This window comes from Vibrio sp. 10N.286.48.F5 (genome assembly GCF_041469785.1).
In the GTDB taxonomy this organism is placed as follows: Bacteria; Pseudomonadota; Gammaproteobacteria; order Enterobacterales; family Vibrionaceae; genus Vibrio; species Vibrio crassostreae_C.
Map to the genome: position 1 here is coordinate 59347 of NZ_JBFRLG010000028.1, position 48246 is coordinate 107592.

Here is a 48246-nt window from a genome sequence, read left to right on the forward strand (position 1 = left end):
TTGCTTGGCCAATTGCTGGATTTCTTGATGGATAGAGGCTGAAAGTTGAGGAGAATTAAGCATGGTGAACTCCTTTTGAATGAGTTGGCCACGGTGCTGCAACTTGGGTGTAACCGGACTCTTTATCGGCATTTTGCATCAAACGTGTTGTGAAGTTATTTTTGCTTGGAAAATGACCATCGTTAAGCAATGCCATTAGTTCGGGTTGCTGGCCATTGATAGACGTCCAGCGGACGATAGCGTCTTTTAAAGTTCCCCATAACGTATTCTCAAGTGCCGAGTTACCCTCAGCGATAAAGAAAATGGCCTCGCTGATATTGTTAATGAAGGTGCAATAGCCAATACGGTTCCAACCTTGCTCACGACTGTAGTACACCGATTGACGAGCACGCTCTGAAAGTTGCTGAAGTGTTTCTGATGGCCAAAATTCGCGTAGTAGCTTGGTACCTTCTAAGTCTCGAATCCATACACAGCAAGGCATGCCTTTTTCAAATCCAATCAACGTATTTTGTAAGTGCGGTTCAAACGCAACCCCATGTTTGAAGTAGTAGTTAAAGACGCCCGGAATCAAACAATGCAGATAGCGCTCAAACCACAGCGTGGCGACATTGTCATATTGGCTTTGTGTTGTTTGCGCTTTTTGTTTGAGTTGAGTGGCGATGCAGCTGTTCCCGTCTGTATCGTAAGCAAAGAGGGCACCCGCTAACGTTGGTTGCAAAATATCGGTTTCGCTTAAGGTGAAATTCTCTCGATACAAAATACCAAACGACTCGCGAGCTTTAATAACATCAGTTTGTTCCTGCTCGGCAACCGACTCTAGATCCAATGTGGTCGCGTAAGGTTCAGTCATTACCTTGAATACAGGATTACGTAACTGTTCACTCTCTTTGATGGGATGCAGAATCGAGGTTAATTGAACGGCACTATCGAGCTCATACCATGCGTTTTTACGTACGCAGTTAGTTAAACGTACATTGATAGAGAACTTAGCAAACCAATCCATATCTGGGTGGTACAGAGTGCGCACGGATGAAGTGGGTAAGAGTTTTTCACCACCTAATCCAAGCGGGATGATTTTGCCTTGTTCAATGGCCGTTTTGACCACTGGGTTTTGCAAAAGTGTGTAACTTTCCCAAGGGTGACAAGGGTAAAGCATGGTACCTGCTGAATTGTTTTCATCAGGTGCAAGTTGTTCAAGCATGGTCGTTGGTGAGGTTCGGTCATCTGAACTCAAGACGTCGAGCAACGCGGTGTCGACCTTAAACCAATACAGGGGAACCTTAGCGCCAACCTCAGGGGAACACGCTAGCAGATCATCGATACTGACACCTGAACGACTCTTTGGCGTTGGATGAAAAGTATGTCCCCAAAGTAACGATTGCTCTGATGCGATAAACGCGTTGTGATGCTGAGGTGAGCTGTCTGAGTTTAGGAACTGTTCGGTGATCAACAAACTGTTTTCCATTTGCTCGACCAGTTCGTAATTGAATGGAATCGTCAGCATTTCTTTTAGGTAACTGAGTAGAAGCGTCAGGGTTTGCGTTGCGTCCAATTTGCACCAAGCTGCGCCGGGCATTTTAGCCCAAGGTGTATCACTGAGCTTCACTTTCCCCAGTTTACTGATGTACTCAACGGGTAAAACCATCAGACCATTTTTCTGAGGTTGATCTTGGTGAGGTAGGTGAATGGCCACGCGCTGGTGAGCGTTGTAGTTTCTTTTCAAAGTTTGAGGCAGAGAGGCAGAACTGTAGCGCCAATTAACCTGTTCATTGGGTATCGCGTATTCACGTAAGTAACAGTTCACCACGCCCATGATGGTATTGAGTTGGGCTTTTTCTCGGTTTAGCAGTACTTTTTTACGATTTTGAAGAGCTTGGTCTTCAGCGTAATACTCACTTGGAGATAATTGATTCTGTAACATGTTGATGTCCAAATTTTGAATGGATGATCAGCGCGATAGCAGCAATGCCACCGACCAACATAGAAAGTATGAAAGGAACCTCAAGCCAGCCCAAGCTTGATATAAAAGACGCGCTCAACCCAGCCGTAACGCCACCCCATTTAGACATAGCGTCAAAGCGCGAAAATACTTTGCCGCTTTGTCGTCGATCAATTTGGTTTGCTAACGCTTGATGCAAGCCGTGATAACAGCAAACCATGCCAAGTCCGAAAACAATACGAGCAATAATCAACACTTCTTGATAAGGAGTGAGATGCATTGCTGCACTGAGTGAAAGCAAACCAAAGCCTAGCCATAAAGTACGCTGCGCTTGATTGCGTTCAAACTGGTGGCGATCAACCCATTCTGAGAACAGATGGACTTTTCCTGCAAAGAGCAGATAAACACCATGTGGGAGGGCATATAAAAACCCAATCCACGCTTGGCTTGTCACGCCATATTGCTGCACATAAGGCGAGAAATAGGGGAACGTGACGACCATGGCGAAAGCAAAGCTGAACTGCGCGCCAAACACCCAATAAAGCGTATTTAACGAGTTGGTTTGGCTGCTTTGAGCTTTATTCGATACCTGATCTTTTACAATTCCCTTAGATTTCGCTAAGTCATCGATGGGTAATGTTAAGGTGATCAATAGCGCGAATAGCGGCAAAGCGGACAACCACAGATACGCGTTCAGCGGGTTTGTTTCTGATAAGCTCCAGCCAAGCCCTATCGGAGCAATAATTAGCGCCAGACGGGCAGAAAGCTGAGTTTTATTGAGTGACTTACCGAGTGATTTCGCATCGTTGATTTGGCTGGATAAGTAGCTGTTTGAGGCGGCCATGGTGCCACCAAAGGTTCCTTGAATGATAAGACCAAACACAAACATTGAGAGATTACCGGCTAAGCCACACAGCGCGAAGCCTGCTGCAAGCCCGAGTTGAGCACGTAATAGAGAGCGACGTCTGCCATATTTATCAGCAAACTGCCCCCAAAAGCGTGCCGCAACGGCAGTGCAAAAGGTCGGCAAAATGAACAGTACCCCCGCCCAGTCCGAAGTAATGTTTGCATCCAGTGTTGGCAATACCATTGGCAAAAACAGCGGCATTCCTAAGGCTGCAAACGCGGCGATAAAGTGGCTTAAAAGTACACAATAGATGAGTTTGGTCATGATGCGTTAACTCACACTCTGCTTGATGTTTTCAAGGTAAGCGTGTTGTGCTTCTTCGCTGGTTAGCAATAAAAAGTTCGGTGCTGACAAGCCATAAAATTTATTGATATCGCTTGCACCGGATAACTCTTTAGACAACAAGCTACCTGAGCTCAATAGATATTTAGCGTATAGGTTGGGTGACTCAAACAACATCTCGTTTGCGAGCTTGGTGTTGTGTCCTTGTTTGTCCAACTGGCTAAGCTGTTGGGAAAGGCTATTGGCAACCACTTCATACAGATAAGCTGACGTGGCGATTCCTTTCGTCGCCATTGCTTCGACAATCGCGGCAATGTCTAACTGCAAAGTAATCGTGGTAAACATCTGACCAAGAGCAAGTTCGTTGTCTACAGTGATGCGTTGATCTAAAAGCTGCTCACATTTTACAGGCGATTGTTGTTCAAACGTTTGGAAACGTTCTGGCCAGATACGCGCTGCATCGTTGTCTTTCATGGCTAAGGTCATCTTGCCTTGCTCATCGAATGCAATGATGGCGTTTTGTTGGTTAGACTCCAACGCGATACCGTAACGAATCCACAATGTAAGATGCACTTTGCAAAGCAGATCAACGTAATCTTTAAACCAAGTCAGTGTATCTTGCTGATAATACTGTTCGGCGAGGTGTTCCAAGAACAAGCGTTCATCAGGCATTGGACTGGCAAGAGCAGCCACAGGCACCAGTGCTTTGTCTTGGAAGTAATTCGGCGGATATTCACGCACAACGTAAGCAAAGGTTTTATCGTCTCCAACATGGCCGCCATGTTTCTCATTACAATGGAAAAACGTGCCGTGTAGATCTTGATCTGTTTGCTCTAAGTGCGTCAACAAACGTTCAAACCAATGCCCATCATAGAGCGTGGAGGGTTTGATTAGGCGAATGTTTTTAGTACCCAAAGATCGCATGATCAGCGGCACCTTGATGTGGATCTGTGGTGCGTGATTCACAACCACAGTGCGTACTGACAGGGTAGGAGTCACCTCAAAACACGCAACCGGCGCTTCAATGACACCGTCAGGAAGTCCATCAAGACTTCTTAGTGTTAATGGGTGTGCGGGGAATAACTCATGGCTAAGAGCAAAATCGGCGGGCAGACCCACTTGCTCCATCGTTGGCCAACATTCTGGTTGTGGACTGGTCAATGTAACGAGTGACTTTTCGATTGCGAGCCAACGAAGTTCAAAGCATTGTGCAAATTCTGGCGCAAATTGTTCTAGGTCGTGATCGCTTAAACCGAACTTAGCACGTGCTGTCGGGTAGTAAGGGTGGTCAAGATAGGATGCGATTTGATCGGCACGTAATAGCTTTTGCTCCCAACGTTCTAGTTGAGAAATTGGCAGCATGAGTGCTTCCGAGTACTGACTGAAGGCGCTATCACACAATCCTTTGTGTTTTTCTGCGCATTCGAGTTCTTGCAAATAACCATCTAATAACGAATGCGAGCTTTCGTGAGCACCTGCTTTCAATAATTCGATCCAATCTTGATAGTGCTGCTGTGCTTCAACGACACCATTTCTCTCGATGAACCAACTATCACCTTTCGAGCCATCTGGTTGGCCGTATACCCAACGCTGCATGTAATAGCTCGGAGTAACGGGCAAGTAGAGTGTAAAGTCTGAACCCGCAAAAACAGCCCAAATTTGATTACGAGGATAAGAAGATAACTTGAGTGTACTCGGGAGCTGAGATTCAAATCGGCTTTGAGAAACTAATCCGAATAAATCTTCACGCAAGCAAGTATCGACTAAGCGTTGAGTGAGGTATAACGCGTTTTCATTCATGCTGTTACCTCGTTTGTTGCTGTTAGATTGAAGCGAGAGATTGCCTGTTGTAGCGCGGGTTCTAGTGTTCGACCAGAAGGAGAAACGACCGAAATTCTCGCTAGGTAATCCTTGTTGGAGAAACTTTGTTGGAACGTCTCACCAACCTTCTTAAGCACTTGCTGTTGAGTGACAATATCGCCCTCTTGGTGAATGAAAGAGGTTGATGACCCTTCAATCAAACCGCTTTGTTGCGCCACTACATAGTGCACATGGGCACTGCCATCAATACGAAATATAGGGTCAAGCTTGTGACCCAAGTGAAGATTTAAGATGGTATTGAACCAATTCCCGCCACTGAGGTTATCAAGTAAAAACTCTCGTCCATCACCAATACTTCGATAGTTGATCTCGACCAGTACCGGCCCTGAATCTGTGATGATGAATTCGCTATGGCAGACACCAAACCCCACCCCAAATTTTTGAAGCTGACGTATACATTCTTCTCGGTAGTGAACGCTGTTAATACCATTCCAACTCGCAGCGGTTTCGATGAAGTAAGGTGGCGCAGAGAGTTCTACATCGAACCCCCCAAGTGCGACTAAATTTTCCCCGTCACCAATGGTTTCGACAGTGATAAGCGGACCTTGTAAAAACGCCTCAACCAAAATGGGAGTCGTAGGGTGCTTTTGCCAAAACGTATCGCAATAGTTATCCAGCTCAGCTGCAGACTCGCAGCGCTGCACGTCTAAACTAGCCACGCCTTCCTTGGGCTTCGCAACGACAGGAAAATCGAAATCGAATACAGGAGCGCTCTCTCGACTTAACAAAACACTTTGAGTATTAGGTAACGATTTTTCGTTGAGAACCTGACGAGTTAAGTATTTGTTTTTCGCCTTAAGAGTCACATTCCAATCTTTAGCAGGCACACCAAAGAACTGTGCACAGATTGCGGTGGAAGTTTGTAGGTGGTCGCTGTTACTGAAAACAGCATGAGGTTCTAGCTCTTGCTCTGTGATGATTTCGATGAGTTCAAGAGGGTTGAAGACATCGCATTCCAAAATTTCATCGGGATTAAAGCGGTCATCTTCATTTGCCAGTTTTAAGTGGTTGAGTTTGTGGTCTGTGATCAAAATGACGTGGAGACCCATCGCTTTTGCTGTCGGCACGAAGCCGTGAGTGATCGCATCATTCACGACGTGACTCACGATGATTATCGTAGATTTCATGGGGCTTTCCTAATTTCCAAAACGTTGTTGTCGCCTGCTCACAACTCGCTTTCAAGTGCTCTCTTTCGGGGTTAAAAGAAAGAGAATTTTTCTATCTTATTGTTTTTATTTATTCTTATATCATTAGTGGTGTTGCATATTGCAAAGCAAATATAGATCAAAAAATATATATTGCAAATATAAATGATATTTGTTCTTATTCGCAATATTGTTATTTTATAAACTAAAACGGAATTAGAAAATGAACATTAGATTAGCCTTGTCCCCTCTCGCTTTGGCTATTGGAGGTGCATTAACCGCAGTGGCTACCGTGTCGAATGTAATGGCTGCAGAAGTAACGGTAGATGAAACCCTACAAGTTATTGGTCATCAGTACGAAGGTTACGCGGAGCACATGCCTCAGTCAGGAACCAAAACGGATGTCGAATGGTTGGATGTACCGCAGGCAGTATCGGTGGTCACAAAGACGGAAATGGAAGACCGCGGTGCTGTACGTTTGGTGGATGCACTTGATGGTGTCGCAGGGGTTAACAATACCTTGGGTGAGGGAAGCCGAGACCAATTTGTGATTCGTGGTTTTGATGCACTCAACGACATGTACCGTGATGGTATGCGTGATGACGGGACTCTGCAATCGTACCGAAGCCTTGCGAATATCGAGCGTGTCGAAGTGGTAAAGGGCCCTGCAGGCGCACTTTACGGCCGAGGTTCAGCCGGCGGTATCATCAACTTGGTCACCAAGCGTGCTAACGGTGATAATTTCACACACGTCAACGGCAGTGTTGGCAGCAATAATCTTTTTGTTGGTCAGGTTGACAGCTCGATGGCGCTTAGTGACAAGGTTAGTGGTCGTATCAACGTGGAAAGTCGACAGTCTGATTCCTATGTAGATCACGTCGACTCTAATGATTTCTTTATCGCACCGACCATTCGTGTATTGCCTGCTGAGGGGCATACCATTGATCTCGATGTAGAATATGCGCACCAAGAGTTGGTGCCATATCGTGGTGTTCCATCTAAAAACGGTAAGCCTGTCGATGTCTCGGAAAGCACATTTTACGGTGGTACGAATGACTATCAAGAGTCGGACAGCATTCGTGTTGGCGTTAATTATGAATGGCTTTTGAACAGTGAATGGGCATGGACAAACCGCGCAGCATACAACCATATCGAGCTTGAGCAAAAGGGTACACGCCAAGGGACGGTAACTGGGAATGAAGTATCTCAGACTGTAAATAACTTCGGTTACGATCCTCGTACCACGACGACTCTTCAATCTGAGCTAGTTTGGGAAACCGATTCGAACCAAATGATGATCGGTGCGGATTATAATCAGATCAATATCGACTTAACGCTCGCAAGTGATAAAACCTTACCTCCAAAAGATATCTACAACCCTGTAGCAGGCCCAACACCTGATCCGGGTTTCAAACCTTTCCGTGATAACACGACAACGACGACAGGTGTATACATTCAAGACGTTTACACCTTTGGTGATCTTTCAGTGATCGGCAATGTGCGTTACGACTCGATGGAGCTGGAACAGCAAAAAGCGGGCTCAGCAAAAGAGAATCTAGACGATGACAAAGTGAGCTACCGCGGTGGTTTGGTCTACCGAATCAACAACGATATGTCAGTGTACGCAAGCTTAGCTCGTTCATGGCAATTGCCTTACTCAGGTATCTACATCAACCCTAAATTAGCAGAATTCTTCCACACCGATCTAAAAGAAATTGGCGCAAAAGCTTACCTATTAGATAACGCTTTGATGCTGAATGCCGCGGTCTTCCAAATCGATCAAGAACAACCTGAAACCAATATAGACGGAGACGTTGTTAACAAGATCGAAGCTCGTCACCAAGGTATTGAATTAGAAGCTCGCGGTCAGTTTACCGAGCAGTGGGACATTTCTGTAGGCTACAGCTATTTAGACGCGGAGAACAAAGAGACAGGCAAAAAGCCAAACGATGTATCTGATCATTTGTTCTCTCTTTGGAGCACTTATCAGTTAGATGACAACTGGCGTTTAGGTGGTGGCGTGAAATACGTAGGCGACCGTTACGCGGGTAATGATGAAGCGGTAGCTCTGGGTGACTACACCACGGTTGACTTGATGGCAGCGTACACCACGGGTCGTCACAAAGTTCAAGCGAATGCTTACAACGTGCTTAATGAGAAATACATTCTGGGCGCAACCAACGGCACGTCTGGTACTAACCAGATTGGTTACGGAGCACCAGCCGAATTTATGCTCAGCTACGGCTATCAGTTTTAAAAGCTAATTCAGTTCTAAGAGTTCGTTCATTTCTAAGAGCTAGTTCGACTCTAAAAACGATTGATTTGTTCACTACGAGTGAGTGAACAGTTGGCTTCATTTTGAGGCCGTTTAGCCCATAGGATCAAAGCGCTGAATCGTAAACATAGCCTTTGATCCTAACTTGCCTATTTAGGAGATTTTCATGCCTTACCAGAATTTGGATGGTAAACCCTGTACTCAATCACATCAAAAGTTGCGTCTAAGTGCCCTTGCAATGGCCATCGCTTCAGTGACTTCCATGGGCGCATTTGCCGCGTCAGATCCACAAACGACGACCATGGAAACGGTTGTCGTGACGGGCAGCTTGATCGGTAATTCAGAACTTGAGGATGTGAAAGAGTATCCGGGAGCTCGTACTGTTCTGACTAATGAACAAATTAAAAAGACTGGCGCACTCTCGATTGACTCTGCCTTCCAAAGTGTACCGGGCATTAAGGTTCAAGACGAAACGGGCACCGGTGTTTTGCCTAACATCTCAGTGCGTGGTTTGAAAGCGAGTCGCAGTGGGCACGCTCAATTCCTCATGGATGGTGTTCCTCTGACACTGGCGCCGTATGGTCACACAGGACAATCAATTTTCCCTGCAACGCTGTCGATGCTTGATCGTATTGATATTGTGCGAGGCGGTGCGGCGGTTCAGTACGGACCAAACAACGTCGGTGGTGTGATCAACTTGGTGACCAAGCCTATTCCACATGAGTGGCAAACGGAAATCAGTAATCGCTTTACTGTATTCGAGGGTGGCGATACGCCGCTCAACGACTTTTACCTGCGAACGGGTGGTTGGTTAACCGATACGCTGGCACTTCAAGTCGAGGGGAACTTCTTAAAAGGTGAGAGCTTCCGTGAACACTCCGACACGGATGTAAAAAACTTCCAAGCGAAATTGCAATGGTTACTGAGCGATACTCAAGAGTTACAAGCTTTCGTTCAACGTTATGATGCCGACACCCAAATGCCGGGCGCTTTATCGCCAGATGATTACGAAAAAGATCGTACTCAGTCGAAGCGCCCATACGATGAATATCAAGGCACTTCAACGCGTTGGAGCCTGAAGTATTTACATGACTTGAATATTGCAGATAGCGCCGAATTAGAAATACTGACGTTTGGCCACCGTTCTGAGCGTTTCTTCCAATGGGGCTTTAACAGCGCTGGCGGTCACTGGGCGGACCCGGCATTACCATCAACCGATATTCGTACGTCACCACGTGAATTTGCTGTTTATGGTGTTGAACCTAAACTCGCGATGTACTTTGACGGAAATACCGTAACGCAAAATGTGATTGTTGGGGCACGCTACGTCAACGAAGATATCGATTACAAGCTGACTCAAACGCCAATTGCTGGTGGTGCTACAACAACCCCACGTGATTGGCACTTAGATACTGACGCTTTTGCTGGTTACATCAGCAATGAAATCGGCCTGTTCAATGACGTACTGAAAGTCACGCCGGGTATTCGTTACGAATCGATTGATATGACGTTTGATGATCTGGGTACAGCACAAAGCACAGACAACAAAGTGACGGAGTGGTTGCCGGGCTTAACTTTGGCATACCACCTGACAGAGCAATGGGTTGGTTACACTAATGCACAGAAATCTTTGCGTGCACCACAAATTGCTTACATTCGAGGCAAGGGTGAAGAGGGCAGTGAGCTAGCGTGGAACTACGAGTTGGGTGCTCGCTACAACCAAGATTCAACCAGCTTTAACATTGCACTTTACCGCATTGATTTTGAAGATCAGCTGCAATGGCAAAGTGCTACCCAAACTTTCGATAACATTGGTAAAACCCTTCACCAAGGTGTTGAGCTCTCTGGTCGTTATATTCCTCAAGCGATGCAAGCTTTGAGTTTGGGCGCTGGCTATAACTACTTAGATGCAACGTTAGAGGAAGAGGGTGCAAACAAAGGTAATCAACTCCCTTATACGTCTAAACACCAATTTAGCTGGGATGCGACTTACGCCTTTAGCAAGGTAGATACGACTTTGTCTGGTTACTACTTCAGCGAGTCTTACTCTGACAATGCGAATACAAGTGCCGAAGATGCAACGGGCGCGACAGGTAAAGTGCCTGCCTACATGGTCTGGAACTTTAACCTAGGTTCGGATTTGTACAAGGATGAAAACAGTAAGCTGCGAATGAACCTTGCGGTGAACAACTTGTTTGATGAGGACTATTACTTCCGCGGTATTGATACCAGCCCGGTTGGTCGTTATCCAGCACCAGGACGTTCTTACACTTTGGATCTGAATTATCAGTTCTAATACGTAATTTATTGAAAGTAATAACGAATAAAAGTCGCCAATACTCTTGGCGACTTTCACGGTTCTAGCGTTTAAGGAAAATTAAATATGGAAAACAACTCTCGCCTTTTGTTTTCGAATCAATTGATGCTGTCGAACGGACTGCTGTCACTCAATAAGCAGTTTTTATTCAGCAGGATAGCGATAACCTTAGCTTTGTTGGTTTTAAGCTTGTTTTCATTCTCCAGTTCAGCACAAACCAGGGTCATACAAGATGAGCAGGGTCAGTTTGAGATAGCGACTACTCCGCAACGTATTGTGGTGTTGGAGTTCTCATTTGTAGATGCGCTAGCTGCGGTGGGGGTTTCTCCTGTTGGTGTTGCTGATGACAATGATGCTTCGCGAGTGATTCCGGCGGTACGCGAATTGGTTCAACCATGGGAATCAGTTGGCATGCGTTCTCAGCCTAGCCTAGAAGCCATTGCGGTATTAAAGCCTGACCTGATCATTGCAGATGCAGAGCGTCATCGTACTGTCTATCAAGATCTACAACGCATCGCACCAACTCTGCTGCTCAAAAGCCGCGGCGAGACGTATCAAGAGAATTTGGAGTCTGCGCTCAAGATTGGCATCGCTCTCGACAAGCAATCGTCAATGGAACAACGAATTCAACAACATCAACACGCCATGGCTGAATTCAAAAGTCATTTCTCGCTCAAACAAACCGTCCAATTCGCTGTCGTGTCGGATAAAGGTATGTGGTTACATAGCCCTGCATCTTACGCAGGGGGCGTGCTGACCGCATTAGGTATTGCGAGCCCTATTGTGAAACCAACAGAGAAGGCATATTTACCAACCAGTTTTGAGTTGTTGTTGAAAACCAATCCGGATTGGTTGCTCCTTGGCGCTTACTCTCATCCTAATATTGTTGATGATTGGCAGAAAAATCCGTTATTCAATGTACTAACCTCTGCTAAAAATCAGCAAGTTGTAGAAGTGTCACCAGCACTTTGGTCATTGAATCGAGGCATGTTAGCGGCAGAACAAATGGCGAAAAATCTTGAGCAGATCTTGGACCCATCATGAGTACGATGTCGTTCTCTAAAAGTAAGCGATTCTGGCCAATACTGTCGTGGCGAGTCATATTATTTACGGCATTAGTGTCGTGTTTGGCACTGTCTGGTTACGCGGCCTCTATGACTGGGTGGTCTAATTTCTCTTTAACATTGAGTGACTTGATTCACTACTGGTTTGCGTTTGATGAAAGCAACATGACTCATCAAATATTGGCGACGCTAAGAGCGCCAAGAACTTGTGCTGGGCTATTGATTGGTGCGAGTTTGGCCGTCGCTGGGTTATTGATGCAAGGTTTGACGCGCAATCCACTCGCGTCTCCGTCGATTCTTGGCATTAACGCTGGCGCAGCCTGTTTTATGGCGTTAGCTGCAATAGGCATACCTGTGGTTAGTGATTTAAACCCAATCCTTAATGCGGTTCTTGGTGCATTGCTAAGCGGCGGTGCCGTTATGCTCCTCGGTGGTTTTTTCTCCGAACGTTCTCATCCGTTACGTTTGGTTCTCGCGGGTATCGCCATTACTGCGTTATTGCTCGGACTGACACGAGCGGCGCTGATTCTTGCTGACGACATGGCTTATAGCGTCTTGCATTGGCTTACTGGCTCACTGTCTAGTGTGGATGATGAGCAATGGCAACAGCTTTGGCCGCCTGTAGTGATTGGTTTGGTGTTGGCAATGAGTCTTGCCCGCAACCTCAACTTACTGGCACTTGGCGAAGAAGTTGCAGTGGGGTTGGGCAGCAACATCAGGTTTACTCGCCTCGTGAGTGGACTGACGATCGTGTTGCTTGCCGGAGCAAGCGTCGCTATCGCAGGGCCAATTGGCTTTGTTGGATTGTTAGTGCCTCATTTGGTTCGACCTATTGTTGGGCACAATTATCATTTACTGATTCCTATTTCAGCATTGGCAGGCGCAGCATTAGTGTCTTGGTCAGATGCACTGTCGCGAGCGATTGCTTTCCCGACTGAAACACCCGTTGGTGTTATTACTGCTTTGCTCGGAACACCTTGTTTTATTTTGATTGCGACGAGGAGATCTTAATGCACTATCACACTAAGATAATTTTGTTATCAGGGATTCTCATATTAGTGGCATCCGCAGGTTTGTTTGTCGGAGCAGCTTCGCTTTCTGTTTCTCAAGTCATCGAACATTTGGTCGCGTTTTCCAGCGACGACTTTGTTATCCATCAGTATCGGCTACCACGTATGTTGCTCGCGATAAGCGTGGGCGCAGGGTTAGGGCTTTCAGGGGTATTAGTGCAAGGCGTGATACGTAATCCGTTAGCATCGCCTGATCTTATGGGTATTAGCGCCGGGGCAGGCCTTGCTGCGACAGCGAGTTTAGTTTGGTTCCCCAATGCGCCAGTCAGTGTGCTTCCTGTTGTAGCTATGTTCGGTGGGGTATTGGCTGCAGGGCTGATTGCGGTATTGGCATGGTGGTCAAGGCCAACACCCGCCAAATTGGCGCTGGTTGGTATTGCGGTGAGTGCGTTTCTGGCCAGTTGTATCGACTTCTTGCTGGTTACCAACCCGATCGAGATCAACACGGCTATGGTGTGGCTTACTGGCAGCCTTTGGGGACGAAACTGGCAGCAAGTCCCGTTTATTTGGAGCGTGCTGCTCTTGTTGTTACCCATGGCATTATGGTTGGCGTGGCGATTAGATGTGATGGGGCTTGGCGAGGAAAGTGCGACCACATTGGGCACTAATCCAAAACAGATTCAAGCTCTCGCGTTATTGGCCGCTGTATTGCTTGCCAGTGTTAGCGTTTCTGTTGCTGGAACGATCAGTTTTGTGGGTTTATTGGCACCTCACTTAGCACGCTTGTTGTTTGGGCATAATCATAAATTGTTAATCCCAGCATCTGCACTGGTGGGGGCAATTCTGGTTACCAGCGCTGATGGGTTGGCCAGAGGTCTACAACCACCTATTGAATTGCCAGCAGGCGTTCTCACGTCTGTGATTGGCGCGCCTTATTTCATCTTTCTTCTCTATCGTTATCGAGGTTGGTAACCATGCTTAAAACGCAGAATCTTTCCGTCGCGTACGGCAAACAAACGATCATACCGAACCTGTCGGTTTCTATCCCTAAGGGAAAAATCACCGCATTGATAGGACCTAACGGGTGCGGTAAATCTACCTTGTTAAAGACGTTAGTCAGAATTAACAAACCAGTGGCTGGAGAGGTGTTGTTTGAAGACAAACCGCTATCAAGCTATGGCGATAAAGCGCTTGCTCGTTCGTTGTCACTTCTTCCGCAAATCTTGGTAAGCCCTGAGGGGATCACGGTAAGAAAGTTGGTCGAATATGGCCGTTCGCCTTATGTGTCTCATTGGGGGAGGCTAGGGCAGGACGATCAAAGGATTGTCGAACAAGCTATGCGTGATACAGGTGTGCTTGAGTTTGCTGATAAGCCTGTTGAGTCACTGTCTGGTGGCCAGCGTCAAAGAGCATGGATTGCGATGGTAATTGCACAAGATACGGACGTAGTGATGTTGGATGAACCGACCACATACCTTGATATGTCTCACCAGGTGGAATTAATGAACCTGATGCAACAGATGAATGCCAAAGGAAAAACGGTGGTTGTTGTGTTGCATGATCTTAACCAAGCCAGTCGTTACTGCGACCATCTAGTGGTTTTGGAAAAAGGGTGTTTAATAGCAGAAGGCTCGCCTGATGAGGTGATGACCGAAACTATGCTCAGTAACGTGTTTGATCTCAAAGCGAGCGTGTTTCGTGACCCTGTTTCAAATACACCAATGTGTGTCGCGATTTAGTTATCTGTTCTGAACAACGAGATCACCAAGGCACAAAGAACAGAACACAGGCAAGGAAGCCACATTAGATTAAGTCGTCTAAACTTAAGGTTTGTATGTAGTCAAAGTAGAACAGTTTGGGCTCTAAAGACGTTCTCGAAATAAATGCAAATTAGTGCTTTACCTCAACTTAACTTGAGGTATTAGGATATGCAACGTTGCTTACGAGAATACTTTAAGGAGAGAAGAATGATCCAACTTGAACATGTGAATTTAGTGGTAAAAGATATCCCAGAAATGCTGGCTTTCTATAAAGCGGCGTTCCCTCATTGGTATGTCCGTGATGAGGGAAAAGGGGAGTGGTCAGGTAAGCCACGTAACTGGCTGCATTTTGGCGACGAGTACCAATACATAGCAATAAGTGATCACGGTGAAGGTGAAAATAGAGATTTGGCTAGGCATTCTGTTGGCCTCGCGCACTTCGCTTATGTGACCAATAATATCGAAAGTGTCACTCAGCGCCTTGTTGATGCGGGCTTCCCAATTGCCAAACCCGGCGCCGAAGAACCTTATCGAAAAAACGTCTATTTTGTGGATCCGGCAGGTTTTGAAATCGAGTTTGTTGAGTATTTGAGTGATGACCCCAAGTTACGAAATGCCACAAGTTAATCACGTAATACGCCGCTTTATTAAAGTTGGTTAGCGGCATGAAAACACGTTAGAGAACATTTATAGAAAAGGGCATTGTGGAATAATCCGCAATGCCCTTTTTAGGTCTATGCAATAGCTGATTATTTAGCTGATGTTTAGCTCAGTTGTTGGGTTGTTTATTTAGCCTTAAAAGGCACCAACAGTTGTTTGCCAAACACATTAATCAGCGCGCCAGTCACAATCAGGCCACCGCCTAGATAAGTCCAAACCGATGGAATTTCATTAAAGATCCACACGCCTAACAGTGCCGAGAAGACAATCTGGACGTATGAGTAAGCCGAAGCTTTACCCGCCGCTTGAGTCTGCATCGCTTTGGTCAAACCGTATTGGCCTATCTGAGTGAAAATACCGACTAACACGAGCATCACGGTTAAGAATAGACTTGGCCATACAAAGTCGTTCCAGATAAGAGCTGTTGAGATTGGTAGCGCAACCAATGGGAAGTAGAAGATGATGACTGAGCTATCTTCCGTTTGGCTAAGTTTTCTCACAATCACATAAGCAATTGAGCTACCAAATGCGCCACATAACGCCACCATAATGCTAAATAGCGGTAACTCGCTGCTCGCGCCACTGTTCATGCTTGGTTGAACCATCACCAATAATCCCGCTAGGCAGAATGCAATGCAGATCATGGTCGATTTTTGGACGCGTTCTTTCAGAAATAACACGCCAAGTAGGGCGGTAAATACAGGATGAACGTATTGTAGAATGGTCGCTTCGGCTAATGGCAAAGTGGTCACAGCGTAGTAAACACACATCAAGGCTGCTGTACCAACTGCGCCTCGAACAAACAACAAAGGTTTGTTATTTCCCCAGATCGAAATGCCTTTTCGCTTAACGTCGATATAACTGATGATCAAAGACACCAAAGCCCTTGCTGCAACAATTTCGAATACAGGTATGCCGTAGTTGCTGATGTATTTCACACACGCAGACATCAGTGCGAATCCAAAAGCAGAGAGGATCATGAACCTAACCCCAACAGGGATCATTGAAAAAGAGAAAGAAGGCATAAAAATATCAATCGGTTGAGGGAACAGGAATCATAACTTAGTTTAGAAGAGCCGACCAAAGTCTTTGTCCTGTTCTATTACACCAAACCATTGATATTGCTGTGCGAGTACTTTCAGCAACTCGATCTCTTTTGTTGTCTCTTCTCTAAGCCATTCAATAAGGTCGTTGATGATAGGCGTGTGACTACGCTGGTGCATGAAGTAAGTCCAAGCACTGTGTTGGATTTTTGCATTTCTAGGGCAGTACAAGAAGCCTCGTTGGAGATCTTGTTGAACTAACAACAGATCCGTGACCGTAACCCCTTCACCGGATAGACAGGCACTGAGCGCCATATCTAAAGACAAGAAGCTGGTATTTCTGACAGGTTTCTTTGGTGGGAATTCAACATCGGCCAGCCACACTTTCCAGTCGTGATGATCTAAGGTTGGATGCAGCCTTGGCAAGGTTAAGATTGAATCAAGGTCGGTGTCTTTGGTGGTTAAACTAGTAGAGCAAACCGGCGCCATGAACTCTTCACGCAAGAAGGTAATGTCAGGTGCCTTGTCATAGCGTTTTTTGAAACGCGTGTGGAAGATCAGTAGATCATACTCACTACTATTAATCGATTCGTCTTCCTCAATCACAGGAACAATGACTATCTCATGATCTTGATAACGCTCGTTTAATTCCCGAACTTTGGAGATCAATACTCGCGTCGCGAAACTCAGAGTCGCTTTGATCACGATACGCTTCTGCTTGGGCTCACTCCAAGAGGCGATAACAGCTTCGATATTACCGTAGCTTTCTCGCAAAGCGACATACAAATCATGACCTTGTACCGTTAATTCTATGGCTCGATGCTTACGAATAACCAGTGATGCGTTTAACTCATCTTCAAGCTGTTTGATCTGTCGGCTGATCGCACTTTGTGTCACATGCAGCTCTTCGGCAGCCAGAGTAAAGCTCATCAGCCTTGCGGCAGCTTCAAAGGCTTTTAAGCCATTATGTGATGATGGCAAGCTAGGATATGGGGTCATAATTCGTTCGCATGAGTTTATGGAATGTTAGAGTCGCAAATTTATCAATTGAACGCCAGCCTCATCGATCGTATTTTGGGCGAAATTAACTGAGGCGCTCATGAAAAAAATACTCACTCTTGCATTCCCTTTGATCATTTCACAGCTGATCTCTATGGCTTTAGTCCTTACTGATGTTTGGATGATGTCGCGTATCAGTGTGTCAGCCCTTGCGGCTGGTGGCTTAGGTGCCTCAATCTACTTTTTCATCTTCATTATTGCGAGCAGCACCGTGGGTTGTGTCGCGAATTTGATTGCGATCGCTTATGGTCAGCGAGTAGCTCGCCCTGAGTTTGGTAATACTCAAATTAGATTGGCGGTGAAAGGCGCAACCATGTTGGCATTCGTGCTCAGCGTGACCTTAATGGCCAGCTTCTGGTTTGCTCCGTTGGTATTAGAAGCAGCCAAACAGCCACCAGAAGTGATCACTTTAGCCATGGAATATGTCCATGCTTTGAAGTGGGTAATGTTGCCTTCGCTTATCTTGTTGGTACTTCGTGGCTTAACCAGTGCGTTTGGCAACGTGCGCTCCATTCTTGTGATGTCGATTATCACCGTAATTCTGAATGTGCCAGTGAGCTACTTTCTCACCTTCCAATTAGACATGGGCTTAACAGGTTTAGGGCTTGGTACGGCTATCGCGGCATTTATCGTGATGGTTGGATACACGGTTTGGGTATTTAAGCGTGACGAGTTTAAGCAGTTCGCCCCTTGGCTAAATACAGAAGAGTATTCAATCAAGTTGATGAGCCCATTGTTGTTGATGGGTCTACCTATCGGCTTGGCTGCTTTACTTGAGCATGGCTTGATTTACGGTGGCACCTTGATGGCGGGCACGATCAGTATTGCTTCGTTAGCCTTGCACCAAATCTTGCTGCAATGTTTAAGCTTTACTTGGAACTTCAATTTTGGTTTCTCACAAGCTGCGGCGATTTTGGTTGGCCGTGATTTTGGCGCGGGTAACTACGAAGGAATAAAAAGAACCTCGATTCAAAGCTTCATATTGGTGTCGGTGTTGAGTGTGGCGTTGTCGGCCGTGTTCATTATATGGCCTGAGATGATCGCTTCTATCTTCAAGTTAGACGATGGCACGGGTGCTATGACTTCACTACTGGCTTCTGTGATTTGGGTCGTTGCTTTGTGCTTTATTGTTGATGCTTGGCAACTACTGGCGATTAACCTGCTAAGAGGCATGAAGATTGTCTCTATGCCAACCGTGATGACTGCCATCGGTTACTGGGTATTTGGCTTGCCTGCGGCTTGGTATTTGATGCCTAAGTTCGAATTGGCAGGGATTTGGGGCGGAATCGGTGTTGGCTTAGGCGTGACAGGTATTCTGCTGCTTATCCAATTGATGCGTGTCATTCAAAAGAACAACCAATCTCCAGATTTGTCGAATCATGCTTATACGTGATTTGCTTGTGATGCTCGCCTTTACCATGGAACCTTGAACGATAAACGTTGTATTGCTGACCGAGAACTATCAATTACCAACAATGACCTATAAGCCCTAAATTGCGTACTTCGTAATTTAGACCTTGGTCTTACAGAAACCGAGCTAAAAGGTGACTAGAATGATTTGAGTTGCTCACCGTTTTATCAAGGAATACACAAATGGAAGTTGGATTGTTCTGGGCTGAAAAAGGAATGTTAGTGCTTGGCGCACTGTTTGTTTTGACGAGCATGATGCAGTACGGAAGGCGCAGTAGCGATTGGAAGGGCGTGATTACGATGTTTTATAAGCGTATCCCAATGAGTATCGCGGAATACAAATGGTATCGTTTGGGTATCGCTTTATTGGTGTTTGCTGTGGTTATACGTTTCGCATTACTGATTTTATGGCCTTCATACCAGTTCTAGTTCTTCACACTACGTCTCTTATCAAGGCTACATAAAGCCGATAAATGAATGAGCAAACCGAGCCTTAATAAACTCACTTATTAAGGCTGCCATTTCATAAATTAGCTCTATTGCTCTATCAAAAAGTGCTATTACTCTATAATGATGAACGGTTATTACCTTTGTAGCATATTGTTTTTCATGAAGAATAATGCCAGATAATAGCTCATCTGCTTGTTCCATCATTCTTACTAATAATCTACACATAAATTCATTCACCCCGTACCTGATACTATAATGTTCTGTTACACTCGTCCGAATTAGCTTTAATTTGTCGGTGGTGCATTTATGTCGTTCCCAGTTCTTATATGTGATGATTCTGCGTTAGCAAGGAAGCAGATGGCTCGATCACTGCCTAGTTCTCTAAATGCAGATATAACTTTTGCTGTTCATGGGCTTAATGCACTTGAAGAGTTAGCTCAAAACCAATTTAAATTGATGTTCCTCGACCTCACCATGCCGGAATTAGACGGCTATGGCACATTGGAAGAGATGCAACGTTTGGGTGATACCACGCCTGTTGTCGTTGTTTCTGGTGACATACAACCAAAAGCACAACAGAAGGTGATGGATCTCGGCGCTAAAGCGTTTTTGCAAAAGCCGATCGATAAAGAAGCGTTAAAAGCGATTTTACGTGAGCACGTCGAGCCACCAAAACAACCTCAACTGTATACGCCTACTGCTCTCGAACTTCCAATATTGCGCCGACGCGATATCTATATGGAAGTGGCGAACGTAGCGATAGGCCGTGCTGCTGATGCACTGGCTCGTCACTTTAATGTATTTGTCCACTTACCACTGCCGAACGTCAACATCTTCGAAGTGAGTGAATTGCACATGGCACTTCGCGATCTAGCGGATAACGACCAAGTGTCGGGTGTTTGCCAAGGTTTTAGCGGAGAAGGCATTGCAGGCGAAGCATTAGTCTTGTTGAGTGATTCCAGTGTGAGCGACCTTAAGAAGCTCATGAAGGTGCCAACCGAAAGCGAGCAGCTAGAAGAATTAGAGTTGCTGATGGATGTGTCTAACATCTTAGTCGGCTCATTCTTGAATGGTTTAGGGGAGCAGTCAGAAGTTCGTTTCTTCCAAAGCTCACCTGTGCTGCTTGGGCAACATATCTCGATTGATTCTGTCATTGAAAATACCAGCGGCTCGTTTAAGAAGACCATGACCTTTGAAGTCAGTTACAACATTGATGGCACTTCAATCCGTTGTGACCTTCTATTTATGTTCGTTGATGAGTCTCTGCCTCTTCTAGACAACAAATTGGCCTACCTAATGGAGGAGTTTTAATATGCTGAATCTTCCTGCTGAATTTGAACAGTTCCACTGGATGGTGGACATGGTTCAAAACGTCGATATGGGGCTGGTGGTCATTAATCGTGACTTTCAGGTACAAGTTTGGAATGGCTTTATGACACACCATAGCGGTAAGCAATCGCATGATGCGATCGGTAAGTCGATCTTTGAGTTATTCCCTGAAATTCCTGAAGAGTGGTTTAGACTGAAAACCAAGCCCGTCTACGATCTCGGTTGTCGTAGCTTCATTACATGGCAACAAAGGCCTTATCTGTTTAAGTGCCGCAATGTTCGCCCTGTAACTCAACAAGCCGATTTCATGTATCAGAACGTGACGCTGAACCCAATGCGCTCACCAACAGGACAAGTCAGCTCATTGTTCTTGTCTATTCAAGATGCGACTGCAGAAGCGTTAGTCTCTCAAAAGAACTAGATCGTTCTATTCCCCAAACAACGCATTCCTATACGTGCATTAGCATCAGTCTGATCAGCGAATAAAAATGGCTAAGGTTAATCACCTTAGCCATTTTTTTGCTTTCTATTCTTCAAATCTTATCTTTCTCTCCAGTTTTTCATGTCAACCAATCCTCTTTTACTAAGCGTTTTGCAGAGTCTTCCAGGTTAAATCAACGAAAGGGCGGCCACGAAATGTGCTTTTGGAACCGTAATGCCACGGGTTAATAGAGATTGGTTTTATAAAGTGCAAGTTGAGAAGGGGCATTTAATGGAGTGTGAAGGTTGAATTATCAAACCCAAGTGAATATTGGTCTCTAGATTGAGTCGTTATCACTCTACTTTTCTAAGTGACCGCAAAACAGAAACGTCACGAGATTAGCCAATTTGGTCAAAAACAGATAAAAATTGGAAAATAATCGAATTTATTTAAGAAAAAAGGCATTTTTTTGTTGGAGAAAAGTGTGGCTTTTATGTGATTTCGAGGCACTTTCTTCACATATTTGCATTATGAGGGTGATATTACGTGAAATATGAAGGAAAACGATTGCGCAATAAACCAACAGCGTTTGCGTGAATGGTTCGCTAAGTTATTAATTAATAAGAATTTAGTTGGGAAGTGTAACTGAGGAAGTTTTAGCGGATATGGAATCTTTGAGAGGATAGCATAAAAAAAAGTGAAATATCAGACTTGCTGTTACTAAATCACGACCTATAATGCTGAAAACCGGAGCGTCTGCCAACGCTCCGGTTTTTTTGTGTCCGAAGAAAAGTAAACTCGTCTGCCAACGGTTTTACTACGCATTTCGCGAGAGACACATAATTTTATGAATCAAGGAAAACACCATGCGTATCGAACAAGAACTTAAGTTAGGTTTCAAAGATGTACTCTTCCGTCCGAAGCGTTCTACCCTTAAAAGCCGTTCTCAAGTTGAATTAACCCGCGATTTTACATTCAAGCATAGCGGTCGTCAATGGTCTGGTACTCCAGTAATTGCAGCGAACATGGATTCGGTAGCAAGCTTTGAAATGGCAGCTGCTCTAGCAGAGCACGGTGTTATGACTGCAGTACACAAGCACTACACAGTAGAGCAGTGGGCTGAGTTCGCTAAAACAGCAGACAAGAAAACGCTGAACAACGTTTTTGTATCAACGGGTACTTCTGAAGCTGAGTTCGAGAAAGTTAAGAAGATCATGGCTCTTAGCGAAGAGTTTGTATTCATCTGTATCGATATCGCTAACGGCTACTCAGAGCACCTAGTTGAGTTCGTACAAAAAGTACGTGCTGAATTCCCGACTAAAGTTATCTCTGCGGGTAACGTTGTAACGGGTGACATGGTTGAAGAGCTAATTCTAGCTGGCGCAGACATCGTTAAGGTTGGTATCGGCCCTGGTTCTGTTTGTACTACACGTGTTAAAACAGGCGTAGGTTACCCTCAACTTTCTGCAATCATCGAGTGTGGCGACGCGGCACACGGCCTTGGCGGCATGATCATCGGTGACGGTGGCTGTTCATGTGCGGGTGACGTATCTAAAGCGTTCGGCGGCGGTGCTGACTTCGTAATGCTAGGCGGCATGCTAGCTGGTCACTCTGAGTCAGGCGGTGAAGTTGTAGAGCAAGACGGTAAGCAATACATGAAGTTCTACGGCATGTCTTCACAGTCGGCTATGGACAAGCACTCAGGTGGTGTTGCTAAGTACCGTGCTGCGGAAGGTAAAACTGTTTTACTTCCGTTCCGTGGTTCAGTTCACAACACAATTTCGGACATCCTTGGTGGTGTACGTTCAACTTGTACATACGTAGGCGCAGCAAAGCTTAAAGAGCTAACTAAGCGTACGACTTTCATCCGTGTACAAGAGCAAGAGAACAACGTATTCGGTAAAGAGTAATCTGAACGGATTCGAATAGTTTGAAAATCAAGAGCCGCTAAAGCGGCTCTTTTTTTACGTGAAATTGATAAAATCAATGTCATTAAACCTGCGCGCTAATAATCTGTCTAATTTTCAGAAGACGCTGGATTTAGAATGTGACTAACAGATTTAATGATCGCAGGAACTATGATGGTTATTAGTACTAACGTGAATAATGATGCCTCAAACCAGTGCCAACCTAATATACTTGTAGTATAAAAGTAAGCGCCTAAAGAGAGTGGTAGCGTCAAATTAAACACGATTAAGACGATTAACGCAACTCCTGCCCATACCATACCAAACTGATTCTCAAGTCCTGAAAAACCTATAGATAGATAGCACGTACCAGATATTGTAACAAGTAAAGCACTAAGGCAGCCTGATCTCATTTTGTTGCCTAGAATATCAACGAAAAAAGCAAAACTATCAGAACGCCAATTATTTGAATTAGCATTCAAAAATTAATATTACTTTCAAATGCTATTAGTCTTTGTAAAACTCATTTATCGTCTCTTTAGTTGATTGTCACATGATTGTTTTTTCATTTGGTATCTTGAAAATAAGTTTATGCTTTGTCGTCGAAGTTTAATTCATGCCTAACATATGCTTTACAAATTCGCTGCGATCCAGAGTAACTGATTCAGGACTTTTCCCCGGCACGACCGACAGAGACACCATCGGATGTCGGTAAGGGTTCTTACAATAGCTATATCAATAGTATTGATATTTTAACTAGTGTGGTATCAGTTAATAGAAACAATACTATTGATTTTTAGATAGCTCGCCCAGTAATGAGCTTTCGCTCCACATCGTTTACTTCATGCTGAATTATTCGTTGATTGGGAAATTCGAAGGAAACAGTGCTCGTTTCGCTTCTTCATCACGTTCGGTTTTAAACTCAATGCCTTTGCCGATTTCGCGAGCACGCAGTGCAGCAGGGCGAGTGTTGATTGCGTTAAACCAGCGCTTCAAGTTCGGGTAAGGTTCTAAGCCTTCTTCACCAAGCACGACAGGTGCTTTATCAATCCAGCCCCATGCAGCGACATCGACAATCGTGTACTCATTTCCGACGATAAACTCACGACCTTCCATATGCTTCTCTAACACTTCGTAGTGACGTTGTGCTTCACGTAGGTATCGGTTCACAGCGTAGTCTAAGCCTGCTGGTGCAGCATGGCGGAAGTGTACCGATTGGCCTGAATATGGACCAAGGCCACTCGCGATAAACATCATCCAAGAGAGTAGTTCAGCTCTGTCTTCTGGCTGACCGCCAAGCTTGCCTGTTTTCTCTGAGAGATACAGAAGGATAGCGTTAGAGTCGAATACACGTTGTCCTTCATCTTCAATCGCAGGCGTTTTGCCATTTGGATTGATTAAACGATATTCCGGTGAATGCTGCTCACCCTTTAAGGTATCGACAGGAACAAGTTCAAAATCTAGGCCTGTCTCTTCCAAAAACAGAGCGATCTTCATTGGGTTTGGTGTTTGGTGAAAATAGAACTTAAGCATGGGGTAACTCCTTGTATTGGTCATTTATTAAAGCACCACTTGAACGATCGTTCAATGGTTGATTTTGAATTATTTGAAGATCTTCTGACTCGCATTCCAACTCTATGTGTTGAAGACCTCGTTATTTGAGCGAGGGGTAAAATCGCGCGATTCAGTGTGTTGGATTTTAAGTTGTTGAAAAAATGAGCTTAAAGTGGTTTTTTTGATTCGTTGCTTTATGCGGAGTTCGGATTTGTGATGGGTGGTTTTTGGCGGGATAGGGCGTATGAAATCCGCAGTCAGATATTCCAACAAAAACGTTGAGCACTGGTTCAAACCAGAATTATCTGGATGCACAGGCTTATTGGTAAGTTCAAAATCGTGATCTGCTGCCACACCTTATGCAACAAATGAATATAAACGTTAGAGATTAAGGTGTGCTTCACGGTTTTTTAATCTTAGGGACTTACATTGGTGAGCAAATCTGATGTGAACACTTAACGACACAGGATCTTTTCATGAAAAAGAACATTATCGCCCTCGCTCTTGGTGGCATGCTGGCTTTTGGCGCAACACCTTATTCTTTTGCTGCTAACGACGGCGCAGTACAGGCTTCTGCGGATTACGCGCAGTTGGTGACTAAGCGACAAGTTGTCGACCAATTACTTCTTGATGCGTTGCAGGCGTTTAAGTCTCCGGCAAGAATTTCTCACGCGGGCTTTACGGCTAAAATGCCAAGCAACATGGAAATTGTGACTAACCGATTGTTAGAAGCTTACCAACTAGAACCTTACCGTACTGACTTGCTTATCTCGGCAGCGAACGCTCAGATCTACAACAAGAATGCAGAGCGCGCTATTGAGCTGTTTGAACAAGCGCTGACGGTTGCACCAGACGATGTTGATCTTCACGCTTATCTTGCGGTTTGGCAGCGATTTGAAGGCAATGAAAGTGAATCTAATAAGCACATGGAGAAACTGAAAAGCCTGAACAAAGGTAAAGCAGAAGACATCAAACGCATTTTTGCTACGGTCGACCGCGTGTTAGAAACACCGTTGAAAGAGTCTGCGGATAAAGGCTTGCTTGATGATCATGGCGCAATTGTTACATTGGGCTACGCGCTTAACCCAGACGGCTCAATGCATCAGATCTTGATTGAGCGTCTTGAGACGACATTGGCGATGGCTAAAGCGAATCCGGATGCGATGATCGTGTTAACGGGTGGCGTGCCGAAGAACCACAAGACTGAAGGCAAGTTGATGGCGGACTGGCTTATCGATAAAGGGGTAAGCAAAGATCGCATCATTGAAGAAAACTATGCGACTAGCACGGTTGGCAATGCCTTGTTCAGTAGCTACGCACTTGCTCGCCATGATATTAAGCACGCGACCATTATTAGCTCGGCAAGCCATGTTCGTCGTGGTCAAACTCTGTTTGAAATCGCTAGCTGGCAAACCGGCCCTCAGGGCATTACTTTTGATACGGTTTCTTACCCAGACAAGCCACTCGCAGATCTTAAGAAGGCGAGTGATGGTGAGCTACTAGGTATCTACCGAGATGCGCTTAGAACCTATGGTATGTGGAGCTACCGCTCTTACCCACTAGAGTCTCGCTAGGCTTAGGGTTACTTCACAGTAGGCAAAGTATAAGTTGCTAGTACAATCGAGCACAGCTAGATGGTATGCTGTGCTCCTACTTAATTTAGTGTTTCAAAGGCAAAAAAATGAACCCGATTTTAGCAATGTTGAAAGAGAACAATATTAGCGACGAGCAGATCAGCGAGCTATTCAAGACGTTGACCGAGAACCCTCTTGCAGCAATGGCGACGATCAGCCAACTTGGCTTACCACAAGATAAACTTCAAATGCTGATGGGCCAGGTAATGCAAAACCCTGCGCTAATCAAAGAAGCAGTTGAAGAGCTTGGCCTAGATTTTTCTAAGGTTGAAGCCGCTAAAGAGCAACTTCAAAAATAACCGAGTGTGATATAGCGATTGAGCTCATGAGCGATAGCTGGTTTGGCTAACTGTTCTTGGCAGCGCTAATTAGACTCTAGTAAAAAGCCGTTTGAGCATTGTGATTGATGCTTGAGCGGCTTTTTTGATCGCCATTAGAATGGGTTAGGGTACTAACAAATGCCAACTCGATGTGACTCACTTGTTCAAATCATGTACTTTCGTGTTTTAACTCGTTCTGAACCGATCTACTCCGGCGTTGATTATGAAATCTAGCTTAAGCATTCGATCTTACACCAAGCAATTTAATACTCATGCCCATGATGGCTACCATCAACTCGTGCTGCCTATTCAAGGGAGTATTAGTATTGAAATGGTGGGATATGTCGGCAAGGTGGCCGTGGGCGAATGCGTGGTGATTCCGGTAACCACAGCGCATGCGTTTAAGGCGGATGAAGCAGCGCGGTTTATTGTCGCAGATATGGCAGAGTTACCGCAGCACTTGTTAGAGCATGAGCTCTCGGTGTTTACTATCACGCCACCCTTAATGAGCTTCTTGCTGTTTGTTGAAAAGCAGTTGGAATACCAAGTGGACAGTGGCATTGAATCATCCATCTTGGATGTGTTTTCACTGTTATTAGAGCAACAAAAAGTCAGCAAGAGCATCGACCCTCGTATTCGAGCGGTCCAAAGGCTCATTGCGGATAATTACGCCCAGCCTCTCTCTATTTCTCAGCTTGCAGAAACGGCTTGCTTGAGCCCCACTCAATTTAAGAAGCGCTTTAAAGAGTGCATTGGAATCAGTGCGCTTAAGTACATCACTCGCTATCGTATGGAGAAAGCTCAAGCCTTGCTTAGCCATACCGATTTACCCGTTCAATTGGTCGCAGAAAATGTGGGTTATAGTGACTTGTCTGCATTCAGTCGACGCTTCTCTCAGCACTTTGGCATGTCTCCAAGGGCGTTTTTGGGCTCGATGAAAGAGAGTCTTCCAAAACAAGAATAGCGTCCTTTTGGCAAACTCAACTTAGTATATGTTCACTATTATCTATTTCAGAAATGAAAATAGACTAGGTAATAGAAATGAATCTTGCCATCAATCGCGTTAACGAATTCCAAACGGGCACTTTAGCCATCGTGTTTGCTTCTGTTTTATGGGGCACGACAGGCACCGCCGCAAGCTTTGCGCCTGATCTCAGCCCATTAGCGATTGGTGCTTTTTCAATGGGCGTCGGCGGCTTAATGCAAGCAGTCTTGGCGTATCGAAAGATCTTATCTTCACTTGATAAGCTTTTGCTCAACAAAAAGTTGTTAGCGGCGAGTGCGCTGGCTTTGGCGATCTATCCTCTGGCTTTTTACTCTTCGATGAAGTTATCGGGTGTCGCAATGGGCACAGTGGTGTCGATAGCTACTGCTCCTTTCTTTTCTGCACTTTTAGAGTGTCTTATTAGCAAAAAGAATAATATCAACAAACGTTGGTTAACGAGCTTTGCCATTGGCGTGGTTGGTATTGGGCTACTGGTATTTTCAGAATCATCATCAGCGAATGATTCTGGTGACGATCTGAAGCTTTTGGGCATTGGATTAGGGTTGATTGCTGGGTTGTGTTACGCCATTTATTCATGGGCGACAAAAGCTCTGATAGACGAAGGCATTAAGTCGCAAGCAGCGATGGGCAGCATATTTGGGCTAGGAGCGATGTTGCTACTGCCAACGCTTTGGTTTACGGGGGATAACTTGTTCGCATCGAATACCAATATATTGGTGGTGAGTTACTTGGTGTTACTTCCTCAATGTTTAGGCTATATCGCTTTCAGTTTTGGGCTACGCCATGTCACAGCGAGTAGCGCCAACTTGATTACCTTACTTGAGCCAGTTGTTGCCGCCGTGTTGGCCGTGTGTATTGTGGGTGAGCTTATTCCATTGGTTGGATGGCTAGGTATGTTCTTGATAGTGATGTGTTTATTCATCCAATCTCAGCCAACTAAAAAGCCATTATAAGTATTTGTTAAAACGGGATTAATTGAATTAAATTCATGCGTGATTCTTATAATTGAATAAAATGAGTATCTCAGTTGCGAGAGTGCTGTTACTATCGTTATCAATAGTCGGGGGGCATATACCTTAGTTGGTGTTTGCTGAGATCGTTATTCGAGACCCGTTGAACCTGATTCAGTTAACACTGGCGTAGGGAACTATGATTACTTTGCCTACGTGGTTCAACAATGATCTCTCATTGCTTTCACCTCCACACTCTCTTTGCGGCCAAAGTTCGGTTCTCTTACGTCTTTTAGACAGTAGGAGCGACCATGACACAGCATTCCAATTCTCAAGTATCACCTAACAGCACTCAAACACCAGAAAACCAATCTTCTTCGATCAATACTCCGATTGTTTTGACCATTGCGGGTTCTGACAGTGGTGGTGGCGCGGGCATTCAAGCTGATATTAAAGCCATGTCTGCAACGGGTAGCTTCGCTTGTTCGGTAATTACCGCGATTACATCTCAGAACACCCAAGGCGTGTCCGCTATATTTCCAATCCCACTAGAGCATGTCGCTAGTCAGTTAGATGCAGTGTTTACCGATTTGAATATCGTGGCGGTAAAAGTCGGCATGTTGGCGGATTCGCAAATCATCAAAGTCGTCGCGGACAAAATCAAACAATACCAACCTAAACACCTAGTGATTGACCCTGTCATGGTGGCGACAAGTGGCGACCTTCTTTTAGAAAACTCGGCGATCACCACGCTAAAACAAGAACTGATTCCGCTCGCAGACATCATTACGCCTAACTTGCCGGAAGGCGCAGCACTAACGGGCAAAGCTGTGCCTGAAAGCGAAGCCGAAATGCAGGATATGATTGAAGACCTGCGTGCACTAGGTGCTAAAGCCGTTCTTCTCAAAGGCGGTCATTTAGAGAAGGATGAGAACAGTAACGACTTACTGATTCTGCCAACCACGTCTGCTTTGATTAGTGCGAAGCGTTTTCCTACCAAAAACACCCACGGTACGGGTTGTACGCTTTCATCTGCTATTGCTTCTTTCTTAGCGCAAGGCAACACGCTGTCAGAGGCTGTTGAGCTAGGCAAACAATACATTTCGCGCGCGATTGCTCATGCTGATGAGTTGCAAGTCGGCCAAGGTCATGGGCCCGTAAATCACTTCTTCGCTGGGCACGGGAATGTCCGTTAATACGGTGGGTGTTCAGCTCAGCAATGCCTCTTTACGTTATAACGACAGTGAGCACGCAACCTTATCGGGATTGTCGCTTAGCTTAAACGCAGGTAAGTGGACGGTATTGCTAGGTCGAAGTGGCTGCGGGAAAACCACGGTATTGCGTTATCTGGCAGGCTTGTTGGACGACAAGGTGGAGTGGCAGGGAACATTGACAACCTCTGATGAATTGCCTTTAACGGATCGCATCGCTTACATGGCGCAGCAGGATTTGTTACTGCCGTGGCTGTCGGTTATCGACAATGTATGTCTGAGTCATCGTTTTCAAAATTCAGCTTCTGACAAAGCACTGCAAACCAATCAAGCACTCGAGTTGCTCGCTGCGGTTGGTTTGGCTGATTATGCGAATGCGATGCCGGATCAGTTGTCTGGTGGTATGCGTCAACGTGTCGCTTTGGCTCGAACTTTAATGCAAGACAAGCCAGTGGTGCTGATGGATGAGCCGTTCTCTGCGCTGGATGCGGTAACGAGACACAAACTACAGAGCTTAGCGTGTGAGCTGTTGAGAGATAAAACCGTTGTGTTGATCACCCATGACCCACAAGAAGCGGTGCGTTTGGCGGACAATTTGTATGTGTTGCAAGGCACACCGGCGAACGCTCAGTCTTTATCTGTGCCTCTCACTGCCACACCAAGAGTGTTAGATGGTGAATGTGCTGAGTTACAACAAGCGATCTTAGATCAGTTGGAGCGTGATTATGAATGATCTAACGCGAAGCGAAGCTACTGATAGCTCCAAGATAGAAAACTCAATGGAAGAAAGTTCAACTAACACACAGATCACGACTAAGCGCCCTCGTCAGATGAATCCCGTTATGCGTTTGCTGATCAGCAGTGCTGTGATTCTCGGTTTATGGCAAATGGTGGTCGTTATCTTCGAGATGCCGAGCTTCATTCTGCCAGCGCCTGCAGAAGTCTTTATTAAGCTAATCGAACGTTACGATGTGTTACTCAAGCACACTTGGGTGACTGCGCAGGAGATCTTACTTGGGCTGCTACTCGGTTTGTCGATGGGGCTGTTTTTCGCCTTGCAGATGTTGATGTTCGAACCACTAAAACGCTGGCTGTTACCTATCTTAATTGCCAGCCAAGCGATTCCTGTGTTTGCGATTGCTCCAGTATTGATGTTGTGGCTTGGCTATGGCATCGCCTCAAAAGTGGTGATGGCGGCGATCATTATCTTCTTCCCTGTGACGACTTGTTGTTACGACGGCTTACGTAATACTCCGACAGGTTATCTCGATCTTGCCAAGACGATGGGTGCATCGAAGTGGCAATTGCTACGTCATATCCAACTTCCTGCCGCACTGCCAACCTTAGCGTCTGGCATTCGTGTGGCTGTGGTGATTGCGCCAATTGGAGCGGTTGTCGGCGAGTGGGTTGGTTCGAGTGAGGGGCTGGGTTACTTAATGCTGCAGGCCAACGCGCGCATGATCATCGATGAGATGTTTGCTGCCTTGTTCATCTTGGCGGTGCTGTCTATCTCGCTCTACTTCGTTACAGATAAATTACTCAAAAAAGCTATCCCTTGGGAAAACCAATGATGGCTTCGCTCAACATAAGAATAATATTCAAGAGGAAAGGTTAACCGTGAAAAATACAAAATTGATAGGTGCAGTGGCACTGCTTGCTTCATTGGTTTCAGGTCATGCTCTAGCGGACTCTGAACAGAAGAAACTGACGCTGATGTTGGATTGGTTTGTGAACCCGAACCATGGTCCGATTGTGATCGCTCAAGAGCGTGGCTACTTTGCTGACCAAGGCTTAGACATTGAAATTCAAGAACCAGCAGACCCAAGCACACCTGCAAAACTGGTTGCTGCAGGTAAGGTTGATTTAGCGGTAACTTACCAACCAAGCTTAACCATGGATGTGGCAGCGGGTCTTCCTTTAGTTCGTGCATCAACCCTTATCGCGACGCCACTGAACACACTTATGGTACTGGATAACGGCAAGAACGATTCGCTAGCGGATCTGAAAGGCAAGAAGATCGGTATTGCGATTGCGGGTAACGAAGAAGCAACCATCGGCACCATGCTAGCGCAAGAAAATGTTGCGTTTAGAGACGTGCAAACCATCAATGTCGGTTGGGCACTTTCATCTTCATTGGCATCGGGTAAGGTAGACGCAATCTGGGGTGGCTTGCGTAACTTCGAAACTAACCAATTAGCACTTGAAGGTTTTAAAGCTAAGGCATTCTTCCCTGAAGAGCACGGTGTGCCCGCTTACGACGAGCTTATCTTTGTTGCGAACGCAAAGAAACACGACGACGAAGCAATCAAAGCCTTCAACAAAGCATTGGAACAAGCAACGACTTACATTGTGAACCACCCACAAGAGTCATGGAGTGAGTTTGTGGCGTATTCACCAGATACGTTGAATAACGAGCTTAACCAACGCGCATGGAACGACACATTGACTCGCTTTGCACTTCGCCCTTCTGCTGTAGATATGAAGCGTTACGACGATTACGCACAGTTCATGTTCGACAAAGGCATCATCAAATCACTACCAAAAGCCGCTGATTACGTACCGACTTTTGACTAAGGAATCTCATGAAATACCAAGACTTAATCCAAGCCTGTCAGCAAGATTGGCAAGACTACACCGAGCATGATTTTGTTAAAACGCTAGCAAACGGCACCCTCGCTCAGCCGTGTTTTCTGCATTATTTGAAGCAAGATTTTTTGTTTTTAAAGCAGTATGCCCGTGCTTATGCATTGGCAATTTACAAGGCTAAAACCTTGGCTGATATGCGTCGTGCACTGCCTAGTGTTCATGCTCTGTTAGATTCTGAAATTTCACACCACGTGACTTACTGTGGTCAGTGGGGTTTAACCGAATCGGATTTAGAAAACGAGCCTGAAGATTTCGGCACTGTTGCCTACACGCGCTACGTTCTAGATGCGGGTATGACGGGTGATCTTGTCGACTTATATGCGGCACTGGCTCCGTGTTCAATCGGTTATGCCGTGATTGGTAAAGCGCTGTTAGAAAGCAGTGATACTGTTTTGGAAGGCAACCCATACGCAAGCTGGCTGCAACTGTATGGCAGTGAAGAGTTCCAGTCTGGCGTAGCAACGGGCGCGGAATACTTCAATCAGTTGCTTGCTGAAATTGATATCAACAGCGAACGCGGTCAGAACATCGTTCATATCTTCAAAACCGCAACGCGTATGGAAGTGGCTTTTTGGCAGCAAGGGCTGAACGCTCTTGATGATTCAACAGCGGCTTAAAAGCGACTTTCACGAATAAGGATTTACCCATGCTTACTGAACAAATTATTCAATCGCTACGCGCAGTACGAGAGCAAAAACCACTGGTTGTGAACATCACCAACTATGTAGTGATGAACAACACGGCCAATGCGTTATTAGCGATTGGCGCTTCGCCTATTATGGCGCACTCACAACAAGAACTGGCAGAGATGATGTCATTTTCTGGCGCTTTGGTGATCAACATCGGCACGCTCGACAGCGTTTGGACGCCAAGAATGTGTTTTGCGGTTGAACAAGCTAACGCGAACAACAAGGTTGTGGTTCTTGACCCTGTGGGTTGTGGGGCAAGTACGTTGCGTACCGAGACTTCTCGTGAAATTGCACGCTTAGCCGATAAGTTGATCATTCGTGGTAACGCGTCTGAGATTATCGCGTTAGCGGGCGAACAAGCGCAGAGCAAAGGCGTTGATGCGCTTGATAGCAGTGATGCTGCGTTAGGTGCTGCACAGTGCTTAGTGGCTGAATACGGTGCAAATGTGGTGATATCTGGTGAGACAGATTACGTTGTCACCAAAGACAGCGTGGTGACGTTAAACAATGGACACCAAATGATGCCGTATGTGACGGGTATGGGGTGTACTTTAACTGCATTGACGGGTGCTTTCGCGGCTGTTGGTGATGATAGTGGTTTAGCTGCAGCAGCGGTATTAGGCGTGGTTGGTGAAATCGCGGCTGAAAACTCTCGCGGCCCAGGTAGCTTGCAAATTAACTTGCTTGATGAGTTGTATCAGTTAGACGAAGAGACTCTGATTCAACGCTTGAAGATTCAGTAGGGCTAATCTAACTCTAAGCCACAAGTTAGAGTTAGATTAACTTAAAAAAGCCCCCGACACTTATGTGTAGGGGGCTTTTTATTACTGGTTTGGAACTGTGTCAGCTGTGTATAGACTGGCTGGCTAGGTTCTAAATCGGTTAACTTGGCTCTCTAGGTGATGAGCAACCTCGGTTAAGTCGCTCGCTGCACCTGAAATGCTGCTTACCGACTCTTGGTTGCTTTGAGCAATAGTGTTTGCACCTTGCGCGTTTTCACCCAGTGATTTGGTAAGACGATCCTGCTCATCAACCGACACCGCGATTTGGCTGTTGGCTTGGTTCAGATCTTGGATGTGTTGATTAATCACATGTAAGTTCTGAGAAGCTTGCTGCGCCTGCGTTGAAGCGTCTGAAACCGTGCTGTGGCTCTCTTTGATAGACTCTAACGCATCTTTAGCGCCACGTTGTAGTGAGGTGATGAGCTCATCAATCTGGCTAGCAGAGTCTTGGGTACGTTTAGCGAGCGTTCTTACTTCATCGGCTACTACTGCAAATCCGCGACCTTGTTCACCTGCGCGCGCAGCTTCAATAGCCGCATTCAATGCCAACAGGTTGGTCTGCTCAGAAACGCCTTTGATTACTTCAAGAATGGCACCAATGTTCATCGACTCTTTATGTAGGTCGGTCACTTTTTGGCTGCTTACCTGCATGCTTTCATCGGCGCTACCAATTTCATGCAGTGTCTTATCTACTTCTTTCAGTCCCATCGCCACATTCTCGGTGGCTTGGTTGGCAACTTGAGACGCGTGGTTAGCACTTGCCGCAATTTCTGATGTGCTGGAAGCTAATTGATCAACGGCAGAAGAGATATTGATCATTTCACTGTTCAATTGTGTTGCGTTGGTCGAGCTGTTATTTGTCACTTGATTGAGTGACTCCGACATCTCACCAATACGCACGCTAGAACGGTTCACTTGGCCAACAATATCGCGCAGAGATTCAATGGTGATCTCCATATTAGTCAGCAGTTCGCCAATCTCATTTTTGCTCTCAATGTTCACTTCCACATTCAGGTTGCCCTGAGAAAGCTCGTTGGTGATCTGTTTAACTTGTGCGATGCCTTTAGTAATAGAGCGAGTCACCAACACGGCGCTCGTCATGCCAATAACTAAAGCCACACCCGTCAGCAATATGATGATTTGAATCGAGCGCTTTTCGCTGGCTTGCAGTTCTGGTGTTAATGCTTGTTTCTGTTGTTCTAGAATGCTCTGAGCATCAGCTACCGAAATCGCTAAGCTGTCACCAATAGAGGCGAGGGTAGCGGTTCTTTGAGTGTTCTCCAGCATCTGTTGGTGAACTTGTTCAAAGCCTTTCGCGTACGCTTCACGTTGGTTAGAGAAATCTTCAATCAGTTCACTTTGATAAGGAGATGATTTAAGAGACTCAATATCGCCCTCGATACCTGGCAGAGCATATTCAAAGATGTCTTTACCGGCTTCATAGGTTTTGAGGTCGTTGTTGTTTGAGTAACTCAGCACTGTGATCTTGGCTGCGAGGAAGTTCTCCATCAACATGCCTGCGTATAAGCTCGCGTTTGGATCATTGTTATTGTAAGACTCATACAATAAGCTCTGAGCCGCTTTCAGTGCGTTGGTTTCTCGTGTGACCATCTCCACGTTCACTAACTGGTCAATGAGCAGTTGGCTCTGTTTCATTGATCCATAAGCCGCATCAAAAGCTGCAACGCTGTCTTGCACTAATTGCAGGCTCGACAAGCTATCAGTATTGGTGGTGGTTTGGATTAAGTTGTTCAGCAGTTCATCAATCGCAAGTTTGCTCGATTGATAATTCGCTTCGTATTGATCATCCAATGATTCTAAGTAACGTTCAGAAGCTAAACGCATCTGAAGAAAGTGCACTTGAATGTTGCCTGACAATGTCGCCTTGTGGCTGAGGTCACTGTACTGGCTAAAGCCGTTCGACAAGGTTTGAATACCTTTGTAACTCACAAGGCCTGAAATGACGAAAAAGAGCAAGCAGATGGCATAACCCAGCTTGATCTTGAGCGCTATAGAAAGGTGGCGCATAACTATCCCTATATTTACCTGATTCCTTCATAGGGGAGTATTTCATAAAACAGCATTCTGGGCATGCTAAAGCGAATAGTTTGTGTAATAAGTAACGCTTTTGTTAGAAAAATCGGGTTTTTCGACATGCTTTCAACGAGTTGCGTATTTGAATTCAACCGCCTAACTTAAGGAATTAAGTGCTAACTTCCATGCATAGGATGTGATTTGTCGGTAAAATGGCAGAAAACCAATTTTAGAAATCGACTTCAAAGGTACGCGATGAACCCTTATAAACTTTATCTGGTGACTGACGACCAACAAGATCTAGAAACGCTTAAATTCGTGGTTGAACAAGCGGTTTCTGGTGGCGTCACTATGGTTCAAGTGAGAGAAAAACATGGGGACGTAAGAGCGTTCATTGAGCGTGCAGAGGCCGTTAAATCGGTTTTAGCTGGAACGGGTGTGCCGCTGATCATTAATGATCGAGTCGATGTGGCATTAGCCGTTGATGCCGATGGTTTGCATCTGGGGCAATCGGATATGCCTGCGGAGTTAGCACGCAAGCTGATTGGCGCGGATAAAATTCTTGGGTTATCGATTGAGACGGAGCAGCAGCTGCAAGAAGCCGATAGCTTGCCGATTGATTACATTGGCCTTAGTGCGCTGTTTGCGACACCGACCAAGACAAACCTCAAGAAACACTGGGGTTACGAAGGTATTCAAATGGCTTTGAAAACAACGAAATTGCCGATTGTTGGTATCGGTGGAATCAACGAATCGAACATTCCGCAGTTGGTTCAGACAGGTATTCACGGCCTGGCGTTGGTATCAGCGATATGTCACGCAGAAGACCCGAAACAAGCGACCCAAGATTTGTTGTTTTTGATGGGAGAGTGAGTTTGTGGTGGCTAGAAAACAAATGAGACTCGTCATTTGTTTTCTAGTTAGAGCGCATTAAAGCGCTCGATGCAGTAGCCAGTAAAATTTGTGGTCTAACTTACTGAATACACAGAGCAACCGTGCCGATGACCATAAGAACGATCGCAGCGTACCAACCGTATTGTGCTGTTTTATCAGCAACAAACACCTTAATGTAGTTGATCTCTTCATGCGCCATTGCGATGAAGTCCGTGTAGTTAATCGATAACTCACGGCTAGCTTCTTTCAGCTCTTGTTGAAGCTTGTTGAAAGACTCATCGATGAAGCCCTTTGTTTCCGAAGCAGACGGAGTAGCAGTTAACGCAAGGCTATTCCAAACCGCCATACGCGATTCATATTCGCTTTCACTGACACAATTAAGTACGCGTAAATCATACTCTCGTTTGTTACGCTCTTTACCCATTTTCTCAGGGCAAATATTTCTTAAAACGTTCACGACAAATTTTCCAAAAGGTTCATTTAGATATAAAAAAGCACTCAAAGAGCGCTCATAAACTGGGTGCGAATTAATATTCAAAAAGTGATCTATTTGAAACCGATATAAGCAACGGCAAGGCTGAGCGCTTATCTGGGAGATTTGAAGTTGGGTCAGTGGTGTTAAAGAACGATTTGGGTCTGTCTATATTCGTTTGAAAAGACAAACCCGTTGGGATCGCATAGTAGTTATGTCACTTTGGGACATCAACTAGGGTGTTTTATCCACACGACAAAGATATTTATCGGCAAGATAAGCAGAAATGAGGTAGCGGTGGTGTGTTCCATGCCGATATTGAATCTCAATTGACGATGTTTTGAAAATGGAGATGTTTTGTAAACAGGGGAGGCTAGTTGGCTTGCCATTGATTGTATTGCAGTGAGTGCCCCTTAAGCTTTTCAATAAGGCTAGTGAGCACTGGGCCATTGATGTGGCTGCGAGACACCAAACAACCCACTGGAGTAATCCAACCACCATGCTCGTGCGAGACAGGTAACGCCACAAGATCACCTTTTTGAATGCCTTCCATCACCATCATTTCGGGCACATTTGCCCAACCTACGTTCTGTTCAACGAGATCAACAATGGTCTTGTGGTTGTTGGCATACCAAAGCATCGAGCTAATACCGTAGGTGAACCACAATTCGCGCTGCTTTGAGCTGCGATGCACACATTGGCGATAACGCTTGAGGTCCGAGTCTTGTACTACGGACATGCGACTCAGTTCGTGAGTGGCAGAGCTAACAGTTAGGAAACGCGCTTGGCCCAGTAAGAAGAAGTCCATATCCACTTTAAGTTCACCATCCGCATAGATGATGCCAATCTGCGCTTTGCCACGTCTCACTAGATCTTCAACATCGAAGGTAGAAGTGGTGATGATATCGAAGTGCGTGATTGGGAACTGATCGGCCAGTGAGCTGATTATCTTAATGAAATTCTTATCTATGATGCTTTCATCAACCGCAATGATCAGTTCGTGCTCATCTTCTTGTGTGAGCGATTCTACTTTTTGGTCGAAGTACTTTTGTTGGTCGAGAATCGACTTAGCGACAGGTAATAATGCTTTACCTGTGTTGGTCAAAACGGGGATGTTTTTCTCTCGATTAAACAGCTCTTGGTCGATGGCAATTTCTAGGTTGGCGATCGACTGGCTGACTCCAGACTGAGCGCGTTTCAGTTTGCGAGCGGCGGCAGAGAAAGAGCCACTTTCACACACAGTGACGAAGACTTTTAATTGCTCAAAACTGTACATGTTATCTCTCGCTCAATACCAAAGGGAGTAATAACTCCTAGGCTATCACTATTCGTGATGGCTGTTAACTTTCTCTTATTATTTCAGGTGACATAATCTCGACCAATCCAACACGTAATAGATTATTTAGAGGAATGTATGAGTACGTTAGAAAGAGTGTTCCACTCTGTGTTATTTGAAGTATTGGCCGTCACACTATCAATTATAGGCTTAGCGATATTTACCGATCATGATGTGAATGCCTTATCAGAAACCATGATAGTTGTTGCGACCATCGCGATGATTTGGAACTACTGTTTTAACCGTATTTTTGATCGTTATTTCACGGGGGAAAAATCAAAGCGTTCGCTTAAGTTACGTGTTTTTCATGTCGTGCTATTTGAGGCTGGCTTGTTGATAGCGACAATCCCTGTGATGGCATACTTACTTAACGTGGGGTTATGGCAGGCATTTTTGATGGACATCGGCGTGACCATTTTTATTACCATTTACGCGTTTGTGTTTAATCTGATTTATGACCATGTTCGAGCATTCTGGGTACGCAGAGGGGAGCTAGCCGTTCAGTAATCTACCAAGTCAGTAAACACGAGCTTGGCCACTAACCGTTTGTTTATTCGTTATTTTGACGGAGATATTCGGTTAGTAGGCCTAGGTAACCCGGCACTGGTTGGCATTCAAAGTGGCGGTCTCGAATCTTTTCAATCTCTTCCGCTTAATAGTTAGTGTAACCCTATGCACTTATTGTTCGATATGTAATTTGAATTTGTATGTGTCGTAAAATGGTAAATATCTTAATTAAAACTTAGCCATCATAGTCATTCGCCCATCACCAGAGCAAACTATGAACAAGTTAAGTTATGACCGAAAAATGCCGCTATACGTGGTGTCTGCACTTGTCCTCAATATGGCATTTAGCTTGTGGTTGCTGAGTATTGCTTCTACGCCAGCCATGTTTTTTTCGGTGTGTGCGTTGTTTTTACTTAGCACTCTTATTACCGCACGCCTTTATCGACATGAAATGGCTCAAAGCAAGAATAACTTGTCGGAAGCGATCATTGATGGTGTCGCAGGTTTTATTGTCCTCGATAGTCAATTGAGGGTCATACAAGTGAATCAACAATTCTCTCGGGTTTCAGGTTATGCCTTTGACCAAGTCGAATCTCGTCCGATTTCTGATCTCTGTTTTATGAATAACAGCAGCCTAATCACGACCATTACTCGCTCACTGAAGGAAAACCAGAGATGGAAAGGTGAGTTGAGTGGCGTCAGTCGACTTGGTGAGCAGTTTACCGCAAACGTTGTGGTGGAAAAGCTAACTGAAATTCTGCCGCACAATAACAAGTACGTGGTGACCTTTACGGATATTAGCCGACGCAAGATATTGGAGCGTCGATTAAGAATGCTGGTGGAAACGGATTCACTGACAGGGTGCTGGAATCGACGCCGCTTTGATAGCGACTTAAAACATTATTCTAACCTGGCAGAGCGTTATGGTTACACACATTCCTGTTTTGCGTTAGTGCATGTGTTTTTCCCTGAGCCAAAATCGGCGTTCTCAGGCTTCGCTGCTGCGCCACTCGAAAAGAAACAGCGTTGGTATGCGGCCTTTAAGGCGATGATTATCTCCTATCCTGTGGTGTGTTTTTTCTTTATTTTTCAAATATCTGAAGCTTTACTGACAATGATGTTCATTGCGTTGTTATCGTTGATGATTACGTCAGAGAAGTCGATAAAGTTGAGCGCTTTTTTGGTGATAAGTAACGGTATCGGGGGATTGCTGGCGATTGCTGCTTTTTCAATTCTTTCTATAGTACCCAACATTGTCTTCTATTCTTTGTTTATAGGACTTATTGCCATTCTTATGGCTACCAAGATCTACACGGTTCCCGAAAAAGCACCTATTTTCGCCACTGCATTTAGTACGTTGCTCGTACTGGTTGGTAGCACGTTGATGAGCTCCGGTGACATCGATAGCAACACTCTTATACGCATATTCCAATTAGTGTTAATTGGCATATATATGATTTTGGCTTCTCTATTCCTAGAAACACGGAATTGGAAGTTTCTACAAAATCAGCCTTAATTTTGTCTAACAAGGACGTCTCATGAAGTTAACCGATGATTTTTCAAAACAGGCGATAGACGCTGCCATCAAGATCGCAGCGATTGCCATGCTCGTGTATTGGTGTTTTTCGATTTTGCGCCCATTCATTCTTCTGGTGATATGGGGTGCGATCATTGCGACTGCGTTGTATCCAGTGGCGGTCGCAATTTCAAATAAAACCGGGATGTCGAAAGGTAAAGCCAGTGCATTGCTGAGCTTTATTGGTGTGATTCTTCTATTTATTCCTTTGGCGGCGCTTTCTTCTGGTATCTACACCAGCGCGACTGACCTGATGACAGGGCTTCAAGATGGCACATTGTCATTGCCTAAACCGAAAGAGTCCTTACAAGATATTCCATTCATAGGTGAGAAGGTTTATTCAACCTTGGTTGCCGCCTCCAACAATATTGAAGGCACTTTCATAAAGTATGCGGATGAACTTAAACAGTTTGCGACGAAAGCGGCTTCTGTTCTTGGCTCGTTAGGTGGCGGCTTTATTCAGTTCATCATCTCTACCATCATTGCGGGTGCATTCATGAGTAATGCCGATAAATGCAAAACCGGCGTGACTCACTTAGTGGCGCGTTTAACGGGCGGTAAAGGTGAAGAGTTGGTAGAGCTCTCTAAATCGACCGTGCGAAGCGTTGTGCAAGGTGTGATTGGTGTGGCTGTGATTCAATCCATGATGTCGGCAATCGGTTTGGTGATTGCAGGCGTTCCAGCAGCTGCGTTTTGGGCGCTAGCTGTGCTGCTCATTGCGATAATCCAACTTCCACCGATTCTCGCTCTATTACCGGCGATCATCTACATGTTCAGCGTTGAATCGACACTGGCGGCGAGCTTGTTCTTAGTGTGGTGTATTTTGGTGAGCGGCAGTGACGCTATCTTAAAGCCAGTATTGCTGAGCCGTGGCTCTCACATTCCAATGTTGGTAATTCTATTGGGTGCACTGGGCGGAATGGCGATGTCAGGCATCGTCGGTCTGTTTGTCGGTGCTGTGATACTGAGTTTAAGCTATGAGCTGATGATGGCGTGGCTTGGACTTGAAGAGAAAAACCAACAAGAAACTGAGAAAAAACCTTCAGAGGTCGAGGGAAAATAGATGAAGCCAGTCTCTAAAGACGACAACTTCTACTTCTTATTCTATGCACTGTTGGTGTTGTTTCTTGGTTGCGCGGTGATGCAGCAGTTTTATCCGCAAGGCCAGAAAACAATCCTATTTCTTATCATTATTACGTTGGCGAGTTCAATTGCCGGTATTCATAAAGAGCGAGCCTTGTATCGCTCTTGGTATGGGCTGTTATTGATTACGGCGCTCGTGTCTGGCGTGTTTTCATTTTTGGAAGGCTATAACCTGTCGATAGTGACGCTATCGGCGTTGGCTGTGTTCTTGTTTTCACACATTTACTCGGCGTTGAAGCAGGTGATGAAAGCCAAAACGGTGACACCCAATCACATCATCGGCTCCATCTGTATTTACTTGTTGCTAGGGTTTGCTTGGTCGACCATCTACTTGTTAATTTTAGAGATCTTTCCTAATGCCTTTAACGGGTTAGAAGAGCAAGTCTGGCTGACGAACTTGTTTAATGCGATGTACTTTAGCTTTATCACCTTGACTACGGTTGGTTACGGCGACATATCACCAGCTCTGCCTATTGCTCAATTCTTTGTGTTTATGGAATCCATTATCGGCAGCTTTTACTTAGTTATCATGGTGGCGAGTTTGGTGAGCATTCGACTTGCACAGTCTCAATCTTAAGTGCAATCTTTTTCATTTAAGTACCTGTATAAGTTAGAAGTCTGTTTTGTTGGAACAGGTGTAGTATGGATTTTAATCGATGATCAGTTTTACCATTTAACGCCATATGGATTAATAAGTAACCAAAAGATAACGTATTGAGAGAATTTAAGTACGCACCTAGATATAACCTATCAAGTTACCGAAAAAACGAGGGTAATAATGGTATGATCGCGGGCTCAGCACCATAAGTGATAAAGAATAGGAAACAGAATGACTCACCTTACCGAACAGCAAGAAGCTGCAATGGCGACGTTTAAGGAAAACTTACACCTTCCAAACGGTGGTTTTCATAAACTGATTATCGAGCTAAGTAAGGAGTATCAGTTGCCTTTCCAAAAGGTGCGTGCGGTTTTAAAGAAAGCTCAAAAAGACGTTGAACGACAAATACGAGAAGACTTTACCAGCGTTGATGACACAGTACTGAGCCAAGCGAATTGGGTAAATATCATTAAGTCGAAGCTTGTTGACTTAGCGGAAGATAACCAAACGGTTATGGATAAGCTGCAACAAAATCTGAAGTATCAAAAAGTGTTGTCGGCAACCGAAGGTTCAATCGCAAGCGAAGACGAACGTGACGAGTTGATTGAAGAGTTGATTCAAGCTTATGAGAAAGAGGTGTTCAAACCGTTACTGGCGATGCTGCATACAACGAAGCTGTATTGGAAGTTAATGCTGGTGGATGAGACATGTAAGATGAATGAGGAGAATCGTGAGAAGTTCAGTGATTACCCTCAACACATGCAAGCTGCAGAACACTTATATACTCTTGATCAGAAGTTAAGGTCGATGCCGTTAACTTATTAGTCCATGAATGCACTGATAATGACTCAATGGTGATTCAGAGTTTGATATAAGTTGGTTTCAATAGAAGTACGATAACCTAGCTAGCGTTAGCCGCGTGTGAAATGCAAAAAGGCTAGGTTTCAGATCTGTTTTACTTCTACTCTATTTTGTTCTGCTAGAGCGAATTGAGGGTGACATCTTTTACATCTTTGGGACTAGATGGTGTTTCTTTTGTAGCCTTTGGGAAATGCTATAGGAGTGTGAAATGTCCTAGGGTGTTTCCGTTGCCTGAAACGATAGTTCCGATGCTTTCTCGTTCATTAAATTCAAAGTCGATGAGATAGCTGTGATGTTGTAGCTTGGGCAATATGTGGCGGTGGAGTATATCGCTATTGAGCTGTCGAATCTCGGTGACCCATGAAATCTCTTCTTTGTGTAAATCTATTTTAATCTTGAGCATTTATTACCTTTTAGTTTATTGACTGTTTTTTCGCGTGATAGTTGGTACCAATGGGTTTGTCGTGTTGTTCTGCGTGACATAACTGTGCCTTGTGTTTATTACATTTGTATTTAAGTGCTCGATCTATTCTGACTTCGCTGACAAAAGAGCAAATGACGATAGATCGGTAGTAGGATCGAATTTAAAAGCTATTGAATGACTATCTGGGTGAAAGCTGACGCAGAGATGGTGTAACGAGGGAATCGAGAACTGTCTATGTGGAACTTGGACTTACTTTAGCATTAACAGCTCTATAGATTAGAGCCAGGTGGCGAACTATACGCCTAGTTTTCAAAATTACAACCCTATTTCAATTAAATTCAAAAATATTTTTGGGTGATTTACCATCGGTTACTGAAGGTTAAATGAGCGAAGGTCAGGGATTTGACCATGATATCTGACTGAGTCTTGGCTTTTCAGCTGTTCGTATTCGTTGTCATTAGTGGGTTTAATTGATCAGCTAATTTGGTGATGATTAAGTCTCTGTTGTATATGATCTTTACATTGTAAATTACAATCCATGATTTTGGGGTTCAGCGTTGTAATTACAGGGTTTTGGGTGCTTTCCCCATCTGTTTTTTTCTTCAGGTTGATGAGTATTTTCCTCTTCGCGTCTTTTTGATATTTCTGATTCCTAATACCTCTCCTGACTACGCAAAATATGAATACTCACTTTTACGTTTCTGAATAATAAAGTTGTTGTATCGCCAATTTAGTGCAAATATAATTGATAATAGTTCTCACTTGCTTTACAAGTTTGTTGTCAATCCAATGACAGACTTTAAATTATCGTTATTTAGCAGTTGTGTACGCCCCATGCTCGTCTATGAGTAATGTGACTTTCATTGTCATGAGTGGTGGTTTGTATCAATGGCAAAGGAAGAAACATGAAGAAAACAATCAATTCAGTTCGCCAGTTATTGAGCGGGCTTGCCATCGTTCTAGCATCATCATTCATGATGACCGCGCATGCGGAAACCGTCACCATTGAGCATGTGAAAGGCACAGCGCAGTTTACTGAAGTACCACAGCGAGTGGTGGTTCTAGGCCACGGTAGCTTAGACGTGCTCGATAAAATTGGTGTACAGCCAGTTGGCGCGCCTCATAGCTTGCTGCCTGATTACCTAGCTTCGTACAAAGATACGACGGCAAATACAGGCTCTTTAAGCGAACCTGATTTTGAAGCTATCTACATGTTGAAGCCTGACATCATCATCGCGGAAAACCGCATGCTTAAGGTTTACGACAAACTGGCACAAATTGCTCCTACTGTCATGTTTTCTATTGAAGGCGACAAGTACTGGGCTGATGCTCAGCAAAACTGGCGTGTGCTAGGCGACATCTTTGGTAAGCAAGCTGAAGTCGAAGCGATCATTAAAGAGACTCAAGCTTCTATCACAGCGGTAAACGACAAAGTAGCGTCTGACGAAACTTCAGCAATGATGCTAATGAACAACGGTAACAACATTGCGATGTTCAACAAAGGCAGCCGTTTCTCAATCATCTTTGATGACTTTGGTTTCGTGGAATCAAAGAGTGCAACTGTGGCTCCGATCAAAGGAACACACGGCAACCTAATCTCTTTTGAATACATTGCTGATGCAAAACCGGAAGTGCTTTACGTGCTTGACCGCGAAAAAGCGATTGGCAAATCAGAAGGTCGCGCTCAACAACTGTTTGATAACCCACTGGTTGCGGCAACACCTGCAGCGCAGCACGGCAATATCGTTTACCTTGATTCAAGTGCTTGGTATCTGGCTGGTGGCGGTGTGACGGCGATTCACAGAATGATTAGTGACATTGAACGTACGATTCAATAGTTACTAACCATCAGATTTTCGGGCTTATAAGAGTGTTCTTATAAGCCCTTTTTCACTTTTTTATACGGGCTACCCGAGACCTACCTTTAGTATTATTTCTATGTTGAAACCCATTGCAGCTGCTGTATTTCTTGTTGTGTTATGCGTTGCGTCATTGATGATTGGAGTCGCTGAAATCAGTTTTAGTGACTTTTTCAATGGCAACCAACACGCCAACTCTATTTATATTGTTAGTCGGATCCCTCGACTACTCGCGATCGTGCTTGCCGGAGCGGGATTGAGTGTTTCTGGCTTGATCATGCAGCAAATCGTACAGAACAAGTTTGCCGCGCCTTCGACGATGGGCACCATTGACTGTGCGATGTTGGGTTACATTGTCGGCATTCTAGTGCTAGGCAATGCTGCGCAATGGAGCTACTTAGGCTTTATCTTCGCGTTTGCAGTGTTTGGCACCATGCTATTGGTTCGCTTCCTACAACACCTCAAGTTTAAGAACGCGGTATTGGTGCCTTTGATTGGCATTATGTATGGCAACGTTGTTTCGTCTCTAACAACCTTTATTGCTTATAAGTACGACTTAGTACAAACCATGTCGGCATGGACTATGGCGAACTTTGCGAGCGTGTTGCAGGGCAGCTATGAAATCCTTTATCTCGCGGTGCCTGCTTGTGTATTGGCTTACTATTTCGCGAGCCAGTTCAGTGCGGCGAGCATCGGTGAGAGCTTCGCGAAAAACATCGGTTTGAATTATCAGAAGATCGTCTTCATTGGTGTTGCGTTAGTGGCTATCAGTGCCTCCTCTGTGGTGATGATCGTTGGTGTTATCCCATTCCTTGGCCTTATCGTGCCGAATATCGTGTCGCTGATGATGGGCGATAACATGAAGAAGATTCTGCCTTGGACTGCCTACTGGGGGGTGATCTTGGTGTTGGCTTGTGACCTGCTAGCTCGAATCGTCATCTTCCCTTATGAGATTCCAATCTCGATGGTAATCAGCATCTTTGGTGGCATGATTTTTATTTACCTAATCATGAGAGACAAGTCGAATGCGTGATTCAGTAAAAATTGCGATTCTGGCTATCGCGTCTTTGGGTATGACAGCGCTATTCATCGGGCAGGGGCTGACGTGGGATAACTACGAGTTCTTCTTGTCTCTGCGACTACCTAAACTACTGTCAATTGTGTTGGCGGCGGTGGCGATTTCTGCATCGTCATTGGTGTTCCAAACCATTACTAATAATCGAATTTTAACCCCATCCATCTTGGGCTTTGATAGCTTGTATATGCTGGTTCAAACGGTACTTCTGTTTGTGTTTGGCAGTACCAGTTTCTGGGTGATTGATTCAATCGCAAACTTTTCGATGTCTGTAACTGTGATGATCTTGTTCTCGTTTGCTTTGTTCCATTTCTACTTTAAGAGCAAGCGAAACAACGTATTCACACTGCTGTTGATAGGCATCGTATGTGGCAGCGTATTCTCGAGTTTGTCTAACTTCTTGGCGATGTTGATTGACCCGAACGAGTTCGCGGTGCTGCAGAATGTGATGTTCGCAAGTTTCAATAACGTGAAAGGCGAGTTGGTTTACCTCAGCCTTATTCCTTTGGGTTTGAGCTTGCTTGGCCTTTGGTTGTTAGCGCCTAAGCTTGATGTACTTTGGCTTGGTGTTGATAACGCAACAAGCTTGGGTGTGAACACCAAACGACTGACTCAGATTACCTTGGTGATTGTGTCAGTGATGGTCGCGGTATCGACTGCTTTGGTTGGCCCAGTGCTGTTCTTTGGTTTAATCACCGTGAGCTTAGCTCGTCAGATATTCAAATCTTATCAACATCGTGTGCTTATCATCGCAAGCAGTTTGTTAGCGGTCGTTCTATTGGTTTCTGGCCAATGGTTTATCGAAAAAGTGATGGCGTTTGAAACCACTGTGAGTGTGATTATTAACTTGGTCGGCGGTTTGTATTTTATGTTCTTGTTGTTACGCACCAGAATTCAGTAAAGGTAGTAAGTAGTGATTAAATTAACAGGTTTAACTAAGAAGTATGGCAAGTCACTCGTGGTTGATGATGCCAGTGCTATGTTCCCGAAAGGCGAAGTGACTTCTATCATTGGCCCAAATGGTGCGGGTAAAAGTACACTGCTTTCAATGGCGAGCCGCTTAACCGACAGTGACGCAGGTGAAGTGGTCATTGGCGATAAGTTACTGGCTGAGTGGGATACCAAAGAGCTAGCCAAGCACCTTGCCGTGTTAAGACAATCAAACAACATCAATATGCGATTTACGATTCGTGAGTTGGTCTGTTTTGGTCGCTTCCCACACTCTCAAGGTCGCTTGAAAGACGAAGATCATAAAATCGTCGATACAGCACTAGAACACCTTGGCATTACTGACATCCAAAATAAATACCTTGATGAGTTGAGTGGCGGTCAGCGTCAAATGGCGTTTATCGCGATGGTTGTGTCGCAAGATACGGATTATGTGTTCTTAGATGAGCCTCTGAATAACCTTGATATTAAACACTCGGTTGAAATCATGCAGACGTTGCGTCGTTTAGCGCATGAGTTCAATAAAGCGGTCGTTATCGTGATTCATGACATCAACTTCGCTTCTTGTTACTCAGATAACATTGTTGCGATGAAGAAAGGCAAAGTGGTTAAGTCGGGTAAGGTTTCGGAAGTGGTTGAAAAATCAGTGATGGAGTCTATCTACGAGATCCCATTTGAGATTCGTGAGTTCGATGGTGTTCGAATCTGTATGTATTATTCTGGTCGTTAGATTACTGAATAACTCGGTTGTTTTGCTTTCTAGCCGTTGAACGAAAAGAGCTCCCATATGAGGAGCTCTTTTTGTTTTCGGATAGTATCTGTGTTGTTAGTGAAATGTTGCAATGCAAAGGTAATACCAATCCGGAAA

Annotated in this window: 43 protein-coding genes, 3 pseudogenes and 1 riboswitch (1 of these 47 only partly in view); of the genes and pseudogenes, 33 read left to right on the forward strand and 13 right to left on the reverse strand. The window is 45.0% G+C overall.

The window, feature by feature from the left end:
• The 5 genes in view from AB4185_RS15330 to AB4185_RS15350 are tightly spaced (at most 6 nt apart) and all read right to left on the reverse strand, a layout consistent with a single transcriptional unit that may run on beyond the window.
• On the reverse strand, window positions 1-63 hold the start of the coding sequence (locus AB4185_RS15330; RefSeq protein WP_372115315.1) for a type III PLP-dependent enzyme. The gene continues 1140 nt to the left of window position 1, outside the view; 63 of the gene's 1203 nt are visible here — the first part of the coding sequence; the start codon lies at window positions 61-63; its stop codon lies beyond the left edge, outside the window.
• Window positions 56-1921 (reverse strand): IucA/IucC family siderophore biosynthesis protein, encoded by a 1866-nt coding sequence (locus tag AB4185_RS15335; RefSeq protein ID WP_372135620.1) that lies wholly within the window; start codon window positions 1919-1921, stop codon window positions 56-58. The genes AB4185_RS15330 and AB4185_RS15335 overlap by 8 nt, the downstream gene beginning before the upstream one ends.
• Window positions 1893-3110 carry an MFS transporter gene (locus AB4185_RS15340; protein WP_372135621.1) on the reverse strand — a complete coding sequence of 406 codons (1218 nt, stop codon included), beginning with the start codon at window positions 3108-3110 and terminating at the stop codon, window positions 1893-1895. The genes AB4185_RS15335 and AB4185_RS15340 overlap by 29 nt, the downstream gene beginning before the upstream one ends.
• Before the next feature lie 6 nt (window positions 3111-3116).
• Entirely contained in the window at window positions 3117-4928 is a 1812-nt protein-coding gene (locus AB4185_RS15345) for an IucA/IucC family protein (RefSeq protein WP_372135622.1), read from the reverse strand.
• Window positions 4925-6136 (reverse strand): acetyl-CoA carboxylase biotin carboxylase subunit family protein, encoded by a 1212-nt coding sequence (locus tag AB4185_RS15350; RefSeq protein ID WP_017092039.1) that lies wholly within the window; start codon window positions 6134-6136, stop codon window positions 4925-4927. Before AB4185_RS15350 ends, AB4185_RS15345 begins: the two co-directional genes overlap by 4 nt.
• 241 nt (window positions 6137-6377) lie before the next feature.
• Between AB4185_RS15350 and AB4185_RS15355 the strand changes: the two genes are divergently transcribed.
• The 7 genes from AB4185_RS15355 (at window position 6378) to AB4185_RS15385 (ending at window position 15207) form a co-directional block, all read left to right on the forward strand.
• Complete coding sequence (locus AB4185_RS15355) at window positions 6378-8411, forward strand: TonB-dependent siderophore receptor (RefSeq protein WP_017064385.1); 2034 nt, start codon at window positions 6378-6380, stop codon at window positions 8409-8411.
• Window positions 8412-8595: 184 nt separating this feature from the next.
• A complete protein-coding gene (locus AB4185_RS15360) occupies window positions 8596-10725 on the forward strand; it encodes a TonB-dependent siderophore receptor (protein ID WP_102444282.1) in 2130 nt (709 codons plus the stop codon).
• Window positions 10726-10812: 87 nt separating this feature from the next.
• On the forward strand, window positions 10813-11790 hold the full coding sequence (locus AB4185_RS15365) for a Fe(3+) dicitrate ABC transporter substrate-binding protein (protein ID WP_017064387.1): 978 nt from the start codon (window positions 10813-10815) through the stop codon (window positions 11788-11790).
• Window positions 11787-12821: an iron ABC transporter permease gene (locus AB4185_RS15370; RefSeq protein WP_029235209.1), complete on the forward strand. Its 1035-nt coding sequence runs from the start codon at window positions 11787-11789 to the stop codon at window positions 12819-12821. Before AB4185_RS15365 ends, AB4185_RS15370 begins: the two co-directional genes overlap by 4 nt.
• The gene (locus AB4185_RS15375) at window positions 12821-13792 is read left to right on the forward strand and encodes a FecCD family ABC transporter permease (protein ID WP_372135623.1); all 972 of its coding nucleotides are present in this window, start codon (window positions 12821-12823) and stop codon (window positions 13790-13792) included. The genes AB4185_RS15370 and AB4185_RS15375 overlap by 1 nt, the downstream gene beginning before the upstream one ends.
• 2 nt (window positions 13793-13794) lie before the next feature.
• Entirely contained in the window at window positions 13795-14559 is a 765-nt protein-coding gene (gene fecE / locus AB4185_RS15380; protein WP_029235210.1) for a Fe(3+) dicitrate ABC transporter ATP-binding protein FecE, read from the forward strand.
• 228 nt (window positions 14560-14787) lie between these two features.
• Window positions 14788-15207: a VOC family protein gene (locus AB4185_RS15385; RefSeq protein WP_372135624.1), complete on the forward strand. Its 420-nt coding sequence runs from the start codon at window positions 14788-14790 to the stop codon at window positions 15205-15207.
• Between the two features lie 158 nt (window positions 15208-15365).
• Here AB4185_RS15385 and AB4185_RS15390 read toward each other — a convergent pair whose 3' ends face one another.
• On the reverse strand, window positions 15366-16265 hold the full coding sequence (locus AB4185_RS15390; protein ID WP_081090052.1) for a DMT family transporter: 900 nt from the start codon (window positions 16263-16265) through the stop codon (window positions 15366-15368).
• 42 nt (window positions 16266-16307) lie between these two features.
• A complete protein-coding gene (locus tag AB4185_RS15395) occupies window positions 16308-17282 on the reverse strand; it encodes a LysR family transcriptional regulator (RefSeq protein ID WP_017068435.1) in 975 nt (324 codons plus the stop codon).
• A 100-nt stretch (window positions 17283-17382) separates the two neighbouring features.
• Here AB4185_RS15395 and AB4185_RS15400 point away from each other — a divergent pair, with 100 nt between their 5' ends.
• Entirely contained in the window at window positions 17383-18735 is a 1353-nt protein-coding gene (locus AB4185_RS15400) for an MATE family efflux transporter (RefSeq protein WP_017062432.1), read from the forward strand.
• A gap of 200 nt (window positions 18736-18935) precedes the next feature.
• On the forward strand, window positions 18936-19181 hold the full coding sequence (locus AB4185_RS15405; protein ID WP_004731665.1) for a hypothetical protein: 246 nt from the start codon (window positions 18936-18938) through the stop codon (window positions 19179-19181).
• A 27-nt stretch (window positions 19182-19208) separates the two neighbouring features.
• On the opposite strand, the gene AB4185_RS15410 is transcribed toward AB4185_RS15405, so the two are convergent.
• The gene (locus tag AB4185_RS15410; protein ID WP_320443099.1) at window positions 19209-19406 is read right to left on the reverse strand and encodes a hypothetical protein; all 198 of its coding nucleotides are present in this window, start codon (window positions 19404-19406) and stop codon (window positions 19209-19211) included.
• A gap of 102 nt (window positions 19407-19508) precedes the next feature.
• On the opposite strand from AB4185_RS15410, the gene AB4185_RS15415 reads away from it, so the two are divergent.
• The 3 genes from AB4185_RS15415 to AB4185_RS15425 all read left to right on the forward strand — a co-directional run bounded on the left by AB4185_RS15415 (window position 19509) and on the right by AB4185_RS15425 (window position 22862).
• Window positions 19509-20513 (forward strand): response regulator, encoded by a 1005-nt coding sequence (locus AB4185_RS15415; RefSeq protein WP_017074861.1) that lies wholly within the window; start codon window positions 19509-19511, stop codon window positions 20511-20513.
• Between the two features lies 1 nt (window position 20514).
• Window positions 20515-20952 carry a PAS domain-containing protein gene (locus AB4185_RS15420; protein ID WP_004731659.1) on the forward strand — a complete coding sequence of 146 codons (438 nt, stop codon included), beginning with the start codon at window positions 20515-20517 and terminating at the stop codon, window positions 20950-20952.
• Between the two features lie 866 nt (window positions 20953-21818).
• Window positions 21819-22862, forward strand: coding sequence for a GMP reductase (locus tag AB4185_RS15425; RefSeq protein WP_102280676.1), 1044 nt, complete (start codon window positions 21819-21821; stop codon window positions 22860-22862).
• A gap of 849 nt (window positions 22863-23711) precedes the next feature.
• Here the strand turns inward: AB4185_RS15425 and AB4185_RS15430 are convergent.
• On the reverse strand, window positions 23712-24392 hold the full coding sequence (locus tag AB4185_RS15430; RefSeq protein WP_017061920.1) for a glutathione S-transferase family protein: 681 nt from the start codon (window positions 24390-24392) through the stop codon (window positions 23712-23714).
• 497 nt (window positions 24393-24889) lie between these two features.
• Here AB4185_RS15430 and AB4185_RS15435 point away from each other — a divergent pair, with 497 nt between their 5' ends.
• From AB4185_RS15435 to thiM, 10 genes and pseudogenes are all read left to right on the forward strand, one after another.
• Window positions 24890-25987, forward strand: a complete 1098-nt coding sequence (locus AB4185_RS15435) for an ElyC/SanA/YdcF family protein (protein WP_372104417.1) — start codon at window positions 24890-24892, stop codon at window positions 25985-25987.
• 107 nt (window positions 25988-26094) lie between these two features.
• Window positions 26095-26346, forward strand: coding sequence for a DUF2999 family protein (locus tag AB4185_RS15440; protein ID WP_004731647.1), 252 nt, complete (start codon window positions 26095-26097; stop codon window positions 26344-26346).
• A gap of 244 nt (window positions 26347-26590) precedes the next feature.
• Window positions 26591-27331, forward strand: a complete 741-nt coding sequence (locus AB4185_RS15445) for an AraC family transcriptional regulator (RefSeq protein ID WP_017061918.1) — start codon at window positions 26591-26593, stop codon at window positions 27329-27331.
• A 77-nt stretch (window positions 27332-27408) separates the two neighbouring features.
• Window positions 27409-28326: a DMT family transporter gene (locus AB4185_RS15450; RefSeq protein WP_017061917.1), complete on the forward strand. Its 918-nt coding sequence runs from the start codon at window positions 27409-27411 to the stop codon at window positions 28324-28326.
• Between the two features lie 98 nt (window positions 28327-28424).
• A riboswitch (TPP riboswitch) is annotated at window positions 28425-28536 on the forward strand.
• Between the two features lie 98 nt (window positions 28537-28634).
• Entirely contained in the window at window positions 28635-29519 is an 885-nt protein-coding gene (thiD, locus tag AB4185_RS15455) for a bifunctional hydroxymethylpyrimidine kinase/phosphomethylpyrimidine kinase (RefSeq protein ID WP_017064402.1), read from the forward strand.
• Complete coding sequence (locus tag AB4185_RS15460) at window positions 29509-30267, forward strand: ABC transporter ATP-binding protein (RefSeq protein WP_102428984.1); 759 nt, start codon at window positions 29509-29511, stop codon at window positions 30265-30267. Before thiD ends, AB4185_RS15460 begins: the two co-directional genes overlap by 11 nt.
• Window positions 30268-30370: 103 nt before the next feature.
• Window positions 30371-31105, forward strand: a pseudogene (locus tag AB4185_RS15465) (ABC transporter permease); the annotation flags it as partial.
• 46 nt (window positions 31106-31151) lie between these two features.
• Window positions 31152-32108, forward strand: coding sequence for an ABC transporter substrate-binding protein (locus AB4185_RS15470; protein ID WP_372135625.1), 957 nt, complete (start codon window positions 31152-31154; stop codon window positions 32106-32108).
• An 8-nt stretch (window positions 32109-32116) separates the two neighbouring features.
• Window positions 32117-32797, forward strand: coding sequence for a thiaminase II (gene tenA, locus AB4185_RS15475; protein WP_017061912.1), 681 nt, complete (start codon window positions 32117-32119; stop codon window positions 32795-32797).
• A 29-nt stretch (window positions 32798-32826) separates the two neighbouring features.
• Window positions 32827-33612, forward strand: a complete 786-nt coding sequence (gene thiM / locus AB4185_RS15480; protein ID WP_017064406.1) for a hydroxyethylthiazole kinase — start codon at window positions 32827-32829, stop codon at window positions 33610-33612.
• Window positions 33613-33735: 123 nt separating this feature from the next.
• Here thiM and AB4185_RS15485 read toward each other — a convergent pair whose 3' ends face one another.
• Window positions 33736-35679: a methyl-accepting chemotaxis protein gene (locus AB4185_RS15485; RefSeq protein ID WP_136978326.1), complete on the reverse strand. Its 1944-nt coding sequence runs from the start codon at window positions 35677-35679 to the stop codon at window positions 33736-33738.
• A 261-nt stretch (window positions 35680-35940) separates the two neighbouring features.
• On the opposite strand from AB4185_RS15485, the gene thiE reads away from it, so the two are divergent.
• Window positions 35941-36558: a thiamine phosphate synthase gene (thiE, locus tag AB4185_RS15490; RefSeq protein ID WP_372135626.1), complete on the forward strand. Its 618-nt coding sequence runs from the start codon at window positions 35941-35943 to the stop codon at window positions 36556-36558.
• Window positions 36559-36658: 100 nt separating this feature from the next.
• Here the strand turns inward: thiE and AB4185_RS15495 are convergent, their stop codons facing one another.
• Window positions 36659-37003: a thiamine-phosphate diphosphorylase gene (locus tag AB4185_RS15495; RefSeq protein WP_372135630.1), complete on the reverse strand. Its 345-nt coding sequence runs from the start codon at window positions 37001-37003 to the stop codon at window positions 36659-36661.
• A gap of 421 nt (window positions 37004-37424) precedes the next feature.
• Window positions 37425-38327 (reverse strand): LysR family transcriptional regulator, encoded by a 903-nt coding sequence (locus AB4185_RS15500; protein WP_104216404.1) that lies wholly within the window; start codon window positions 38325-38327, stop codon window positions 37425-37427.
• 138 nt (window positions 38328-38465) lie between these two features.
• Here AB4185_RS15500 and AB4185_RS15505 point away from each other — a divergent pair, with 138 nt between their 5' ends.
• The 6 genes and pseudogenes from AB4185_RS15505 (at window position 38466) to AB4185_RS15530 (ending at window position 43036) form a co-directional block, all read left to right on the forward strand.
• The gene (locus tag AB4185_RS15505) at window positions 38466-38894 is read left to right on the forward strand and encodes a PACE efflux transporter (RefSeq protein WP_372135627.1); all 429 of its coding nucleotides are present in this window, start codon (window positions 38466-38468) and stop codon (window positions 38892-38894) included.
• A gap of 274 nt (window positions 38895-39168) precedes the next feature.
• Window positions 39169-39849, forward strand: a pseudogene (locus AB4185_RS15510) (PAS domain S-box protein); the annotation flags it as partial.
• Window positions 39838-40410 (forward strand): annotated as a pseudogene (locus tag AB4185_RS15515) (hypothetical protein); the annotation flags it as partial. The pseudogenes AB4185_RS15510 and AB4185_RS15515, both read left to right, overlap by 12 nt.
• Window positions 40411-40432: 22 nt before the next feature.
• Window positions 40433-41533: an AI-2E family transporter gene (locus tag AB4185_RS15520; protein ID WP_372135628.1), complete on the forward strand. Its 1101-nt coding sequence runs from the start codon at window positions 40433-40435 to the stop codon at window positions 41531-41533.
• On the forward strand, window positions 41534-42190 hold the full coding sequence (locus AB4185_RS15525) for a potassium channel family protein (protein WP_372104392.1): 657 nt from the start codon (window positions 41534-41536) through the stop codon (window positions 42188-42190).
• A gap of 252 nt (window positions 42191-42442) precedes the next feature.
• Window positions 42443-43036 carry a hypothetical protein gene (locus tag AB4185_RS15530; RefSeq protein ID WP_017064416.1) on the forward strand — a complete coding sequence of 198 codons (594 nt, stop codon included), beginning with the start codon at window positions 42443-42445 and terminating at the stop codon, window positions 43034-43036.
• Between the two features lie 229 nt (window positions 43037-43265).
• On the opposite strand, the gene AB4185_RS15535 is transcribed toward AB4185_RS15530, so the two are convergent.
• Entirely contained in the window at window positions 43266-43475 is a 210-nt protein-coding gene (locus tag AB4185_RS15535; RefSeq protein WP_004731601.1) for a hypothetical protein, read from the reverse strand.
• 926 nt (window positions 43476-44401) lie between these two features.
• Here AB4185_RS15535 and AB4185_RS15540 point away from each other — a divergent pair.
• The 4 genes from AB4185_RS15540 (at window position 44402) to AB4185_RS15555 (ending at window position 48108) form a co-directional block, all read left to right on the forward strand.
• Window positions 44402-45334: a siderophore ABC transporter substrate-binding protein gene (locus AB4185_RS15540; protein ID WP_017066720.1), complete on the forward strand. Its 933-nt coding sequence runs from the start codon at window positions 44402-44404 to the stop codon at window positions 45332-45334.
• A gap of 100 nt (window positions 45335-45434) precedes the next feature.
• Window positions 45435-46388, forward strand: a complete 954-nt coding sequence (locus tag AB4185_RS15545; protein ID WP_017061896.1) for an ABC transporter permease — start codon at window positions 45435-45437, stop codon at window positions 46386-46388.
• Entirely contained in the window at window positions 46381-47331 is a 951-nt protein-coding gene (locus AB4185_RS15550; protein ID WP_065585088.1) for an iron chelate uptake ABC transporter family permease subunit, read from the forward strand. The genes AB4185_RS15545 and AB4185_RS15550 overlap by 8 nt, the downstream gene beginning before the upstream one ends.
• Window positions 47332-47343: 12 nt before the next feature.
• Window positions 47344-48108 carry an ABC transporter ATP-binding protein gene (locus tag AB4185_RS15555; protein ID WP_065585089.1) on the forward strand — a complete coding sequence of 255 codons (765 nt, stop codon included), beginning with the start codon at window positions 47344-47346 and terminating at the stop codon, window positions 48106-48108.
• The last annotated feature ends 138 nt before the right edge of the window (window positions 48109-48246 follow it).

Coding starts and splice junctions, on each gene's coding strand:
- AB4185_RS15405 (WP_004731665.1), top strand. CDS start 18,936: ATGGAAGTTGGATTGTTCTGGGCTGAAAAAGGAATGTTAGTGCTTGGC.
- AB4185_RS15345 (WP_372135622.1), bottom strand. CDS start 4,928: ATGAATGAAAACGCGTTATACCTCACTCAACGCTTAGTCGATACTTGC.
- AB4185_RS15435 (WP_372104417.1), top strand. CDS start 24,890: ATGAAAAAGAACATTATCGCCCTCGCTCTTGGTGGCATGCTGGCTTTT.
- AB4185_RS15440 (WP_004731647.1), top strand. CDS start 26,095: ATGAACCCGATTTTAGCAATGTTGAAAGAGAACAATATTAGCGACGAG.
- AB4185_RS15445 (WP_017061918.1), top strand. CDS start 26,591: ATGAAATCTAGCTTAAGCATTCGATCTTACACCAAGCAATTTAATACT.
- AB4185_RS15535 (WP_004731601.1), bottom strand. CDS start 43,475: ATGCTCAAGATTAAAATAGATTTACACAAAGAAGAGATTTCATGGGTC.
- AB4185_RS15385 (WP_372135624.1), top strand. CDS start 14,788: ATGATCCAACTTGAACATGTGAATTTAGTGGTAAAAGATATCCCAGAA.
- AB4185_RS15495 (WP_372135630.1), bottom strand. CDS start 37,003: ATGGGTAAAGAGCGTAACAAACGAGAGTATGATTTACGCGTACTTAAT.
- AB4185_RS15545 (WP_017061896.1), top strand. CDS start 45,435: ATGTTGAAACCCATTGCAGCTGCTGTATTTCTTGTTGTGTTATGCGTT.
- AB4185_RS15415 (WP_017074861.1), top strand. CDS start 19,509: ATGTCGTTCCCAGTTCTTATATGTGATGATTCTGCGTTAGCAAGGAAG.
- AB4185_RS15505 (WP_372135627.1), top strand. CDS start 38,466: ATGAGTACGTTAGAAAGAGTGTTCCACTCTGTGTTATTTGAAGTATTG.
- AB4185_RS15460 (WP_102428984.1), top strand. CDS start 29,509: ATGTCCGTTAATACGGTGGGTGTTCAGCTCAGCAATGCCTCTTTACGT.
- thiD (WP_017064402.1), top strand. CDS start 28,635: ATGACACAGCATTCCAATTCTCAAGTATCACCTAACAGCACTCAAACA.
- AB4185_RS15335 (WP_372135620.1), bottom strand. CDS start 1,921: ATGTTACAGAATCAATTATCTCCAAGTGAGTATTACGCTGAAGACCAA.
- thiM (WP_017064406.1), top strand. CDS start 32,827: ATGCTTACTGAACAAATTATTCAATCGCTACGCGCAGTACGAGAGCAA.
- AB4185_RS15485 (WP_136978326.1), bottom strand. CDS start 35,679: ATGCGCCACCTTTCTATAGCGCTCAAGATCAAGCTGGGTTATGCCATC.
- AB4185_RS15500 (WP_104216404.1), bottom strand. CDS start 38,327: ATGTACAGTTTTGAGCAATTAAAAGTCTTCGTCACTGTGTGTGAAAGT.
- AB4185_RS15400 (WP_017062432.1), top strand. CDS start 17,383: ATGAAAAAAATACTCACTCTTGCATTCCCTTTGATCATTTCACAGCTG.
- AB4185_RS15530 (WP_017064416.1), top strand. CDS start 42,443: ATGACTCACCTTACCGAACAGCAAGAAGCTGCAATGGCGACGTTTAAG.
- AB4185_RS15450 (WP_017061917.1), top strand. CDS start 27,409: ATGAATCTTGCCATCAATCGCGTTAACGAATTCCAAACGGGCACTTTA.
- AB4185_RS15370 (WP_029235209.1), top strand. CDS start 11,787: ATGAGTACGATGTCGTTCTCTAAAAGTAAGCGATTCTGGCCAATACTG.
- AB4185_RS15390 (WP_081090052.1), bottom strand. CDS start 16,265: ATGCCTTCTTTCTCTTTTTCAATGATCCCTGTTGGGGTTAGGTTCATG.
- AB4185_RS15365 (WP_017064387.1), top strand. CDS start 10,813: ATGGAAAACAACTCTCGCCTTTTGTTTTCGAATCAATTGATGCTGTCG.
- tenA (WP_017061912.1), top strand. CDS start 32,117: ATGAAATACCAAGACTTAATCCAAGCCTGTCAGCAAGATTGGCAAGAC.
- AB4185_RS15550 (WP_065585088.1), top strand. CDS start 46,381: ATGCGTGATTCAGTAAAAATTGCGATTCTGGCTATCGCGTCTTTGGGT.
- fecE (WP_029235210.1), top strand. CDS start 13,795: ATGCTTAAAACGCAGAATCTTTCCGTCGCGTACGGCAAACAAACGATC.
- AB4185_RS15410 (WP_320443099.1), bottom strand. CDS start 19,406: ATGATGGAACAAGCAGATGAGCTATTATCTGGCATTATTCTTCATGAA.
- AB4185_RS15395 (WP_017068435.1), bottom strand. CDS start 17,282: ATGACCCCATATCCTAGCTTGCCATCATCACATAATGGCTTAAAAGCC.
- AB4185_RS15420 (WP_004731659.1), top strand. CDS start 20,515: ATGCTGAATCTTCCTGCTGAATTTGAACAGTTCCACTGGATGGTGGAC.
- AB4185_RS15425 (WP_102280676.1), top strand. CDS start 21,819: ATGCGTATCGAACAAGAACTTAAGTTAGGTTTCAAAGATGTACTCTTC.
- AB4185_RS15350 (WP_017092039.1), bottom strand. CDS start 6,136: ATGAAATCTACGATAATCATCGTGAGTCACGTCGTGAATGATGCGATC.
- AB4185_RS15520 (WP_372135628.1), top strand. CDS start 40,433: ATGAAGTTAACCGATGATTTTTCAAAACAGGCGATAGACGCTGCCATC.
- thiE (WP_372135626.1), top strand. CDS start 35,941: ATGAACCCTTATAAACTTTATCTGGTGACTGACGACCAACAAGATCTA.
- AB4185_RS15540 (WP_017066720.1), top strand. CDS start 44,402: ATGAAGAAAACAATCAATTCAGTTCGCCAGTTATTGAGCGGGCTTGCC.
- AB4185_RS15525 (WP_372104392.1), top strand. CDS start 41,534: ATGAAGCCAGTCTCTAAAGACGACAACTTCTACTTCTTATTCTATGCA.
- AB4185_RS15430 (WP_017061920.1), bottom strand. CDS start 24,392: ATGCTTAAGTTCTATTTTCACCAAACACCAAACCCAATGAAGATCGCT.
- AB4185_RS15375 (WP_372135623.1), top strand. CDS start 12,821: ATGCACTATCACACTAAGATAATTTTGTTATCAGGGATTCTCATATTA.
- AB4185_RS15340 (WP_372135621.1), bottom strand. CDS start 3,110: ATGACCAAACTCATCTATTGTGTACTTTTAAGCCACTTTATCGCCGCG.
- AB4185_RS15355 (WP_017064385.1), top strand. CDS start 6,378: ATGAACATTAGATTAGCCTTGTCCCCTCTCGCTTTGGCTATTGGAGGT.
- AB4185_RS15360 (WP_102444282.1), top strand. CDS start 8,596: ATGCCTTACCAGAATTTGGATGGTAAACCCTGTACTCAATCACATCAA.